The 57671-nt window shown below is 34.9% G+C and carries 48 protein-coding genes and 1 pseudogene (1 of these 49 running past the window's edge); 39 read left to right on the top strand and 10 right to left on the bottom strand.

Annotated elements, in window-relative coordinates:
- Positions 1–194: 194 nt before the first annotated feature.
- Positions 195–707, bottom strand: a complete 513-nt coding sequence (locus NCCP28_RS21010) for a MogA/MoaB family molybdenum cofactor biosynthesis protein (RefSeq protein WP_248563178.1) — start codon at positions 705–707, stop codon at positions 195–197.
- Between the two features lie 296 nt (positions 708–1003).
- On the opposite strand from NCCP28_RS21010, the gene NCCP28_RS21015 reads away from it, so the two are divergent.
- From NCCP28_RS21015 to NCCP28_RS21025, 3 genes are all read left to right on the top strand, one after another.
- A complete protein-coding gene (locus NCCP28_RS21015; RefSeq protein WP_248563179.1) occupies positions 1004–1510 on the top strand; it encodes a CBO0543 family protein in 507 nt (168 codons plus the stop codon).
- 69 nt (positions 1511–1579) lie between these two features.
- Complete coding sequence (locus NCCP28_RS21020; RefSeq protein WP_248563180.1) at positions 1580–2146, top strand: hypothetical protein; 567 nt, start codon at positions 1580–1582, stop codon at positions 2144–2146.
- Positions 2147–2266: 120 nt separating this feature from the next.
- Positions 2267–2839, top strand: coding sequence for a CBO0543 family protein (locus NCCP28_RS21025; protein WP_248563181.1), 573 nt, complete (start codon positions 2267–2269; stop codon positions 2837–2839).
- A gap of 91 nt (positions 2840–2930) precedes the next feature.
- Here the strand turns inward: NCCP28_RS21025 and NCCP28_RS21030 are convergent, their stop codons facing one another.
- Positions 2931–3983, bottom strand: coding sequence for a hypothetical protein (locus NCCP28_RS21030; RefSeq protein WP_248563182.1), 1053 nt, complete (start codon positions 3981–3983; stop codon positions 2931–2933).
- Positions 3984–4027: 44 nt separating this feature from the next.
- On the opposite strand from NCCP28_RS21030, the gene NCCP28_RS21035 reads away from it, so the two are divergent.
- From NCCP28_RS21035 to NCCP28_RS21100, 14 genes and pseudogenes are all read left to right on the top strand, one after another.
- Complete coding sequence (locus NCCP28_RS21035) at positions 4028–5224, top strand: aminotransferase-like domain-containing protein (protein WP_248563183.1); 1197 nt, start codon at positions 4028–4030, stop codon at positions 5222–5224.
- A 545-nt stretch (positions 5225–5769) separates the two neighbouring features.
- Positions 5770–6321, top strand: a complete 552-nt coding sequence (locus NCCP28_RS21040) for an NADPH-dependent FMN reductase (RefSeq protein WP_248563184.1) — start codon at positions 5770–5772, stop codon at positions 6319–6321.
- Positions 6322–6654: 333 nt separating this feature from the next.
- Positions 6655–6963, top strand: a complete 309-nt coding sequence (locus NCCP28_RS21045; protein ID WP_248563185.1) for a PTS sugar transporter subunit IIB — start codon at positions 6655–6657, stop codon at positions 6961–6963.
- A gap of 94 nt (positions 6964–7057) precedes the next feature.
- Entirely contained in the window at positions 7058–8395 is a 1338-nt protein-coding gene (gene celB / locus NCCP28_RS21050; protein WP_248563186.1) for a PTS cellobiose transporter subunit IIC, read from the top strand.
- Positions 8396–8532: 137 nt separating this feature from the next.
- Positions 8533–8859 (top strand): PTS lactose/cellobiose transporter subunit IIA, encoded by a 327-nt coding sequence (locus NCCP28_RS21055; protein WP_248563187.1) that lies wholly within the window; start codon positions 8533–8535, stop codon positions 8857–8859.
- Positions 8860–8911: 52 nt separating this feature from the next.
- Positions 8912–10306: a glycoside hydrolase family 1 protein gene (locus NCCP28_RS21060; RefSeq protein ID WP_248563188.1), complete on the top strand. Its 1395-nt coding sequence runs from the start codon at positions 8912–8914 to the stop codon at positions 10304–10306.
- 342 nt (positions 10307–10648) lie between these two features.
- On the top strand, positions 10649–12571 hold the full coding sequence (locus NCCP28_RS21065) for a BglG family transcription antiterminator (RefSeq protein WP_248563189.1): 1923 nt from the start codon (positions 10649–10651) through the stop codon (positions 12569–12571).
- Positions 12572–12795: 224 nt separating this feature from the next.
- Positions 12796–13113 carry a PTS sugar transporter subunit IIB gene (locus NCCP28_RS21070; RefSeq protein WP_248563190.1) on the top strand — a complete coding sequence of 106 codons (318 nt, stop codon included), beginning with the start codon at positions 12796–12798 and terminating at the stop codon, positions 13111–13113.
- Between the two features lie 31 nt (positions 13114–13144).
- Complete coding sequence (locus NCCP28_RS21075) at positions 13145–14137, top strand: zinc-dependent alcohol dehydrogenase family protein (RefSeq protein WP_248563191.1); 993 nt, start codon at positions 13145–13147, stop codon at positions 14135–14137.
- A gap of 132 nt (positions 14138–14269) precedes the next feature.
- Positions 14270–14476: pseudogene (locus NCCP28_RS21080) on the top strand (NADPH-dependent oxidoreductase); the annotation flags it as partial.
- 160 nt (positions 14477–14636) lie between these two features.
- On the top strand, positions 14637–15215 hold the full coding sequence (locus NCCP28_RS21085) for a CBO0543 family protein (protein WP_248563192.1): 579 nt from the start codon (positions 14637–14639) through the stop codon (positions 15213–15215).
- A 314-nt stretch (positions 15216–15529) separates the two neighbouring features.
- The gene (locus NCCP28_RS21090) at positions 15530–16321 is read left to right on the top strand and encodes a hypothetical protein (RefSeq protein WP_248563193.1); all 792 of its coding nucleotides are present in this window, start codon (positions 15530–15532) and stop codon (positions 16319–16321) included.
- Entirely contained in the window at positions 16322–16780 is a 459-nt protein-coding gene (locus NCCP28_RS21095) for a hypothetical protein (RefSeq protein WP_248563194.1), read from the top strand. It abuts the gene before it with no gap.
- A gap of 91 nt (positions 16781–16871) precedes the next feature.
- Positions 16872–17378, top strand: coding sequence for a CBO0543 family protein (locus NCCP28_RS21100; RefSeq protein ID WP_248563195.1), 507 nt, complete (start codon positions 16872–16874; stop codon positions 17376–17378).
- 165 nt (positions 17379–17543) lie between these two features.
- Here the strand turns inward: NCCP28_RS21100 and NCCP28_RS21105 are convergent, their stop codons facing one another.
- Together NCCP28_RS21105 and NCCP28_RS21110 are read right to left on the bottom strand one after the other, a co-directional pair.
- Positions 17544–18935, bottom strand: coding sequence for an L-cystine transporter (locus tag NCCP28_RS21105; RefSeq protein WP_248563196.1), 1392 nt, complete (start codon positions 18933–18935; stop codon positions 17544–17546).
- A 416-nt stretch (positions 18936–19351) separates the two neighbouring features.
- Complete coding sequence (locus tag NCCP28_RS21110) at positions 19352–21031, bottom strand: methyl-accepting chemotaxis protein (RefSeq protein ID WP_248563197.1); 1680 nt, start codon at positions 21029–21031, stop codon at positions 19352–19354.
- An 879-nt stretch (positions 21032–21910) separates the two neighbouring features.
- Here NCCP28_RS21110 and NCCP28_RS21115 point away from each other — a divergent pair.
- The 8 genes from NCCP28_RS21115 (at position 21911) to NCCP28_RS21150 (ending at position 31875) form a co-directional block, all read left to right on the top strand.
- Positions 21911–23845 carry a BglG family transcription antiterminator gene (locus tag NCCP28_RS21115; RefSeq protein ID WP_248563198.1) on the top strand — a complete coding sequence of 645 codons (1935 nt, stop codon included), beginning with the start codon at positions 21911–21913 and terminating at the stop codon, positions 23843–23845.
- Between the two features lie 216 nt (positions 23846–24061).
- Positions 24062–26005, top strand: a complete 1944-nt coding sequence (locus tag NCCP28_RS21120; protein WP_248563199.1) for a PTS fructose transporter subunit IIABC — start codon at positions 24062–24064, stop codon at positions 26003–26005.
- A gap of 305 nt (positions 26006–26310) precedes the next feature.
- Positions 26311–27270 carry a mannose-6-phosphate isomerase, class I gene (manA, locus tag NCCP28_RS21125; protein WP_248563200.1) on the top strand — a complete coding sequence of 320 codons (960 nt, stop codon included), beginning with the start codon at positions 26311–26313 and terminating at the stop codon, positions 27268–27270.
- Between the two features lie 258 nt (positions 27271–27528).
- Complete coding sequence (locus NCCP28_RS21130; protein ID WP_248563201.1) at positions 27529–27972, top strand: NUDIX hydrolase; 444 nt, start codon at positions 27529–27531, stop codon at positions 27970–27972.
- Between the two features lie 161 nt (positions 27973–28133).
- On the top strand, positions 28134–29543 hold the full coding sequence (locus NCCP28_RS21135) for a VWA domain-containing protein (RefSeq protein WP_248563202.1): 1410 nt from the start codon (positions 28134–28136) through the stop codon (positions 29541–29543).
- 24 nt (positions 29544–29567) lie between these two features.
- Positions 29568–30002, top strand: a complete 435-nt coding sequence (locus NCCP28_RS21140) for a VOC family protein (RefSeq protein WP_248563203.1) — start codon at positions 29568–29570, stop codon at positions 30000–30002.
- 73 nt (positions 30003–30075) lie between these two features.
- A complete protein-coding gene (locus tag NCCP28_RS21145; RefSeq protein ID WP_248563204.1) occupies positions 30076–30558 on the top strand; it encodes a hypothetical protein in 483 nt (160 codons plus the stop codon).
- Positions 30559–31107: 549 nt separating this feature from the next.
- Positions 31108–31875 (top strand): tyrosine-protein phosphatase, encoded by a 768-nt coding sequence (locus NCCP28_RS21150; protein ID WP_248563205.1) that lies wholly within the window; start codon positions 31108–31110, stop codon positions 31873–31875.
- A gap of 84 nt (positions 31876–31959) precedes the next feature.
- On the opposite strand, the gene NCCP28_RS21155 is transcribed toward NCCP28_RS21150, so the two are convergent.
- Entirely contained in the window at positions 31960–32643 is a 684-nt protein-coding gene (locus NCCP28_RS21155) for a DUF4956 domain-containing protein (protein WP_248563206.1), read from the bottom strand.
- A 29-nt stretch (positions 32644–32672) separates the two neighbouring features.
- A complete protein-coding gene (locus NCCP28_RS21160; protein WP_248563207.1) occupies positions 32673–33371 on the bottom strand; it encodes a polyphosphate polymerase domain-containing protein in 699 nt (232 codons plus the stop codon).
- Between the two features lie 504 nt (positions 33372–33875).
- Between NCCP28_RS21160 and NCCP28_RS21165 the strand changes: the two genes are divergently transcribed.
- Positions 33876–35813 (top strand): carbohydrate-binding domain-containing protein, encoded by a 1938-nt coding sequence (locus NCCP28_RS21165; RefSeq protein ID WP_248563208.1) that lies wholly within the window; start codon positions 33876–33878, stop codon positions 35811–35813.
- A 337-nt stretch (positions 35814–36150) separates the two neighbouring features.
- Here the strand turns inward: NCCP28_RS21165 and NCCP28_RS21170 are convergent, their stop codons facing one another.
- The 3 genes from NCCP28_RS21170 to NCCP28_RS21180 form a co-directional block, all read right to left on the bottom strand.
- A complete protein-coding gene (locus tag NCCP28_RS21170) occupies positions 36151–36909 on the bottom strand; it encodes a MurR/RpiR family transcriptional regulator (RefSeq protein ID WP_248563209.1) in 759 nt (252 codons plus the stop codon).
- Between the two features lie 369 nt (positions 36910–37278).
- On the bottom strand, positions 37279–38637 hold the full coding sequence (locus tag NCCP28_RS21175) for a 6-phospho-alpha-glucosidase (RefSeq protein ID WP_248563210.1): 1359 nt from the start codon (positions 38635–38637) through the stop codon (positions 37279–37281).
- Positions 38638–39082: 445 nt separating this feature from the next.
- Entirely contained in the window at positions 39083–40675 is a 1593-nt protein-coding gene (locus NCCP28_RS21180; RefSeq protein ID WP_248563211.1) for an alpha-glucoside-specific PTS transporter subunit IIBC, read from the bottom strand.
- Positions 40676–41033: 358 nt separating this feature from the next.
- Here NCCP28_RS21180 and galU point away from each other — a divergent pair, with 358 nt between their 5' ends.
- Positions 41034–41924, top strand: a complete 891-nt coding sequence (galU, locus tag NCCP28_RS21185; RefSeq protein ID WP_248563212.1) for a UTP--glucose-1-phosphate uridylyltransferase GalU — start codon at positions 41034–41036, stop codon at positions 41922–41924.
- A gap of 315 nt (positions 41925–42239) precedes the next feature.
- Here galU and NCCP28_RS21190 read toward each other — a convergent pair whose 3' ends face one another.
- Positions 42240–43007, bottom strand: a complete 768-nt coding sequence (locus NCCP28_RS21190; protein ID WP_248563213.1) for an SGNH/GDSL hydrolase family protein — start codon at positions 43005–43007, stop codon at positions 42240–42242.
- Between the two features lie 239 nt (positions 43008–43246).
- On the opposite strand from NCCP28_RS21190, the gene NCCP28_RS21195 reads away from it, so the two are divergent.
- The 12 genes from NCCP28_RS21195 to NCCP28_RS21250 all read left to right on the top strand — a co-directional run.
- Complete coding sequence (locus tag NCCP28_RS21195; RefSeq protein ID WP_248563214.1) at positions 43247–43987, top strand: YveK family protein; 741 nt, start codon at positions 43247–43249, stop codon at positions 43985–43987.
- Complete coding sequence (locus NCCP28_RS21200; protein ID WP_282579595.1) at positions 43974–44681, top strand: CpsD/CapB family tyrosine-protein kinase; 708 nt, start codon at positions 43974–43976, stop codon at positions 44679–44681. The genes NCCP28_RS21195 and NCCP28_RS21200 overlap by 14 nt, the downstream gene beginning before the upstream one ends.
- Before the next feature lie 341 nt (positions 44682–45022).
- Positions 45023–45694 carry a sugar transferase gene (locus tag NCCP28_RS21205; RefSeq protein ID WP_248563215.1) on the top strand — a complete coding sequence of 224 codons (672 nt, stop codon included), beginning with the start codon at positions 45023–45025 and terminating at the stop codon, positions 45692–45694.
- 124 nt (positions 45695–45818) lie between these two features.
- Entirely contained in the window at positions 45819–46910 is a 1092-nt protein-coding gene (locus NCCP28_RS21210) for a glycosyltransferase family 4 protein (protein ID WP_248563216.1), read from the top strand.
- A gap of 13 nt (positions 46911–46923) precedes the next feature.
- Positions 46924–48183 carry a glycosyltransferase gene (locus NCCP28_RS21215; protein WP_248563217.1) on the top strand — a complete coding sequence of 420 codons (1260 nt, stop codon included), beginning with the start codon at positions 46924–46926 and terminating at the stop codon, positions 48181–48183.
- A gap of 106 nt (positions 48184–48289) precedes the next feature.
- Entirely contained in the window at positions 48290–49666 is a 1377-nt protein-coding gene (locus tag NCCP28_RS21220) for a sugar phosphate nucleotidyltransferase (RefSeq protein ID WP_248563218.1), read from the top strand.
- A gap of 250 nt (positions 49667–49916) precedes the next feature.
- Positions 49917–51131 (top strand): glycosyltransferase family 4 protein, encoded by a 1215-nt coding sequence (locus NCCP28_RS21225; protein WP_248563219.1) that lies wholly within the window; start codon positions 49917–49919, stop codon positions 51129–51131.
- 176 nt (positions 51132–51307) lie between these two features.
- Positions 51308–52435 carry a glycosyltransferase gene (locus NCCP28_RS21230; RefSeq protein ID WP_248563220.1) on the top strand — a complete coding sequence of 376 codons (1128 nt, stop codon included), beginning with the start codon at positions 51308–51310 and terminating at the stop codon, positions 52433–52435.
- A gap of 20 nt (positions 52436–52455) precedes the next feature.
- The gene (locus tag NCCP28_RS21235) at positions 52456–53877 is read left to right on the top strand and encodes an oligosaccharide flippase family protein (protein WP_248563221.1); all 1422 of its coding nucleotides are present in this window, start codon (positions 52456–52458) and stop codon (positions 53875–53877) included.
- 32 nt (positions 53878–53909) lie between these two features.
- Positions 53910–55085 (top strand): glycosyltransferase family 4 protein, encoded by a 1176-nt coding sequence (locus NCCP28_RS21240; RefSeq protein WP_248563222.1) that lies wholly within the window; start codon positions 53910–53912, stop codon positions 55083–55085.
- 48 nt (positions 55086–55133) lie between these two features.
- The gene (locus NCCP28_RS21245; protein WP_248563223.1) at positions 55134–56471 is read left to right on the top strand and encodes a UDP-glucose dehydrogenase family protein; all 1338 of its coding nucleotides are present in this window, start codon (positions 55134–55136) and stop codon (positions 56469–56471) included.
- Between the two features lie 141 nt (positions 56472–56612).
- Positions 56613–57671, top strand: the 5' portion of a protein-coding gene (locus tag NCCP28_RS21250; RefSeq protein ID WP_248563224.1) for an O-antigen ligase family protein. Its footprint extends 354 nt past the window's final position; the window shows 1059 of its 1413 coding nt (coding positions 1–1059); it begins with the start codon at positions 56613–56615; its stop codon lies off the right edge, out of view.

Below are 57671 nucleotides of genomic sequence, written 5' to 3' on the forward strand. Positions count from 1 at the left end.
CCTAAACTAACTTCTTAAGAAGTCAGTTTAGGATTTTTTTGTAAGATAGATTGGCAGATTGCAGACTCCAGTTTGATAGAGGAGTAGAGTTTGCAGGTGATTAGACATTGTCCAATTATACAATGCTAATATAATGATTGAACCCCTAGCGAAAGGGAATAATTAAATGAAAAGCTTGCTGTTTAGGAAGTGCTTCACTTCTGACGATTTAATTCCCAAACGATATGGCGAAGTTCTGGCAAAATAAGTTTATTCATTGCCAAACGAACAGCGCCGCTTGAACCTGGCGTAGAAAATACAGCTTTATTATGAATAGTCCCAGCGATGGCTCTGCTCATCAGCGCGGCACTGCCAATGTCTTCTGTATAGCTAAGCATACGGAAAAGTTCGCCAAAGCCAACAATCTCCTTATGTATTAAAGCTTGCACTGCTTCAATGGTTACATCTCGTTTGGTAATGCCTGTGCCACCATTTAAAAGCACAACATCCACATCATCTTGCGCGCATCCATTGAGGATAGATTGCTGAATCAATGTTAGGTCATCTTTAACAATCTCATAACTGGCGATTTGCATATCATGCTGTTTGAGAAGTTCTGCCATCAATACCCCGCTTTTATCTGTTTCTTCTGTTCGTGTATCTGAAACCGTAATAATTTTGCAGCGAACAGATTGAGTTGCTTTTTGCTTATGCTCCTGTACACTCATTGTGTTCCCCTCCTTTATGCTATATCTGCAGGTTTATATTTAATTATATAAATAAAAAAGCGGATAAAAAAGTAGCTGAAAATGTTTTTAGTGAAATCGGACCGTGTATTTGCCTCAAACAGCGATTTTTCCAAAAAGATAATTGCAGCAAGCTATAGAAAAATGATCCCCCTCTAAAAACGATACAATGTTTTCGTAAAGTGGCAGTACTGTTTGCGAAAAGGGTATAGCTTTAGCTTTTTATAATTTTTTTGTTTTTGGGGATTATAGTAGTAAGCTTTTGGGAGGATAACAATATGTATATTCTGATGAATACACTCTATTTAATAGCAGGGATGATATGGGGAGATTGGCGAAATTGGAAAAAATACTATCCCACCATTCTGTTTTTGATTGTAGGAGATTTTTTATATAATTTTCTGCTTTATAAGAAACCAATGTGGCTATTTCATGATATCATTCTGCCTAATCATACAATGATTACCCTTTTATCGATGACCATTTCTTATGCAGCAACGGTATTAATCTACTTAGGCAGATTTCCCGATGGCTGGGGAAAACGCTTTTTATGGTTTTTATTATGGTCAGGCATATTTTTATCCTTTGAATATATAAACAGTAAATTTGGGTTTATTTCCTACTATAATGGCTGGAATATGTGGTGGTCTGCCTTATTTACCGGCATTATTTTTTTTATTTTGCCCATCCACTATAAAAACCCCCTGTTAGGCTGGCTATTCTCCATTATTATTGTCTTATCATTGCTGATTATCTTTAATGTTCGAATAAGTGATATGAAATAGAGAAAGCACATGGGCTTTTTTTGAATAATAGCTGTTTTTTAACAAACACTATTACAGTGAGGTGGAAAAATGACTTGGACTGAATTTTGGAATGAAATATATAAAAATAATGATCAACTAAATTCTTTATATTCTTCTTATTGGCATCAATATACCGGTATAGGAACATGGCAGTTCTGGGTAGTTTTGGTCTCCTTAGTTGTACCATTAGCAGCAGTATACTTTTTTGTGGACCGAAAAAGAATATTTGAGCTGTTTTTCTTTGGATATACGGTACATGTGCTTTGGAGTTATACGGATATCGCCCTTGGGAGAAGCGGGTATGTAACTCACAAGTATTTCCTGCTGCCGATCCTTCCAAATGCCATGAATATTACAGCCTCTGTACTGCCTGTTGGATTTTTGCTTTTATATCAATATTGTACGAATAAAGGTAAAAACTTTTATTTATATACAGCTTTGTTAAGTGCTTTATTTGCCTTTGTTTTTGCACAATTAGAAGAATATATAGGTCTCTTAACTCTACAAAAAGGGATGAATCATTTTTATCTATTTTTTATCGATATAGGAATTGCCTGTATGGCTTATTGGTTCACCAAACTGATCCTTAGATTAAAAGAAAAGGCAGCATCTTAAAGCGAGATTATACATGGTATAAAGGAGAAGCAGCAGCTTTATCATTTTTTCAGAATTCAGACATAAATCCTGTACTCTTGCAAAAAATAGAAGAAAAGCAAGATAAGGAGTGTTTATTTTTTGGATAATCAGCAGCAGGAATTACTGGATAAATTAGCCTCCCTCCAAGATAATATAACAAAAACAGGGATGCATTATTGGCAGCTATATTCACATATGGGTACGTGGCAATTCTGGGTGGTTCTTCTTATTTTAGTTGTTCCTCTTGTCCTTTTATACTTTGTTATTGATCGAAAGAATATATTGCTGATCGGCTTTTTTGGTTTTGCCAATAATCTTTTATCTTCGTATATCGACGTATTGGGAATTGACTATAGACTATGGAGCTATCCATACCAACTCCTTCCATTCCTTCCAAGCCTCTCTTTAGATGCATCGATTGTACCCATTTATATCATGTTGGTGTACCAATGGACAATCAAACATGATAAAAACTTTTATCTGACTTCTTTTGTCGCAGCAATTATTTTCGGTTATGGTTTTACCGCATTGACGGTATGGCTTGGATTATTTGAAATGCACCAATGGATGAACTATTTTTATATATTTTTGTCTTATTATATTCAGTACGTGTTAACCTATCTATTAGTTAAATTATTCCTTCATCTGAAAAATAATGAAAAGATGGCTTAAAACTTGTTTTCCAGCTGGGGCCCATTTTAGAGGGAGGTCACCAAGTAAATAAAAAGAGAAGGCAGCTCTGAAGTAGACGAGCTGCCTTCTTCTATAAAATGAACGCAAAAAGCTGAGAAGTCGATAAAAAGTTGGGAAGTTGATAAAAAAAGTTGGGAAGTCGATAAAAAGTTGGGAAGTCGATAAAAAAGCTGGGAAGTCGATAAAAAGTTGAGAAGTTGATAAAAAAGTTGGGAAGTCGATAAAAAGTTGGGAAGTCGATAAAAAAAGCTGAGAAGTCGATAAAAAGCTGGGAAGTTGATAAAAAAAGCTGAGAAGTTGATAAAAAAAGCTGAGAAGTCGATAAAAAGTTGGGAAGTCGATAAAAAAGTTGGGAAGTTGATAAAAAAAGCTGGGAAGTTGATAAAAAAAGCTGGGAAGTTGATAAAAAGTTGGGAAGTTGATAAAAAAAGTTGGAAAGTTGATAAAAAAAGCTGGGAAGTTGATAAAAAGCTGGGAAGTTGATAAAAAAGGTTGGGAATTCGATAAAAAAGTTGGGAAGTTGATAAAAAAGGTTGGGAAGTTGATAAAAAGCTGAGAAGTTGATAAAAAAGGTTGGGAAGTCGATAAAAAAGTTGGGAAGTTGATAAAAAAGGTTGGGAAGTTGATAAAAAGCTGAGAAGTTGATAAAAAAAGCTGGGAAGTCGATAAAAAAAGCTGGGAAGTCGATAAAAAGTTGGAAAGTTGATAAAAAAAGTTGGGAAGTTGATAAAAAGCTGGGAAGTCGATAAAAAGCTGGGAAGTCGATAAAAAGTTGGGAAGTCGATAAAAAAAGCTGGGAAGTCGATAAAAAAGGTTGGGAAGTTGATAAAAAAAGCTGGGAAGTTGATAAAAAAAGCTGAGAAGTCGATAAAAAAAGTTGGGAAGTCGATAAAAAAAGCTGAGAAGTCGATAAAAAAGTTGGGAAGTTGATAAAAAAAGCTGGGAAGTCGATAAAAAAAGCTGGGAAGTCGATAAAAAGTTGGGAAGTTGATAAAAAAGGTTGGGAAGTTGATAAAAAAGTTGGGAAGTTGATAAAAAAAGCTGGGAAGTTGATAAAAAAAGCTGGGAAGTCGATAAAAAAGCTGCAAAGTTGATAAAAAGCCGTATGAGTTTTTTTTACCATTATTTATAATGGAAATAAACAAGCAAGAAAGGAATAGAAACTCTATGAATTATTCATCGTTTTTTCCTGAAAATGTGAAAAAAGCTCTTCAGAATGATCCACCTGGGGCATGGATGTCTGTTCTGCCAAAAGGGTGCATCCGCTTAAACTCCGGGTACCCAGCGCCAAACCTTGTGCCTGCACAACAAATCAAGGCTGCAGTAGATGCTCTTATTAAAGAAGAGCAGGACCTTCCTTTTCATTATATTGGAAGTTCCCGTACGGCAAGTTTGCCACAACAAATCCAAAAAAGGTTGGCAACTCATGGTATAAGCGTTCGCCAAGAAGAACTGCTTGTTACATCAGGAGCATGCCAGGGCATTGATCTTATTGCGCGCTCCTTGCTGGATGAAGAGGCAGTTGTTGCAGTAGAGGCTCCTACCTATATGGAAGCACTGGAAATTTTCAAAAACTATACCAATCATATAATTGATATACCAGTCGATGAAGATGGCTTGAATACCGACCATTTAGAAGGAATGCTTGAGGAACGGAAACAGGCTGGTCTGCCGATGCCTCGTTTGCTTTATACCATTCCCACTTTCCATAATCCTACAGGAACTACTATGCCATTAAAACGGCGGAAACATATGCTGAAGCTTGCCGCAGCGTATGACTTTCTGATTCTAGAAGATGCTGCATATGGAGAACTGTCTTTTTGCGAGGGTGTAACTCCATGCAAAGCAATTGATGAAGAAGGAAGGGTCATATATGTTGGCTCTTTATCGAAAGTGATTGCGCCAGGAATGAGAGTTGGCTGGATTGCAGGAGCTCAAGAACTTATCGCTGTGTTCGACTGGTTTAAAAAAGACTTAGGCCACCCATTTTCCCATGCAACTATGACTTCCTATTTAGAAGGAAATGCATTGGAAGACAGACTTCATTTATTAAGAGAAGTTTATCAAGCTAGATGCCAAACAATGTTAAAGGCACTGGGGGAATATCTGCCTGCACCCATCACCTGGCATATTCCAAAAGGAGGATACTTTATCTGGGTGAAAACCCCCGGCATTGATACCCAACAACTGCTGGAACAAGCACTTGCGATAGGTGTTGCCTATGTACCGGGAAAATACTTTTTCTTGCATCAACAAGAAGGAACGGAATATCTGCGGCTTTCCTTCAGTTATGCTGAGGAACAGGATATGGTGAAAGGCATTCGGAAGCTAGGGGAGCTGTTTGCGTCTTATTATAAAAAATAGCAGCAGCTCTTGTCGAAAAATAGCTATTTTAACAAAAATGAAACAAAGCACTGAAAAAATGGAGCAAAGTATCGGAAAATAAAAGCAATCATCATAAAAATGGAGCAATGGGGGCAGATCCGCGGTTTCCATATCCTCAATCGTTGCATTGCCTAATATCTTTTCCAAAACCAATTGGGCAGTGGACAGAATATTTCTGCCTTTTGATTTTCGTGAACATTACTCTCCTTATAAAGCCCAGGGGTTATTAAAATCAGGAATCGGAGGAAGTGCCATAAACAGCAGTACTCAAAGTCTCTAACCTAGAATGTGTATACTCTAAATTTCGCATAGGTACGAGTTTTTAAACATATCTTTTTTATAGCTGATAAGAAGGATGTGGTTAGTCTATTTCAACCTCAGAGATGTATTATTTACTCATCTCTAGATGATAAGGGAAGAGCCTGATTTTTAATGCGCCTATATGTAGCTAAGACGTTTAAAGAATGGGCTGTATGGCCATTATTAAAATGATTAATCTTATTGGAGTGTTTAGGAGGAGACAAATGACGAAAGAAAATGTAAATATCGGAATTATTTTAGGAAGCACACGACCAGGAAGAGTGAGCCCGCAAGTGGGGAATTGGGTAAAGGAAATTGCTGAAAAACGTGGGGATGCCAATTATGAACTAGTAGACATTGCAGAATTTAAACTGCCTTTTTTAGGTGATCCATCAGGGGAAGAACAAGTGAAGGCCTGGTCCTCTAAGCTAAAAAGTTTAGATGGATTTGTATTTATTGTGGCAGAATATAATCACAGTATTACAGGAGCCTTAAAAAATGCCCTCGATTTGGCAAGAGACGAGTGGAACAATAAAGCTGCTGGAATTGTCAGCTATGGTTCAACAGGAGGAGCAAGGGCTGCTGAACATTTGCGAGGAATATTGGGCGAACTGCAAATTGCCGATGTTCGAACACATCCAACATTATCTTTATTCACTGATTTTGAAAATTACAGCACTTTCAAACCAGCTGACTTGCATCTGAATAATGTCAATCTTATGCTCGATCAAGTGATTGCTTGGAGCAAAGCATTAAAGCCGCTTCACAATGCTTAGATTAAATAGGATAGATCTGAAAGCCAACCATGTGTTGGCTTTTTCTTATGCTGCAATCAAAGGACAGTAAGAACAAAACCAAAAATTATGAGAGGGGAGGAATTTATAATTTTTGCATCTAGCAGAGAAAAAAAGCACTTCTTTTAAAAAAGGTGCTAATGATTTCCGTTGTACAACGGAAATACTAAACATCCAAATGAAAGCGTTTTTAAAATAAAATAAAAGCATCAAGAGAAAGTGCTGATAATACAAGGTTTGATAGAATAGCACAAAAATATTTTTCGGAAATCTTGATGCTAAAGAATATAGATATACTCCAAGGAGGATTATAAAATGAATATTTTATTATGCTGTGCTGCTGGAATGTCCACAAGTCTTTTAGTTACAAAGATGGAGCAAGCTGCAAAAGAACAAGGATTGGATTATAAAATTTGGGCAGAAGGTGCAGATGCTGTAAAAAACCATATTGATGCAGCCGATGTTTTGCTGCTGGGGCCTCAAGTCCGCTATATGTTGCCGCAAATGAAAAAACTTGCGGAAGAAAAGAATATTCCTGTAGATTCTATTAACCCGATGCATTACGGAATGTGCAACGGTGCCGAAGTATTAAAAACAGCAATTAATCTTGTAAATGGAAAATAGAAGATAAATGAAATAAGTTCTTTGTTTTTCATTCACTATCAAAAATGTTTCTGCTTCTTGTACCTTTATCCATAATATTTTAGGAGGAACAATTATGAATGGAATTACAAAATTCCTTGATGAGAAATTTATGCCGACTATGGCTAAAGTAGGTGAACAGCGGCATCTTCAATCTGTAAGAGATGGAATTGTTTTGACAACGCCGCTTGTTATCATCGGTTCACTTTTCTTAATTCTTGCATTTTTGCCGATACCTGGTTATGAATCGTTTATGAGTAGTATTTTTGGCGGAAATTGGCAAAGTAATCTGCTTTATCCAGTTGGAGTTACATTTGATCTTCTCGCTATTTTTGTCGCTATTGGAGTTTCCTATAGGCTAGCTGAGCGGTATAAAATGGACCCTCTATCTGTTGCAGCTGTTTCTTTTGCAAGTTTTATGCTGGTAACACCTTATAAAATTTCGTTTCAACCTGAAGGAATAGATAAAACCTTTGATGTAGCAGGTATCCCACTTGCGCTTACAGGCAGCAAAGGAATGTTCGTAGCAATTATTGTCGCTCTTATATCTACTGAAATTTATCGATTTATTGTGAAGAAGAATATTGTTATTAAAATGCCAGATGGTGTTCCGCCAGCTGTAGCAAAATCATTTGCATCCTTAGCGCCAGGTTTTGCATCTTTATTAGCTATGTGGCTTATTCGCTTAATTCTTCAAGTAACACCGTTTGAGAATATCCATAACATTGTTGGGGAATTGCTTGGCAAACCGCTTTCGCTTCTTGGCGGATCTTTAGCTGGTGCAATTTGCGCTGTCCTTATTGCTCAGTTGCTATGGGTTACCGGAATTCATGGACAAGGTCTTGTTTGGGGAATCATGTCACCTGTTTGGCTATCGCTTGTAGATCAAAACAGAGTAGCCTATACAGCAGGCCAAGAAATCCCTAATATCGTAAATATACAGTTTATGGACATTTTTTATTCTATCGGCGGCTCAGGAACAACACTCGGTTTAGCATTATTGCTGTTCTTTAGATCAAAAAGCAAACAGAATAAACAGTTAGGAAGACTAACCCTGGCACCTGGAATCTTTAATATTAATGAACCAATCATTTTTGGTTTGCCGATGATAATGAATCCAATTATGATGATTCCATTTATATTTATTCCAGTCATCATTGTTACGGTATCCTACCTTGCAATGGATTTTGGCCTAGTGGCAAAAACAGCCGGAATTATGGTTCCATGGACAACCCCAGCTCCTATTGGCGGTTTCCTGGCAACAGGAGGGAAAATTTCTGGTGCTGCTCTTCAGCTATTCAACGTTCTTTTAGCTTCTGCTCTCTATTATCCTTTCTTTAGAATATGGGATAAGCAAAAACTTAAAGAGGAAAATGAATTTTCTAAAACAGAAAATGTTAATAAAATAGGATAGGCTGTAAAAAGGGCTGCAGCTAAAAATTACAGCAGCCCCTTTTTCTTTTAGAAGTCTTTTAAAGAGTTAAGAAAGCAGATGAAACTTGAATACAAACTCTGTGTTGTAACTATAAAAATGATTATGGAGGGGAACAAATGAATTCTGAACAACAAATTTTTACATTAATTCTTCATAGCGGAAATGGAAGAAGCTTTGCGATGGAGGCTCTTGCTTTTGCGAGAAAAAATGATTTTGAGAGTGCACAAGATAGTATTCAAAAGGCGAAAGATGAATTAGTTCTTGCACATCATATTCAGACAGAGTTAATCCAAGGGGAAATACGAGGAGAAAAAGCTGATATTTCTCTTTTAATGGTTCATGCTCAAGACCATTTGATGAATGCTATAACGGTAAAAGATTTAGCAGAAGAGTTTGTAAGCATGTATGAGAGGTTCGAAACGATCAGGAACGTGAATAGTTGAATACAAATATTTCCAATAATCAAAAAACTATAATTCGATAAGGAGAAATAATATGACTATTAAGAGTAATAATATTATTCCTAAAGATTTTTTCTGGGGAGGAGCAGTAACTTCCTTTCAAACAGAAGGAGCTTGGAATGAAGGGGGAAAAGGCCCTTCAATCATTGATGCAAAGCCGATTCCAGAAGGCTTTTCGGATTGGAAAGTAGCAGTTGATTTCTACCATCGCTTTAAAGAAGACATCGCTTTGTTTAAAGAACTTGGATTCAGTGCGTACCGTACGAGCATTTCATGGGCAAGAATTTTTCCTGATGGTGAAGGGGAACCGAATGAAGAGGGGCTGCAATTTTACGATAACTTATTCGATGAGTTATTGGCTAATGGCATTCAGCCTGTCATTACTTTATACCATTTTGATATTCCATTAGCATTGGCACAGAAGTATAATGGTTTTGCTTCCAGAAGAGTGGTTGATTTATTTGATAAATATGTAAGAACCGTATTTGAAAGGTATCGGGATAAAGTGAAGTATTGGCTGACCTTTAATGAACAAAATTTGTTCTTGACCCAGCCGAATCTATTAGGGGTAGATACATCAAATGAAAACCATGAGGCCATTAGCTATCAAGCAGTCCATAACTCTTTTATTGCTCATGCAAAAGCAGTTAAAGCGCTTCATGAAATTGTTCCAGATGGAAAAATGGCTGGCATGATTACTTATATGACTACTTATCCTATTTCATGCAAACCAGACGATGTAATAGCAAATGTAAAGGCAAAAGAGCTTTTGATTGATTTTTACTGTGATGTTTTCGCTAATGGAGAGTATCCGACTTATGTAACAAGCCAGCTTAAAAGAAAAGGAATTATGCCCATTTTTGAAGATGGAGATGCAGAGCTGCTAAAAGAAAATACAGTGGATTATCTAAGTATTAGCTATTACCAAAGCCAAACTGTCAAGGCTGATGCAGAAGATAAAAATGAGATAATAGCAGGTGTAACATCTAATCCGCATTTAGAGGCAAATGAATGGGGATGGTCCATTGATCCAATTGGTCTTAGAGTGGCATTAAAAGATCTTTATGCACGCTATCGTTTGCCAATCTTCATTACAGAAAATGGAATTGGCGTGCGTGAAGAATTAGATGAAAATATGACGGTAGAAGATGATTATCGAATTGACTATCTGAGAGAGCATATTGAACAAATGAAAATCGCCATGGAAGAAGGCGTAGAAGTTTTTGGTTATTTGACATGGGGTTCCACAGATCTTCTTAGCTCACAAGGCGAGATGAAAAAACGCTATGGTTTCATTTTTGTAAATCGTGAAGAACAAGATTTAAGAGATTTAAAAAGGTATAAAAAGAAAAGCTTTGATTGGTTCAAAAAGGTGATTACTTCTAATGGGGCAGAATTAGAGGACGTCTCTAAGCCTGTTCGCCAATAGTCATATTGCATTCTTGCATTTTAAAAAAAGCAATGTGAGTTTTTTAAACTCCATTGCTTTTTTAGTATAGAATATTCCCTTTTAAACGGCAGCAAATATAGTTTGATTTTTATATTTACTGGTAGATCAATAACTTATTATAATGGAGATTATGCTACTATCTATTCCTATTTTATCGAGCAGTCCAATACCTTTCCTATTTTATACCAATATTTTGATATGGGAGAAAACAGTGTATCCCTTTCTTGCTTGTTCTTGCTTTCATAAGTGAATAATAAAAAGGGCAGAATTTTAAAAGTATAAACATAAAAGGATGAGGGGAGCAGGAAATGAGGAGTGTTAATGTTATCAAAACGCCAAATAGAAATTCTTTCATTTTTAAGGGAAACAAATGAACCAGTAACAGCTGAATGGATTGCCAAGGAATTAAATGTAAGTGACCGTACAATTCGCAATGATATAAAAGCCATGCAGCCAGAGTGTCTCCAGTTAGGATTCTCAATTGATTCCTTTCGCGGAAGAGGCTACCAAATACAAGTTTTTGATCAGGCATTATTTTTAAAGCAATTCAGCCAGTTGAAAAGTGAAAAAAATGATGAAAAGGCAGCAGACTTCTCCGAACAAAATGATAGAGTAGTTTTTTTATTAAAGAGGCTATTATTAGAAAAGAGATCCATAAAACTAGAAGGTTTTGAGGATGAAATGTTTGTATCAAAATCCACGATGCAAAATGATTTAAGGATTGTCCGGAAAATCTTATTAAAATACAATCTAAGGCTAGTGAACCGTCCTCATTATGGAACACAAGTTGAAGGCGATGAATATATGAAAAGATTATGTTTGTCCAATTATATTTTTAACCGCCAGGATGTACTTGTCGATTATGAGGCTTTCCCATTATTAGATCAAGAATTATATAAAAAAGTAAAAGAAACGATCATTAAAAAGGTCAATATATATAAAATTGAGATCTCAGATATTGCTCTTGAAAATTTAGCTATTCATATTGTAATCGCATGTAAGAGGATTGAAGAAGGTTTTATAATTGAACATTTAAACGAAAATTTAATGGATGATCATCCCTTTGAAAAAATTGTAGCGTTAGAGATTGTCAAAGAAATAGAAATGTATACGGAGCTCATTTTTCAAGAACCGGAAATTGATTATATTATCGTCCATCTGTTAGGCACAAAGCTGATGCATAAAGAGAAGTTAACAGAATTTAGCGAGTTTGATGAGGTAGGGCATATTGTCCAATGTATGTTAAAAAGGTTGCAGAATGAATGGAATTGGAATTTTGAAGATGATATTGAATTTATTCAAGCTTTAACCTTACACATCCGCCCCGCCATGAACCGGTTAAGATATAAGATGAATATCAGGAATCCGCTTTTAAATGAAATAAAATTGAAGTATCCTAGTGCCTTTGAAGGGGCAGTAGCTGCCTGCAAATGTATAGAAGAATATTTATCTATAGAGCCTGGGGAAGATGAAATAGCCTATATAGCATTACACATCGGCGTTGCACTGGAACGTATGAAAAGCAAGTTGAAAAAAGTAAAAAGGGTGATCGTTGTATGCGCTTCAGGAGTTGGAACTGCCAAACTGCTCTATTACCGTTTGCAACATCTGTTCCCCAAAGATCTAGAGATTGTCGCTTCGATAAATTACTATAAGCTTTCCGAATATAAACTGTCTTCCATTGATTTTATTATTAGCACTATCCCGATTAAGGAAGATTTAGGCATCCCGGTACAAGTGGTAAATACTTTTTTGGAAGATAAAGATATCAAGCAAATTAAGAATTATATATATCCGATAAATAAAAATGGATGCTCCTTGTATTTAGATGAGAAAAGAATATTCATTCAGCAAGACATGAAAGACAAACAAAGCGCTATTAGCTTCCTATGCAATGAGCTATATAAACAAGGATGTGTGCCAAAAGAGTATGAAAAGCTTGTATTGGAAAGAGAGTCATTGTCACCCACAAGTTTTGGAAATTTAGTTGCTGTTCCTCACCCTATAACGCCAGTGACGGAAAAAACATTCTGGACAGTTTGTACACTTAAGCATCCAATTTCATGGAACGATAATCAGATGGTGCAATTTATTTGTCTATTAAATATTGAAGCCACTCCAAAAGGAGATCTCGAAAGCATGTATGAAAAACTAATTGGATTAATCGAAAATAAAACCATCGTTCAAAAAATCATTAAGGGTCAATCAGTTAATGAAGTGATGAAGATATTGCAAGAAAATTAAGATCGAAGTAATTAGCTTAAAATCAAAAAGCTGTTTTTTGCAGGAATTTATTGGATCTTCTTAAATAAACAGCCCTTCTTTCTATAAACAATAGTCAAAATCATAGAAAATATTGTAAACGTTTCCGTTGTCTAGCGGAAAATTATTGGATTAAAAATAAAGTATGAACATTTTATAATATGTTCAAATGGTTTCCAATGTAACGGAATCAGTCAGGAGGAAATATGAAAACAATTGTGTTAGTGTGTGCGGCAGGAATGAGCACAAGTTTGTTGGTAACAAAAATGAAAAGAGCAGCAAAAATTAAAAGCATAGAAGTTAATATATTTGCTGTATCTGTTCCAGAAGTTGATCTTACTGTAAAAAATAAAAATATTGATGTGCTGCTGCTGGCTCCACAAGTGAAATATAAAAAAAAATTCCTTGAAGAATTAGTAGCAGACAAAAATATTCCAATGGAGGATATTAATGTTCAATATTACGGAAAGATGGATGGAGAACAAGTTTTAGAACAAGCACTAACACTAATTGACAGCAACTGATTCAAAAAATAGACATTTAGGAGGTTTTATAATGAAAGCAGCAGTATTGCAAGGAACAAAACAAATCGAAGTAGTAGAGTTAAACGTGGACTCTCTATCTCCAAATGAGGTGCTTGTAAAGGTAAAAAGCTGTGGGATTTGTGGAACAGATCAGCATATATACCATGGGCATCCCGGTTCAGCAGCGGTTCATCCTCCCATTGTCCTTGGACACGAATTGGCAGGAGAAGTAGAAGAAGTGGGTTCTGAAGTGTCAACCTTAAAAAAGGGGGATCGCGTTTCAATCGATCCCAATATATATTGCGGAACATGTAAGTATTGCCGAAGAAATCAAGCTCACTTATGCAACAATCTCCAAGCGGTAGGAGTGACAAGAAATGGAGGCATGGGTGAATATTGTACGGTGCCTGAAGGTAACTGTTATCAGATTTCAGATGAAATGACATTTGAAGAAGCGGCACTTGTGGAGCCATTAGGCTGTGTTTTGCATGGATTTAAGAAAATTCAATTTTCCCCTTTAAATAAGGTGCTGATTATTGGCGGGGGCTTTATCGGTCAATTGTTTTTACAATTGGTGAAAAGCCAGCAAGTAGATGCTATTATTGTCAGTGAACCAGCTGAAAACAAACGGGAGATGCTTTACCAGCTTGGTGCGGATAGAGTTGTTCATCCAATGGATGCTTCTGGAATTGAAGCAGACGTGGTGATTGAATGTGTGGGCAGACAAGATACGATGGAATTAGCCGTTCAAGCTGCTAACAAAGGCGGCCAGGTACTGCTATTTGGAGTTTCTGCACCAGATACAAATATATCCGTTGCACCTTTTGATATATTTACAAAGGAGCTCGTTATTAAAGGTTCATTTATCAATCCATTTACACATGAAGAAGCGATCAAACTAATTGAGAAAAAAGTGGTAGATGTTCAATCACTTATTTCCCATCGATTTACAAAGGAAGAACTGCCAGTTGCAATGGAAAACTTTCAGAGTCTTAATATCGTTAAAGCTATTGTTAAACACTAGCAAAAGTGGTTTGTTTTTGCTGAACTTTTATTGTATTTAGTAAAAATCCACTCTCAGCAGCACCAAGTGAATACTGCTCATCATTGGAGTTTCTTCAGATAATCCCAAATCCCGTTTTTCTTAGAAAGAATTGGAGCAAGGGCTGCTGAACATTTGCGAGGAATATTGGGAGAACTGCAAATTATTGATGTTCGAACATATGCAACATTATCTTTATTTACTGGTTTTAAAGATTACAGCACTTTCAAACCAACTGACTTGCACCTGAATAATGTCAATCGTATGCTCGATCAAGTGATTATTTGGAACAAAGTGCTGAAACCGCTTCATAATGCTTAAATAAGATAGAAGTCAACCATGTGTTGGCTTTTTTTGTGTCTCCAAATTCATTAAAAGTTCTTATTATATACAGTGCGGCATATTGGCTATAAGCGAAAGTGAGTAATAAATATTCTTTTCTTGCAGATACTAGGGAAAAGTAAATGTAAGGAGCGTTTCCATGAATTCCAATCAGCAGGAGTTTTTCGAATCATTGGTTTCCCTTCAGAAAAAACTGTCAAGAGAAGGAATAGAGTACTGGCATCTATATTCAGATTTCGGAACATGGCAATTCTGGGCAGTTCTTCTTATGCTTATTTGTCCGGTCATTGTCTTATATTTTGTTATTGACCGCAAAAAAGTTTTTATAATTGGCTTCTTTGGATTTGCGGTCCATATATTATTTGCCTACACGGATGCATGCGGCATTCGCTTGGGATTATGGGGGTATCCGTATCAATTAATCCCATTTATTCCGAGTCTGTCTTTAGATGCAGCCATTATCCCAATTGCTATTATGATTGTATTTCAATGGACATTAAATCATCATAAAAACTTTTATTTATACTCCTTTTTAACAGCCCTTCTTTTTGGGTTTGGCTTTAAACCATTATTAGTCAGTATTGGTTTATTCGAAAAGTATCAATGGGTCAACTATTTTTATATCTTTTTAATTTACCTTGTACTGTATTGGCTAGGGCATTTGCTGACAACAATATTTTTCCGATTGCAGGATAGTCAGAAAGAAAAAGAAGTGTAGTTGAAATAAGCAAGAGGAAGGTTCAGAGAACCTTCCTCTTGCTTATGCTATAACTCAAATCGTTCTAATTTTCTTTGGAGATGTTTGATAATTGGTCAAAAGATGGGCGGATTTCCGTATATCTTCATATAATGCTGCTCCTTCTTGTATTTGGGCAGATATGGTTTGAAGAGCCTGTGTAAGGTTCTTAAAGGCTAGTCCCCCATTATTTGGTTAATACGTAATGTGATTTTTTTGAAAACAATCACATTATTTTTCTTGTATTGGCAAATAATAACAAGATTAAGAGTGCCAGACATTCAAAGGAGGAAGCCATGAGAAATTATTATCCAACCAATCAAGAAAGACGGTTTAAAGCATATGTTAGCTCGATGGGAACGACACAGCTTCATTTGCGTAATCCATATATCATTGCTTGGTGGTCGGCGGCATTTCCTGGTTTTGGTCATCTCCTTTTGTCTAAATATCTTAGAGGCTATGCATTATTCTTATGGGAAATTCTCGTTAATAATATGTCTCACTTAAATCATGCAATGGTTTACTCGTTTGTGGGAAATATCAAAATGGCGAAGGAAGTGATTGAACCTAGATGGCTGCTTATGTATATTCCAGTTTATATTTTTGCAATTTGGGACAGTTATCGAACATCTGTTGATATGAACAAAGTATTCCTATTGGCTGAAAGAGAAAATGCTGAGTTTAGTTCGTATAGTATTGGTGCTTTTGAAATTAATTACTTAGATAAAAGAAGACCTCTTATGGCCATAGTATGGTCACTTTTTACTCCAGGATTGGGGCAATTATATATTCATCGGGTGTTAACGGCCATTTTTACGATGGTTTTTATGATTGCTTTTGTTTACTTTTCTAAAGTCCTTATTGCCGTTCACTACCTTTTTTTGGGAGAAGTAGAACAAGCAACCCAAGTGATTGAACCCCAATGGTTTTTATTTATGCCTTCCCATTTTGGATTTGCTATATATGATTCGTACGTTAATACCGTTGAAAATAATAAATTATTTGAGAGTGAACAAAAAAAGTTTCTCCAACAAAAGTATCAACAATATCGAGTGAACTTTCAAATATCTGAGAAAGAGGTGGAATAAATGCAAATATTCTCCACATTTGAGCACTCGTCGTATCTTGAACTAGCCATCACAAGTTTAGAAAAAGCAGGTGTAAAAAAACAGGAAATTCTTGCTGTTCCCCTCATGAATCGGACAGAGGAAAGAAGATTGTTTGATACACTTCATCGAGCGGATGGCATTAGTCTATTTGATAAAGGAGCAGCGATTGGAACAGCATTTTCTGTTATTGGAGCAGGTGTCGGATTCACTTTGAAGTGGGGTCCTATTTATTGGGGATTAATTGGTGCGGCAGTTGGATTTATGGTGGGATTTATGATCGACTACTTTATATATAAAGTTGTTTATAAAAGAAAAAGGGTTCTAAAAGGAAAAAAATCAGAAGTGGTTTTAGTTGTTGAATGTCCTAAAGAGTTAGTGGAGAGAGTAGAAGAGCTGCTTTGGGACCATCTTGCCTTAGGGGTAGCTAAAGTTGAATAATAATGTATACCGCTTATTTAACCAGCAGCATAAATGAAAAGGAATGTACTTCATTAGACATATATTAAGCTAAAAAAGAGGTGTGTTTTCAATGAAAAGGAAAAATTTTGATGAAAAATTTTTATGGTGGAGCCTCATTATAAACTTAATTGTAGTATTTACAATTATATGTAGAAAACCGCCAATAAAAGATTGGCTGTTAGTATATTTATTTAATGCTTTAACCAACGGCATTATCGATAGTTTTCTTTCAGCTTACAAAATTGTTAAATATCCAGTTCGTTTTTTTCCAAAAGTATTTAAAACACATATTTTATTTGATTTTTTAATATATCCCACTTTTACCATTTTATATAATCAAATGACAAAAAATGATAAGTTATTTACCATTTTTTATAAATTGTTTTATTTTACGATTCCAATGTTTCTAGTAGAATTCTGGGCAGTAAAAAGAACAGGTCTAATTAAATGGAATAAAGGATGGAAATGGTATCATACATTGATGGGTGTTACCCTTAAATCTTTCAGTACAAGATTATTTATCGGGGGAGTAAGAAAAATAGAAAAAAAGCAGGAAATGAGGATGTTTAGGGATTAATAAAGGTAAAATGGAACTTCCCCTAAGGATATGTAAGTTCTACTATTTATAATGTAAGGAAATATAGAGAAATGGAATGCTCCCCGATTTGTTTAGGATTGCAGCAATCGGAGAGCATTTCATCATTTAGAGCGATTGAGAATAAATTATTTATCTGTAAAAGATTTAAGCATCCACTGTATCGGCAGCAGCAGGGGCATTATATACTTTTGTATCCAAGTCTTTTGTCAGTTTACTAGTGACTACCCCAGCGGTCATGCTGCCGCTAACATTTAATGCAGTGCGTCCCATATCAATTAATGGTTCTACAGAAATAAGCAAACCTGCTAAAGCGACAGGTAGATTTAAAGAAGATAAGACTAGGATTGCCGCAAATGTCGCACCGCCGCCGACTCCTGCAACGCCAAAGGAACTGATGACAACAATGGCAATCAACGTAAAGATAAAGGAAGGCGTTAATGGATCAATGCCCACTGTTGGCGCAATCATAACGGCAAGCATAGCAGGATAAATGCCTGCACAGCCATTTTGGCCAATGGTCAGGCCGAATGAGCCAGCGAAGTTCGCAATGCTTTCTGGCACACCTAATTGTTTTGTCTGTGTGTTAATATTTAATGGCAGCGCACCAGCACTTGTGCGAGAAGTAAAGGCAAACGCCAATACTGGAAAAGCTTTTTTTACATAGGTAATTGGATTGACACCCATTATAAATAATAGAAGCAAATGAACAAGAAACATTGCGATTAAAGCAACATAAGAAGCGACTACAAACTTCCCTAATTTGACGATTGCATCCATATCGCTTGTTGCGACTGTTTTCGTCATAATCGCTAGAATGCCATATGGAGTTAAGCGCAGGATTAATGTCACAATACGCATTACAATGGCATAAATCGTATCAATGATTTTTGTGAAAAATGCAGCTTCTTCTGGTCTTTTGCGTTTGATGCCTAAATAAGCAATCCCAACAAATGCAGCGAAAATAACAACGCCAATGGTAGAAGTAGAACGAGCTCCAGTTAAATCAAGAAATGGATTTGCTGGAAATAATGCCACGATTTGCTGTGGAATCGTTTTTGCCTCTAAATTAGTTAAGTTATCTTCTAGATATGCTCCTCGCTGTGCTTCCGCATCTCCTTGATTGATTTGCACAGATTCCAAATTAAAGCCAGTTGTCGTAACAATCGCAATTCCTGCCGCAACCGCTGTTGTTGCAAGCAAGATGCCAATTGTTAATATACTGATCTTTCCAATGTTTTTCGTTAGTTTCAATCGTGTAAAGGACGCAACAATTGAAATAAAGACAAGAGGCATAACAATCATTTGCAGAAATTTCACATAACCGCTGCCGACAATGCTAAACCAATCGGATGTATTTAAAGTAACTTCATTGGTTGGCCCATAAATGAATTGAAGCCCAAAACCAAAGATAATTCCTAATCCTAATGCAGTAAATACCCGTTTGGAAAAGGATATATGTTTGCGTTGCATGATATATAATCCTGCAATAAATGCAGCTAAGATGATAATATTAATAAGTACCAAAAAATGATGCATAAGTATTTCCCCCTGTTATGTATTTATAAGTATGTATCAGTTATAAAATAACTATTCCGATAAGTCAACAAGGAATTTTTAAAAACAAAAGTAATTTGAATCTACTAGACTCTTTTTTTTCTTAGAAAAACCCTTTAAAAATGCAGGATTTAGCCGTTTATTCCTAATTATATAGAAAAAATAAAATTATACTTGCATAAAAAAAGGAAGATCCTCCTAGAAATCTTCCTTACAGAGTGTAGACAAAGTCAAAAATACAAATTTTCAGGCTGATTGAAAACGTCTGCCTTTTGAGGAGCGGAATTACCAAGGTAGGTAATGAGCATCCGAACAAGGCGAGCAACAAAAAAAGCGGGCGTTTGTCAACAGCCGCAAAGGAAGATCCTCCTAGGAATCTTCCTTATCCAACCCACTGCCTATACCTCAAACTTCTCCACAACACCTTTTAGTTCACGTGCCATTTTATTTAATTCCTCAATGGAAATGCCGACTTGATGCATGGACTCCATCTGGCTTTCAGTAGAAGAAGCTACATTCTGGACGTATTCTACATTTTCTTTGGCAATGCCGGATAACTGCTCAACCGATGCAGTGATTTCCTCCACACTTGCAGAAACCTCTTCAGATGATGCTGATACTTCTTGAATTTGAGCAGATATAGATTGGACAGCTTTGGCAATGTTTTTAAAAGCCAGTCCCCCATTATTCGCGGCATGAAGACTTGCTTCCATTTCTTCCTGGGATTTTAATGTAGAAGAAAGAGCTCCATCTGTATCCTTTTTTATGGTTGTGATTAAAGCAACAATTTCCCCAGATGACTCTTTTGTGCGCTCCGCAAGCTTCCTTACTTCATTGGCAACAACTTCAAATCCTCTTCCATGTTCCCCCGCTCGAGCTGCTTCAATCGCTGCATTTAAGGAAAGCAAGTTTGTCTGTTCAGAAATATCATGAATAAGTGCCGAGATTTCACCGATGCGGTCTGTCTTATCATGAAGACTGGTGATTGAATCAGATGTTTCCTTAACGGATATATCCAGTTCTGTTAACTCCTTAATGACTCCCTGTACAATCCTATTTCCTTCTGACGCATACTGATTCACGCGAACAGAATAATCAGAGGCTTGAGAAGAAGCGTTAGCAATATGCTCCATGCTTATAGAGACAGCATCCATGGCACGAGCTGTTTCCACTGCACTTTCCATTTGCATCGCAGAGCCAGATTCTACTGCATCAATGGCATTTTTCACAGCCGTCGCTTTGTCCTTTAAATCTTCTCGATTGCTAAGCAAACCGTTAGAAGTAGTATACAAATTACTTTCAATTGTGGTGATGCGGGAAAACATATCCTTTAAGTTTTTCACCATATCATTTAATGTAGATGCAAGCGTTTGGAACTCATCTTTGCGCTTAAAGCTTAGGGGAACAACAGATAAATCCCCTTTCCCAATCAAAGTCAGTTGTTTTGCCACAGCAAGTATAGGAGTTACAATCGAACGAGACATCCAGAATGCTACCGCAATGGCAACAATTGCAGTCAAAACCGCTAAAACTATAAAAAGCTGCTGTTGCAAGGCGTTTTCTTCCTGAATGGTATTATTGGTATGTATCATATTTGCATCCGCTGTTTCCTGAATGCTGATCCAAGCATTCATCGCATCTTCCGACCATGTTTGGCAATACTGCCTCATTAACGGAATGGCCCCATCAAAACCCTCTTTTTCATATGCAGGGATGACTTGGTCGATTATTAAGTTTTCCCATTTGCTGCTTTTGGCGACAGCATCTTGATAGCTTGAAGAATTCCCCATCAACTGCTTAATCTGTTCTTTTAAAGCAGCGGCCTTTTCTGTTTCTTCCAGAAAACGCTCCTTATATGTCTCATCCCCATATAATACATAACCCCGAGCCAACATCACCCGATTTGATACATTCAGCTCCATTTTTGTTGAAAGAGACACAAGAGCATAATCCTCCTCCATCATCCCATCAAGCTTGTAATCAGCATGCTTATTGCCATAAAACCCAAGTGAAGCAATGGCTGCAATAAATAGAAGAATCACACCAAAACCAGCAAGAAATTTCTGTCTAATACTCATACTTTTTTCCCCCTTGGAAAATGTAAAAAAATAGATGTAATTAAAAATATTTGAATTTGAAATATATAGTTAAAACTCCTCAACCAAAGACTAAGTACCCATTATTTTAATGAAGCAAACATATTAGTGTGTAAAAAGACCTACTTCTATTATGAACATATTGAATAAAAAGTCATCTTATTTGCTTTGGTTTCTATGAATTTTCTATTTTCAGCTGCTAGCTTCTAATAAAATAGAAAATATAACTCTATCCTTCTTATATTCTTGAAAGGCAATGATTCTGCCTCTTAATAGAGATATATACAAGCATTTGTAAAATAAAGATAAACTAAAAGGCTCTTTTCTGAAAGATTGTTGTTTTTAAATAGGTGTTGTAAACAAAAATAGTTAGGTAGATTGGAGCGAAAGGTGCGAGACTTCTGTGGGATCACCCGCCCGCCCCACGGAAATTTGCCTTCTTCGATACTTAGTGAATAGCAATAAAGTTTACGAAAACATCCAACTAAAAAAGGTGTTTTGACTTCCAAACAGTTAATTATCATAAAAAGTTTTTTTGTTTGGCAATAATTGATAAAATAATAAAGATATACATTTTAAGCATGAAAGATTTACTGGTAATAGTCATCGGGAATCCTGAAAGAACTAAAGTTTTTAAGGGAAAATGCAAAAAAATAATGGACTGCCGTATTGCTAAGGGAAGCTTGGATATACGTTTACATTTAATTTTCAGCAGAAGAATGAGGTTTATCACGCCATAACGGGCAGTAAAACCCCCGCTGATTGAAGTTTCACTTTATGTCTTGTTTTTGCAAGTTAAGCGCGTGATCATCTAAATCTGGGAAAATTCCCATTTTACAAGTTATAAAAGCAGGTGTAAGAATGAATAATAGACAAAAAGATTTGTTGAGAATACTGCTTCTCCATAAGGAAGGAGCACTGCAGATTAAGGATTTGGCGGAGGAGCTTGAGTGTGCAGAGAAGACGGTTCGCAATGATCTAGACCGGCTGGAAGAATTTTTGCAAGATTATCCTAATGTGAAATTGAGCCGCCGGCCTGGATTTGGAATATTGGCAGAGATCTCTGAGGAAGATCGGGCAAATATTTTTCAGAACTTGTTTTCGAATGAACCAAAAAAAGGGAAGGAACGGCTATTTGAAATTGCCTATGAGCTATTGACGAGCCAAAAGGCCATTACGCTGCAGTCTTTAGCCGAGCATTATTATTTGCCCAAGGCTGCCATAAAAAAAGATTTGGAAGCGATTACTATCTGGCTGCAGCGATTTGATCTTGAACTTGTTTCCAAACAGAGATTAGGCCATGCTATTCAAGGTTCTGAGCTGCAAAAGCGCAATGCATTGGCGCGTTTGTCAGAATTTACTCCATCGAATCCAGTGGAAAAGAATGATGTGCTCAATCTATTTTTGCCTTATGAAATCAGCATGATAAAAAAAGCTCTAATAGATATGCGAAATAAATTCTCCATTCCTTTCACAGAGGAGGCTCTAGAAGGTCTTCAGGTTCATGCGTTGATTATGCTCAAGCGAACTCGGCAGCGTTCTCCGGTTTTTATACAAGAAGCTGAAAAGGAAAGAATTTATGAACGAAAGGAATATCAATATGCCAAGTGGTTCTTTGAACAGCTCGAGCCCGTCTTTCGGGTTGCCTTTTCAGAGGAGGAGCAGATTTATTTTACCTGGCACTTAATCAGCAGCAAAAGAATAGGAGAGGAAGCGGGCCAGGTCACCCAGCATGATGAGGAAACAGTACAAGTGGTGCTGACATTTATGGATAAAATGAGCAAACTGACATTGGTTGATTTTATGAATGATTCCACGTTGACTAGTGGTCTTTTTGTACATATGCATTCTGTCATCAATCGAATAAGGTATGGATTTCCAATTATTAACCCGCTGCTGTACCATATTAAAAAGATGTATCCGTATATGTTCAATATGGTGATTTTAACCCTTGAGGAGATTAAGCAAAGTTATCATTTAGACATTCCAGAGGATGAAGCCGCTTACCTTACTCTTCATTTTCAGGCTTCGATTGAACGGATGGAAAGCAAAAAGGATATCAGGAAGAAGGCGCTAATTGTTTGCCATTTGGGAATGGGCATGTCCTATTTATTGGAGGCGAAAATTGAACAGCAGTATCAGGGGATTGAGATTGTGGCCTGCATTGGAAAGGCGGAGGTTTTAGCTTATATACAACGTTCTCCAGTTGATTTTATTATTTCAACTATGCCTCTTGAAAAAAGCGCTGTCGAGCATCTTGTGATCTCCCCGCTTTTTGGGCAAGAAGATCAGAAGCAGTTAAATCAGTTTGTCGATAAGCTGAAACGAAAAGGAACTCATGATAGACAATCAGCGGGCATTACCTCCATTTTATCCGAGGAGCTTCTATTTATGGACGTGGATTATGAACATCGTTATGAAGTGGTGGAAATGCTTGCTGATTCTCTATTTAAAAGAGGGTATGCAGAAAAAGAGTTTATCCATAGTGCAGTGAGCCGGGAGAGGATGTCTGCGACTGCAATCGGCGGGGCAATCGCCATCCCTCATGGCAATCCTTCCTTAATTAAACGATCTGCCATTGCAGCGGCAATCTTAAGAAAACCCCTTGATTGGGGAAATGAACAAGTTTCAGTAGTCTTTTTGCTTGCTATTTCCAAGGAAGACCATAAAGAGATTCGAGGAATTATTGGGAAGATTGCTTCACTAAGCGAGTCGCCGGCAATCGTGCATAAGTTGGTTCAAGCTCGAGATCAAAAGGAGTTTCTGCAATTGCTGGAAGAAAAAGAATCAGAATGAAAAAAAGGGTGGGCAGTTTTCCACCCTTTTTAGTTTTATCCGGCAATAACGGGCTTTTGACCCCCACTGAATTGAAGTTTTACTTTATAGAGAGGGAATTTTCGTTATTAAATTATTTTTACCGCAGCTTACGGTAAAAATAAAAAAAATTAACAGAAAGGACAGGAGGTATTATATAGGTAAGCGGTTACTTAATAGCTTTAAGGAGGAAAAACAATGAAAATACTAGCTGTTACAGCTTGTCCTGTCGGCATTGCCCATACGTATATGGCAGCTGAAAATCTGCAAAAAGCAGGAAAGGCGCTAGGTGTTGATATAAAGGTAGAAACACAAGGTTCTATTGGGGTAGAAAATGAGTTGACGGATCAAGAAATTGCAGAAGCAGATGGCATTATTATTGCTGCAGATAAAGAAGTTTCAAAGGATCGTTTCGCTGGCAAACGATTAATTGTAACCGGTGTACAAGATGGAATCAGAAAACCAGAAGAATTAATTAAGCGAATTCAAAATGGCGACGCTCCGATCTATAAATCAGAGGCAGCTTTAGATGCTGGAACCAAACAAAAAAAGTCTAAAGAAAATCCAATCTATAAACATTTAATGAACGGTGTATCTTATATGGTTCCTTTCATTGTAGTAGGAGGATTATTAATTGCGATTGCATTAACATTAGGCGGTGTGCAGACTCCTGGGGGAATAAAGATTCCAGACGGCTCCATTTGGAAACAGATTGAAAGCCTTGGCGCTGCTTCCTTTATGTTTATGGTGCCAATATTGGCAGGGTTTATTGCAGTAAGCATTGCGGACCGGCCAGGACTGGTTCCAGGGATGATCGGCGGTTATATTGCAGCCAACGGCAGTTTTTATGGAAGTGAAGCCGGTGCTGGATTTATCGGCGGGATTATTGCAGGATTTCTGGCAGGTTATGTAGCACTTGGCATTAAGAAAATTAAAGTTCCAAAAGCTGTTCTTCCTGTTATGCCGATTATTTTTATTCCAATCTTATCAAGTGTAATTGTTGGACTATTATTTATTTATGTTATTGGAAATCCAGTTGCAAGTGTGTTTGAAGCTTTAACAACATGGCTTGCTGGCATGCAGGGGGGAAGTTCCATTGTTTTGGCAATCATTCTTGGCGCAATGATTGCAGTTGATATGGGTGGACCATTCAATAAAGTTGCATTCTTATTTGGTTCTGCGATGATTGGCGAAGGAAACTATGAAATTATGGGACCAATTGCAGTTGCAATCTGCATTCCGCCAATCGGACTTGGACTTGCTACTTTTATCAATAAACGCAAATTTACACAAATGGAAAGAGATGCAGGAAAAGCTTCTTTCACCATGGGGTTATTCGGCATTACAGAAGGGGCCATTCCATTCGCAGCTCAAGATCCCCTTCGTGTTATTCCAAGCATTGTCGTAGGTTCAGTAGTAGGTTCTGTTATTGCGATGATTACCAGCGTAGGCAACAGAGTGGCCCATGGCGGTCCAATTGTAGCTGTATTAGGTGCCGTTGATCATGTTATAATGTTTTTTGTAGCTGTTATTGTTGGTGTCATTGTGACTGCTGTTATGGTAACAGCATTAAAGAGAAATGTGCAGGGAACTCAAAGTATGGATGCAGCGACTGTTGGAGCTGGAACGGCTGCTAGTATACTTGAAAGTGAAGAAAAGACAGCAATTGCTGACAATGCTGAAATTAAAAAATTAACAGATATTACGAATATTGAATTGATTAACACAGATTTAACGGGAAATACTCGAGATGATGTAATGGATGAATTGATTGCCAAGCTGGATAGAGAAGGCATTTTAAACTCCAAAAAGGATTACAAGCAAGCCCTATTAAACCGAGAAGGGGAAAGTTCTACTGGACTGGGGATGAATATTGCCATTCCTCATGGAAAATCAAGTGCAGTGAAACGGCCAGCTGTAGCTTTTGGCATTAAACGAAGCGGCGTAGATTGGAACAGCCTGGATGGTTCTGATGCGAAATTAATCTTTATGATCGCTGTACCTGAAAAAGCCGCTGGCGATGCTCATCTAAAGATTCTGCAAATGCTGTCGCGAAAACTAATGGACGACAGCTTTAGAGAAAAGCTATTGCAAGTTCAGACGAAAGAAGAAGCATTTAAGCTGCTTGATACTATTCAGTGATAGAGGAGAAGGGATGGTTCTTTTGTTTTAAAAGGAAACGAGAGCACCATTTCTATTCTATAAAATAATTTTAGAAAGAAAGCAAAAACTTGCTTTCTTCAGAGTGTAGATAAAGTCAAAAACGTACACTTTCAGGCTGATTGAAAACGTCTGTCTTTTGAGGCGTGAAGCCTAGAGAGGAGCGGAGTTACCAAAGCAGGTAATGAGCATCCGAACAAGGCGAGCAACAAAAAAAGCGGGCGTTTGTCAACAGCTTGAAGAAAGCAGGAACTTGCTTTCTTTTCTATCATATATAGGAGGCTATTATGTATAAAAACGAACCGATCTTTTTGCAGCCTGTCTTTCAAGAAAGAATATGGGGCGGGAAAAAACTAAAAACAGAATTTAGCTATAATATTCCAAGTGAAGAAACAGGAGAAGCATGGGTGATTTCTGCTCATCCTCATGGTCCAAGCATCATAGCCAATGGACCACTTGCAGGAAAATCGTTAGCTGATGTTTGGAATGAACATGGAGAACTTTTCAATAAGCTTCCTGACAATCAAGAAGAATATCCATTGCTTGTGAAAATCCTTGATGCCGCTGATAATCTTTCTGTTCAAGTGCATCCAAATGATCAATTTGCTCGTGAAGTGGAAAAAGTCCCTTATGGGAAAACAGAATGCTGGTATGTGCTGAGCGCAGAAGAGGACGCAGAACTTGTGCTTGGCCACCATGCTTTATCACAAGAAGAATTAGCGCAAATGATGGACGAGGGACAATGGGATCAGCTGCTTAAACATGTAAAAGTGAAGGCAGGAGATTTCGTTTATGTGCCAAGCGGAACCATTCATGCGATTGGCAAAGGAATCATGATTTTGGAAACCCAGCAAAGTTCTGATATTACCTATCGTGTTTATGATTATGACCGGACAGATGGAGCTGGAAATAAGCGCGAATTGCATTTGGAACGTGCCAAACAAGTCACAACTGTTCCCCATCAGGATGCTAAAACAGAATCGAAAGAAACGACAATTGGAGATTTAGCGGAAAAGAAACTGGTCGAGGAGCAGTATTTCACTGTTTATCATTGGCAGTTGAATGGAAAAGCATCTCTTAAATTGACACAAGACTTTTTGCAAGTAAGTGTGATTCAAGGAAAAGCAGCGATTACAATCGAAGGCAATTCATTTTCATTGGAGAAGGGCAGCCATTTTCTATTGCCTTCTGGAGTACAGGAATATGTGCTAGAAGGACAAGCTGAATTTATTGTTTCCCATGCGTAATTGGAAAGGACAGCTCTTATGTATGCTTTAAAGGCATAAGAGCTGTCCTTTTTTTATCCGGCATTAATGGGCAGTAAAACCCCCACTGATTGAAGTTTCGTTTTATGCTTAAGAGAAACAAGGCAGAGTAGAAAAATAACAGGGGAACTAAATGGCGCAATATTAAGCAAGCGGCTGATTTAGAAGATAAGGATACGAGCAAGCAGCAGAGGAAATGATAAGTGTATATATAAATAACGGATAAAAGAGGGGTAGACAATGGGCTATATTGAAGAAATAAGAGGCCTTACTGGAAGCAGGCCGCTAATCTTAAATTCAGCTGCAGCAATCATAAAAAATAAAAAAGACGAGCTATTATTCGTTTTTCGCAAGGATACAAACAATTGGGGACTATGCGGCGGATATATGGAATTAGGAGAAACCTTTGAAGAAACGATACTGAGAGAAATAAGAGAAGAACTTCATGTGGCTGATTCTTCGTTAAAGTTGTATGGCATTTTCTCAGGAAAAGAGTTTTACCACAAATATCCGAATGGAGATCAAGTATACAGCATTATTGCTTTATTTGAAGTGAGAATAGTAGGAGAAGCTATCAAAGTGGATCATAAAGAAATCAGCACGTTTCAGTATTTTCCTCAAAATAATCTTCCAGATAATATAACGAAGACAACAAAGATGCTTTTGAAGAGGTATTATCAATGAAATGCTCCTTACATAAACTAATAAAATTTGAGTTTTTTTCCTAAAATAGATTTCCTATCTAAAAAATGGGTAATGAATCCTATATTTTACATATGCATTTACTGGACATGCTGATTGCCCTTAAAATAAAAAGAATGGATCTATTATTTAGGAGGCTAACTATGAAGATAATTGCAGCAAAGTGGCTATGCTTTGCAGCTGCAGCCATTGTTTTAGCGAGCTGCAGTTCCCAGGAGCCAAGTACAGCGAATACAGATGAAAAGAGCACATCAGAAGCAGCAGAGCAAGAAGAGACAGCAGCAGAAGAAAAACAGATAGAATCGACCACCGAACCAAACCAACAACCTCAAATACCATTCAGCAGCAATAAGCAAGCACTTCCGCAAACATTGGAGGAAATGGTTCATTATCCTGTTGGAGCATTGGCAGGAGAAGAAACATCTTTCGCCGATGAGGCCGTTCAAAATACGTTAAGAGCTATTCCTGTTTATTCAGAGAATGCAAGCGAAGACGAACTAAATGAACTGCTTTATTTTGTCTATTCCTTATACAAAAAAGAGTATGAAGATCCTAAAGTAATAATTGATTTCTTATCGATTGCCAGTTCCCCAGATTCTGATGCTTTGCCAAAAGAACAGAAAACGGATACATTTAATGTGGAAATCATTCTTGACTCAAGTGGAAGCATGGCAAATACAATCGGTTCTAAAACAAGAATGGAGCTGGCAAAAGAGGCGATTAAGGAGTTTGCTTCCTCTTTGCCAAAGGAGTCGAATATCGCACTAAGAGTATATGGACATAAAGGAACAGGGTCTGATGCAGATAAAAAAATGTCCTGTCAAGCAAATGAGCTAGTATATGATATCCAGTCTTATGATGAAGGAAAGCTCAATGCTTCTCTCAATAAGTTTCAGCCGGCAGGATGGACGCCGGTAGCGGATTCCTTATTGGAAGCAAAAAAGGACTTAAGCAAATATGCAGGAGACGATAATCAAAATATTATTTACCTTGTCAGTGATGGCATAGAAACATGCGGGAAAGATCCGGTTGCCGCTGCAAAGGAAATAAAAACGTCCGAACTTTCTCCAATTGTGAATATTATTGGCTTTGATGTGGACAATGAAGGGCAGGCCCAGCTCCAGGCAGTGGCCGAAGCTGCCGGGGGCACATATGCCAATGTCCAAAATCAAGAGCAGTTAAAAGGAGAATTCAACAAAACGGTCGGCAGCTCCTTAAAGTGGCTTGCATGGAAAAACTCGCAACATTTGGATGCATTGTCCCAAAATTACAGCCAGCTTATCGATATTTACCAATTCAGCAACAGATGGACAAGACAAAGCCGCCAAGAACAGCTGATTATACAAAAATCGCTGCAGTCATTAACCAATAAAAAGCAAATAACGTATGAGCAATATAAAGTGCTAGTGAAAAAAATAGACGCATTTTATACCAATCAAATCAAACAAATCACCGCATTGCAAAAAGAATTATTAAATCAAAGAGAGGATAATTTAAAGGAGCATTTGGAAGAAGTAGAGAAGATATATGATGCGAATGTAAATGAAAGCTAAAAAGAAAAGTAGGTTAAATAAAACATGAAACGAATTTTACCCCATATTTACCTGGAAAATTGTAAGGAAGCAATAGAATATTATCAGCAAACTTTTGGTGGAGAAATTAAAAATGCTCAGCTTGCGGATGGAATGGAAATGTTCAAAGGGCATGAGGGCAAATATATTCATGCTGAGCTTCATATAAACGAAGCATGCATTCTTTATTTTGCCGATGTATTTGGAGAAACCAAAAAGGGCGATAATATATGGCTGATGATGGATGCTGAAACAGACGAAGAACTAAATAGCTTGTATCAAAAGCTGGCAGAAGATGGCCATATCAAAATGAAGCTGCAGGATACCTTTTGGAATTCCCGATATGCAGTGGTAGTCGATAAATATGGAGTGACTTGGGAGCTTAATTGCAGCAAGCAAAGAGAAGAAGCTTCTCTAAATTCAAGGGAATCTATCGAATAAAGAAAGCCATTAAGCACACAATAATTATAGTTATTTGAAACAATATATCATAATTATTGGAGGCTTTTGTTTTATGGCACAGCAAAATCAACCGTCGCAATTACCGCAAGCTACTCAATCTGTACAGCAAGTCCAACAAGCGGTCCAGCAGGCATTAAGCCAGCAGCAAGGACAACAGGCAACAGGGCAAGCAGCATCAAACCAGCAGCAAATGCAGCAAGCAAACCAAGCAATGCAGCAGGCACAGCAAGCGGTCCAACAAGCACAGCAGCAGCTGCAAAGCATTCAAACTTCCGATCTTCAAGAATTACAGCAATTGCAAAAGCTGCAGCAAGATGTGCAAAGGGCATATGACCAGCTGCAGCTAGAAAACCAACAACTCCTGCAAGCTCAGCAGCTTGTGCAGACAGAAAATCAGCATTTATACCAAGCCCAGCAGCAAGTGAAACAAGCACAGCAAAAACTAAAGCAAGAACAGCAAGATGTTCAAACAGCACAACAAGAATATCACCAAGCCCAATCCATTGTTTCGGCATATCAGAATAATCATTTATAGTAAAAAAGTGTTTAAAAGAGGCTGATGCATTACAGCCTCTTTTGCTTTATCCGGCATTAACGGGCAGTAAAACCCCCACTGATTGAAGTTTCACTTTATGTAAGGGCTACTTTCTAAAAGATTATTTTCTTTTGAATAATTTCCATGAGTAAATCCATGGTTAAAACAGGTTGATTGGAGTGGAAGGTGCGAGACTCCTGTGGGATTAGCGGGACAGGTGAGACCCCACAGTCGCTGTGCGACGAGGAGGCTCACCGACCGCCCCACGGAAAGCGAGCATCCTGAAACGGAAACCAACCTACTCCTTTAAAAGCAACGAAGTTTACGCAAATAGCCTATACAAAAACTCCCTCTCCCAAAGCCGCTCTTAAGGAATTTCTTCCATCCATTAGAAACCACTTTAAATAAATAAAAAAAATTGATACAGTAGTGATGCAGCAAAAAAATCCCAAACTCATACAAAATCAAACTTCTAAAAATAAACAGCAATTTTTTTTCTTAAGATAGATAGTATAATAGACTAATAAATAAAAAGGGGGAGATGAGCCGATGATAGATATTCATTGTCATATATTGCCCGGTATTGATGACGGAGCAAAAACCATAGAGGATAGCTTAGAGATGGCGAAAGTTGCAGCCGAAGAAGGCATTAAAACAATTATCGCGACACCCCATCACAGAAACAATCAATTCATCAACAAAAAAGAAGAGATTCTGCAATATGTGGAAGATTTAAATAAAATGCTTGTCCAACAAAACATGCCGATTAATATCCTGCCAGGACAAGAAGTGCGCATTTTTGGAGAAGTGCTGGAGGACTATGAAAAAGGGGAAATACTGACACTAAACCATACGAAATACTTGTTTATTGAATTCCCATCCTCTTCTGTGCCAAGATATGCAGAAAGATTATTATACGATATCCAAACACAGGGCATTATCCCAATTATCGTTCATCCAGAACGAAATAAAGAACTGCAAGAGAAACCGGAATTAATGTACAAGCTAGTCCAAAACGGAGCACTGACACAAGTGACAGGAGCAAGCGTCTCTGGCTATTTTGGCAAAAAGGTAAAACAATTTTCCGAACAGCTGATCGAAGCAAACCTGACTCATTTCATCGCATCAGATGCCCATAACACTTCAACCCGCACGTTTAAAATGAACCAGGCATTTGATGAAATCGAAGCGAAGTTTGGTTCCGATTATGTCTACTTATTTACAGAAAACGCCGAGCTGCTTATAGAAGATAAAAATATTTATAAAGAAATGCCGCAGCCGATTAGAAAGAAAAAGAAGTTTCTAGGGATATTTTAATGATATTCCTGGAGGCTTTTTTTTCTTAAAAGGCAGTAAAAAGGCGATCTTAGAAGATTTTGTGCTCCTAAGATCGCCTTAATATTAGGCAGTAAAATTACCGTCATAGCTTAACATAATGGCAGATTGTACACCATTTAATTTGGAAATGGTATTGATAAAGCTAGAATCATTATCCTTTACTCGAATTTCATATGTTACTTCATAATCATTGCCAGGCATAATGGATTTTGACTTAACAGAGAATTTCTTCGTCGATTCTGAGATAGTCTTTGCTAGTGCATCTTCCAATTCTTCACTGGAGTATTTAACCACTAATAAATATGGGTTTTCCACTTTAATTCTATTTGTAAATAGAATAAGTACTAATCCAATGAGAATAGCTCCTAAAATAACAAGGATAATGAAGCCTGCTCCACAAAGAATACCTGATACAATTGCCCAGAAAAGATAAACTAAATCCATTGGATCCTTAATTGGCGTTCTAAAACGGACAATCGATAATGCCCCTACCATCCCTAGTGACAATAAGACATTGGAAGATATTCCAATGATAATTAATGCAGTTGCCATAGAAATAATAATCAGGGAGATATTAAATGTATTAGAATAAATAACTCCTGAAAAAGTTTTTTTGTATACATAGTAAATAAACAATCCAACCCCAAAGGCTACTAGTAATCCTATTAGTGAATCCACGATGGAAAAACTGCTGGTCTTTTCTAAAATGCTTGATTTAAATATATCTTCAAAGCTAATATTACTCATATTATGTTCCTCCTACTATTTGTCCTAACTTATCCGTACATTCTGCTGATTTGATATTTCGAGTACGTTCCTTTTCTTCTGTCGCTGATTTGCAGCAGATTTCTGATCACTTCTGGCAGATATTCATCATATTTTACCTCCAGAACCGTGATAGCTGGATTTGTTTCTACCATTGGCAAATCTTTGTTTAATACATCATTATTGCGAAAGCTTGTTTTAATCGAGCTGTCAAATGTGACTCTGACATTTCCAGGCCGGTAGATAAAAACCTCTCGTTCATAATCAACTACTGTTAGAGGTTTTAACTGATATAAATTCATGTGGATATATAATTCTTTTATTAGTTCTCTAGAATCATCTTTCATCCAGTCGATATCGCCAAAACGAATTTTTTCATATTCTTCTGAAGTGATCCTGCATTTATCTTTGTATGTGAGATTATTCCGTTTGCTCTTTTTCTCTAGATTAAGCAGATTCGTATTATAGTCGTATAATCGCACACGAAACTTATCCCTGCTAAGCAAGCCTTCCTTTTTTTGGGTGAGGGCTTTGTTATCAAAATTATCAAAGTAAACACTTCTGATCAGATATTTGCCATCTTTAGAAGCATGGGGATCAATTTCCATTACATGCTTTAATTTATTTCGCAATAGATAACAATCTATTCTATTTAATTCATGCTTTAGCTCTGTCCGTCCTTTTAAGCCATTTAGCGTTTTTGCTTCCATTTGCAGTACTCCTTTCCCTTCACTTGCTAAACACATTATTCTTTACAAACCTTAATCTATCCTTAAGATTTTTAAGAAAATATTAATTTTGCGTAAATGGATGATTTACAATCAGCTTGCTAATCTCTAAAGAAAAGATAACTAGATGGTTGCATAAGCTAAGGGAAGATAGATGAAAGAAAAAGGCTGTTTTCGTAAAGTTTGTTGCTTTTTGATAGGAAACGAAGCTTAACACCCTGAGTTGATTGGAGCGGAGGAAACTTGACTCCTGCGGGAAGTGAGGGAAGTGGGAGACCCCACAGGCGAAGCCGAGGAGCTCTTTCCCTCCCCGCGGAAAGCAAGTGTCTGTAGCGGAAATCAACGGGCTTCATCCGTAAGTAAAACAACAATCTTTGAGAAAAGAACCAAGAAAAAAATGGATTTCAGAGCTTCTTTCATTTTTAAAGGATTTGTTAAGGTTTATCTTCCATAATGATGGTAAGAAGCAAAAAAGGAGAGAAAAAAATGGGGTTTTTTAATTATAAAAAAATCGCTCTGCCTATCTGTTGTGCCTTGTTCCTATTGGGCTGCAGCAAAGATAGTGAAAGCAAATCAGAGACTAGCAATGCTAATTCCGACATAGATGTGAGTGCATATATTAAAGAAAATATTAGTTATGATGAGGAGGATTATGCAACAGATTGGAAAAAGGAGGATCCTATCTACATTACATTAGATGGCGACAAAATTACCTATGATGAGTCTGCTTCTATTATGACATCAGGCTCCACTGTGACGATACGATCTGGTGGTGTCTATGTACTTAGCGGAGACTTGGATGATGGACAGATTGTGATAGATGCCCCAGATACAGGGACGGTTAAGTTAGTATTAAATGGAGCAGCTATAACAAATAGCGAGTCTTCCGCGATCTTTATTAAAGAAGCCGAAGATACCATTATTACCATTGCAGATGGAACGGAAAATGCTGTTTCCGATGGGAAATCATATACAGAGGATGATGGATCTGGCGAGCCGAATGCTCCTATCTTCAGTAAAGATGACCTTACAATAAACGGAACAGGGACATTAGAAGTAACCGGCAACTATGATAATGGGATTGTCAGCAAAGATGATCTGCGGATTATGGATGGGAATTTTATCATAAAAGCAGTGGATGATGCGATTGTAGGGAGAGATTTAGTTGCCATTAAAAATGGATCTTTCAAAATAAACGCAGGCGGAGATGGAATTAAATCGACAAATACAAATGAAGAGAAAGGAATCGTAGCGATAGAAGCAGGCAGCTTTGACATCACTTCTGGCACGGATGGCATCCAAGCAGAATCATCTCTTTATATTGCAGATGGCGAATTTAATTTAAAAGCTGGCGGCGGAAGCCCGGAAACAGTTCAGGTTCAAGAAGAAATGATGGGCAGACAGTCTTTCGAGAATAGTGAGACAGAAGAAACAGAAGAGGAGGATACTCCAAGTACGAGAGGCTTAAAGGCCAATGTGGATATTGCCATTGGTGGAGGCACATTTGATATTGATGCCCTAGGAGATGCTCTTCACGGCGACAGCAATGTTACGGTTATGGATGGAGACTTTAAGATTGCTACAGGCGATGATGGCATAGATGCGGGAAAAGCTATCTATATCGCAGGCGGGAAAGTAAATGTAACAAAAAGCTATGAAGGATTAGAAGCTGCAGCCATCACCATTAACGATGGAAATATTGCGGTAGTCACAGCAGATGACGGCATTAATGCAAGCGAAGGAACAAGCAGCAGCGAACAGCCAGGCGGCATGGGAATGGAATCAGCAGGAAATGCATTGCTTACAATCAATGGTGGTACTATCACTGTAAATGCAGGGGGAGATGGTTTAGATGCAAATGGCTCGATTGAAGTAACAGGCGGCACTACTATCGTTAATGGACCTGAAGGGAATGGAAATGGCCCTCTAGATTATGATGGTACATTAACTATCAGCGGAGGCACATTGATTGCAGTAGGAAGCTCCGGCATGGCACAAGGAGCATCTGATACATCGAAACAATCATCCATTTTAATGACATACCCTGAGGTGCAAAGCGCCGGAACGATTATTCATTTAGAAGATAGGGAAGGAAATACTATTGCAACTTTGACACCAGAGAAAGATTATCAATCCCTATTTATCAGCACACCAGATATAAACAAGGATACTATCTATTCTTTATACTCTGGCGGAAACACAACAGAAGTGAAAAGCAATGGTTTATCTGCTGGAACTTACGAAAAAGGAACCAAGGTTGTAGAATTTACTGTTTCTGATACGATCACATACCTAGATGAATCAGGCATTACAGAAGCTCCGACTAATCAAATGGGAGGTCCTGGTGGCGGAGGAACTCCGCCTAGTGGCAATGAAGGGCAAAACAGAAATTCTTCTAATAGTGATGACGAATCAAATAATTAGCTGTAAATAGGGAGGGCTATCCAAGGGGAGTAAGTTCCTGAGGGATAGTCCTTTTTAAAAGATAAGAGGGAATATAATCGTTCAAGTTTTTACATGTCTGGCATCAGTGTGGATCTCTTATCAAGCCTTAGCCCCCTTTTTGCAGAAAATGCAGAAAGGCTTATAGAAGATAAAAATATTTATCCGGCATTAACGGGCGTAAAACCCCAAAATTGAAGGTTCATTTTATAAAGAAATGCTATGCCGGTAGAATGGAAGAGAAAGTTTCTGGAGATATTCTGATCTATTACTAGAAGCTTCTTTTATCCATTCCATTTGTTAACATAGCAGCACCTCGCTATTCCTTTCTTTTGCGCTCCTTATATTCTAAATACTGACTGGCCAATACTTCTCCTACAATAAAAAAAGAAGCCAAGGAAGTATAATCTATTCCGCTGCTTGTAGGTACGGAAGTAGTAGTGGCATATAAATTATATGGAGTCATTCGTGCTAATGTATTATTTTTCATATTGGTAATCGAGATAAAAGGAACTCCCTTTGCCACAAGCTTTTGCGTTTTTGGCACTAGTGTAGGAGTATCTCCAGATAAAGAAATGATAATCAGCAAATCATTTGGTTTCAGATCAGGAAGAATGACTTCAAATTTTGTTTCATCATGAATAATCGTTAAATAGCGATGCTGCACAATAAAGGCTCTTTGCAGTTCATGGGCCGCATTTAATTGAGCAGAACCAGTGCCGTAGACGAATATTCTTTCTGATCGATCAATCAACTCGCACATTTCATCAAACTTTTTATCCTGCAAATGTTTTAAAGTGGCTTCTAAATCATTGGACAGTGTGCCTATATAGCTTTGAGTCACTTCTTCCTCTTCATCCTCCCACTTTAGGAAAACACGGAACTCGCTGTAGCCGCTGAAATTTAGCTTTTGCGCCAAACGCAGAACAGAGGAGCGGGAAACATTACATTTTTTTGCCAGTTCATTTATATTGAGTTTATAGCAGGTACTGCGGTTATTTAAGATATATTTTAAAATATGAAAGTCATTTTCATGAAATTGATTATAGTTTTTATTAATTAACTCTTCTAACTTCACATCTTTTTCCTCCCCAATGTCTATTCCTTTATTTTAATATAAAAATGGAAGGAGGAAAAAGGAGAAAGAGAAAATATACGCCTATCTACAGATGAAAGGTTAGCCTTCGCTGTATATATTGGTCCAGAAGTCCTTTCATTTAGGCTGTTTTCGTAACCTTTGCTGCTTTTAAAGGAGTAGGTTGATTTCCTTTAGGATGCTCGCTTTCCGTGGGGCGGGCGATGAGCCTCCTAAAGGAAGAGGCCTTTTAGGGGGCTCATCTGTCCCGCTAATCCCACAGGAGTCTCGCACCTTACACTACAACCAACCCGTTTCAAACATGTTATTATTCTTATCATTTAAAAGCAACAATCTTTTAGAAAAGAGCCTTTAGTTTAAAACTTGTTCTAATTCTTGTTGTTCTTTTTTTAGTGTTGGCCAGAAGTTTTTATTTGCTTCGATTAAATCGTCTAATATGGATTTAGCTACTGAAGCGCTTGGAACGGTTTTAGAAAGGGTCATCGCTTGCCATAATTTTTGGTAAGATCCTTCTTCCCAAGCTTCTACAACCAGTTTTTCAACAGATACTTGCTGTTCCATCAATCCTTTTTGGAATTGAGGGATTTTGCCTATGGATAAAGGTTCAGGTCCATTTGATCCTACAATACAAGGAATTTCAACCATTCCTGTTGGATCAAAATTCTCAATGGCCCCATTATTTTCTACGATTAACAGCATTCGTTCATGCGTGTTATATGCAATAGCTCTTGCAAGGTCGACTATATAGGATGCATGCATATCTACATGAAGTGCGCTGCCTTTTGTTGATTGGTTCGCAACAATCTTTTCGCATTCTCCAAAAACAAACTTTTCTCTTCCATCCATTACTTCATTTGCGCGAGTATATTCTTTGTTGGAGTGCCCTACGATATAATCTGGGAACAGATAATATTGCAAATAGGTGTTTGGCAGAGTATTAGGATCTAGGGCAAATACATCTCTAGCTTTTGTAAAAGTATCATTCCAAGTTGCTTCTGTATGCTGCCTGTCTCCGCTTGTCACCACATATCCGTTTTTGACTACATGTTCTTTAATTTTTGGCATAAGGTCATTTCCTTCTTTATCCCGAATATCTGTCCACCAGCCAAAATGATTTAAACCGTAATAGCGAACTACTAATTCTTTGCGAGAGGCTAATCCAAGTGTTTCTGCCATTCTTCTTTCAATGCTGACAGGCATATCACAAATATTCAGCACTTTTGCGTTAGGGCGCAGTTTCCTGCATGCTTCTGCCACAATGGCAGCCGGATTGGAATAATTTAGCATCCATGCATCTGGAGAATATTTTTCCATGTAGTCTATAATCTCAAAGACACCCCCGATAGAACGCATTCCATATGCCATGCCCCCTGGTCCGCACGTTTCTTGGCCAACCACTCCATATTTCAATGGAATCTTTTCATCCAGCGCACGCATGGCATATTTTCCAACCCGAATGTGAGCCATAACAAAGTCCACATCTGTAAATGCTTCTTCAGGGTCCACTGTTGCCACAAATTCAATTTCCGGTGCTCTTTCCTTTACGATAATTTCACATGCGCCCGCAATCTTTTCCTGTCTATCTTTATCATTGTCATAGAATTTTAATGTTCGAAGGGGAAATTTATCTAGATTATCCAGCAGCATTAATACAATCCCTGGTGTAAATGTACTGCCTCCACCTGCAATAACAACAGAAAACTTTTTCATTATTTTTTCCTCCCTATTATGTGATACCTCATTTATAACATAGCAACTATACCTCCTCAATGAGTTTGGAAGCGTTTGCCCTTAATCGCATTTTTTGTTCTTTTTCACATAGCATAAGATTTTTCCCAGGCAGCATTTTCTTTCGATTCTTAAAGAAATCTATAGGCAAGGCTCTTTTCTCAAAGATTGTTGTTTTTGCTTATGAATGAAGCCCGTTGATTTCCGCTACAGACACTTGCTTTCCGCGGGGAGGAATGGGAGCCTCCTCGGCTTTGCCTGTGGGGTCTCCCACTTCCCTCATTTCCCGCAGGAGTCAAGTGTCCTCCGCTCCAATCAACTCAGGATGTTAAACTTCGTTTCATGTCAAAAAGCAATAAACCTTACGAAAACAGCCATATGCAAAAAGGCGGAAAGCAATTGCTCTCCACCTCTTTGTTATATACGATTAATTAGCTTGTTTAAGCAATATTTCAAACTGTTCTTTTACTTGAGGAACAGATAAACCAACAATAATCTGCACCGCTTTTCCATTGCGGACTACCCCGTGTGCACCAGCCAACTGAAACGCGCTATCAGGCTGCAGTTTGCTTTCATCCTTTACGCTGACTCTTAATCTTGTTGCACAGTTCATAACATCCTCAATATTTTCCGATCCGCCCAAAGCCTCTAAAAAGCTCATTGCCTTATCAGAAAAAGCGGAGTCTTTGCTGGAAGAAACCTTTTTCTCTCCTTTTTTCTCTTTAAAGTCCTTTTTCGTATATAATTTTGTTTCCGATCCGCTTTCCAGCTCCCGGCCAGGAGTGCCGATGTTTAACTTTAGAATCATTGTTCGGAAAACAATAAAATAGATAAACGTAAAGGCTAAACCAATTCCCCATTGAATGAGATAAGTAGATCCATGTGAGGAGAATAAAGGTATCCAGTTATTGCTTGCCATTTCAATGAACCCGCCTGTCATTAATCCAGTAACGCCAGCTGCATACATCGTAGCCGACATCGTAGCAGCAAGCAAAGCATGCACCCCAAATAATAATGGAGAAATAAACAAGAATGTAAATTCAAGAGGCTCTGTAATGCCTGCGACAACAGCTGTTAACGTTGCCGGTATTAATAGAGAAGCCACCAATTTCTTCTTTTCCGGTCTTGCTGTTGCATAAAGAGCCCATGCAATACCCGGCATAGCAAATATTTTGGCATTTCCATACATGGCAAAGCCGCCTTCAGGGAACAACGCCTTTAAGGATTGAGTCGAAGCTGCGAATTGTGTCAAATGCTCAATCCAGTAAATTTTAATGCCCCCTTCAATAATGGCAGGACCATAAAGGAAAGGAGTCCAGATAAAATGATGCAAGCCAGTCGGCAATAAAATGCGCTCCAAGAATGTATACAGCCAAACCCCTACAACACCTGCGCCCCCTAAAAACGCCTGCAAAGAAGAGATGCCATTTTGGACCATTGGCCAAAAATAAGCAGTGGCGATAGCTAAAGGAATCATCAGAACAAAGCTGATAATAACAACATAAGAGGTACCTTGGAAAATGCCCAGCCATTCTGGCAGTTTTTTATCAAAATAGCGATTGTGAATAAATACAACAATAGAAGAAATAACAATGGCACCGATAATATTCGTATCAAGTGTCTTAATCCCAGCTATCATAGTCAAACCTGTACCAGATCCAACCTCTGCAGAGAAGTCTACCCCAAATGGCCCTCCCCATACAGTTAAAATAGCATTAATAAAATAATTAAACGTTAAATACGTTATCAATGCTTCCATACAAGCTCGCGCATGGGCCTTTTTTGCCAATGCAATCGGTATGCCAATCGCAAACAGCAATGGCATTTGCCTTAAGACCGCCCACGCACCTTCACCAATAATAAACCAGCATTGATACCACAGACTTTCTGGATCTGCCAGCGAACCCATAATCAATGGATTTTTAAAAAGAATAGTTAACCCAATAACCACCCCAGCAAAAGGAAAAAGTAATACAGGCACATATAAGGCCCCGCCAAAACGTTGGACTTTTTGCATCATCGCTAAAAAACCTCCTCATTATTCTACTGAAAATAATATACTTATTAATTGCTAACGCTTTCATGTTCTAATAGTAGCCTATTCTTTTCCCCTTGAATATACGAAACCCGCAAAATGCACGTAATCACTGCTTTTGTGTTTTTTCACATGGGGTAAGAATTTTCTCAGGGGAAGATAATAGAAGAAATATGTTTGGAAATTAAAATAAGAATGACATTTGCATGATGAAACAAGAAAAAAATGGATGAGGAAAATTATTTTCAAACATAAGGGGAAATGATAAAATGGTTTTGTCTTTTAAAAAAATTTACACTTATTTGAAAAAATAGCAGAAGATATACAAAGGGGAAATGAAACATTGAAAAAAGTAAAAAAAGCGATTATACCAGCGGCTGGTCTTGGAACAAGATTTTTGCCGGCAACAAAAGCGATGCCGAAAGAAATGCTGCCAATTGTAGACAAACCGACTATTCAATATATTGTCGAAGAAGCAATTGCATCAGGAATTGAAGATATTATTATCGTAACAGGAAAAGGAAAAAGAGCAATTGAAGATCACTTCGATTATGCCCACGAATTAGAAAGCAACTTATTGGAAAAAGGAAAAATGGACCTTCTTGAGAAAGTTCAATATTCTTCTAACCTAGCAGATATCCATTATATTCGCCAAAAGGAACCAAAAGGATTAGGACATGCGGTATGGTGTGCAAAAAGCTTTATTGGTGATGAGCCATTTGCTGTTCTTTTGGGAGATGATATTGTCCAAGGCGATACTCCGTGCTTAAAACAATTAATTGATCAATATGAAGAAACACATGCATCTGTAATTGGTGTGCAGACAGTAGCGGATAATGAAACAGACCGCTATGGAATTGTAGATCCAGGAGAGGCAGAAGGAAGACGCTATCAAGTAAATAATTTTGTCGAAAAGCCAAAATTAGGTACAGCTCCATCTAACTTAGCGATCATGGGCCGTTATGTATTTACACCAGAAATCTTCAAGTTTCTAGAAACGCAGCAAGTAGGGGCTGGCGGAGAAATTCAATTAACAGATGCGATCCAGCAATTAAATGAAATCCAGCGCGTATTTGCTTATGATTTTGAAGGCAAACGTTATGATGTTGGGGAAAAACTAGGTTTTGTTAAAACAACGGTAGAATTTGCGTTGCAAAATGAGGAAATCAGAGAAGAAATGCTTCGTTATATTAATGAGCTTGCTGAATTGAATAATGCTGCTTTGAAACTTTGAATGCTTCAGATAGCATATAGGTGAGTAACAAACTATATTATCTAAAAAAGTCTAATTAATCCTATTAATTAGGCTTTTTTGTATGTGTAATTAGAGGGGGATATATTTGATATTCTAAACTCTAAAGATATCTGTCCATACACTAAAAAGACTAAAGGTAAAAAAACTATATATAATAGAAGAAACTGGTATCGCTTACAATCGGAAAACGACAAAAAAATCCAAATTCCCCTATTTACGCAAATAAAGGACGATGCTATGATAAGTGTACTTTATAAAGAACCAATGAAAAAAATACGAGCAAATTTGCTCGTATTATTTCTTTACTAAGAAATCGGTTATATAATTGCTCCAGACTTCATATCCTTTTTCATTAGGAGTACCATCTGAATTGATATAATCCAATACTTCTATGCTATCGCCTTCTGGCCAATTCTCCCAATGATTTAAATATGTAATATTTTCTGACTCTGCATATTCCTTTAGTGCAGCTACTTGCGTTGGATAAAGACTAGCATTATATATTTGATTTGCTGGCTGTAAGACAAATGTTGCGTTAGGCAGCTTTTCTTTTGTGTCTTTTATAATAGTAGAGATATTTTTAATAGTAGTATTAATATTTACAAGATTATTATCTGCAAGAAGAAATGGTTCGAAAATAATCATATCTGGTTTTTGACTAATTAATTTTTGGGTTTCATCATTTAATACATAATTGCTTGAAGTTTCTTCATATACCATGTTTTCTATTGATACATATTTATCGTAAGTAGTAGTTAATGATTCTGTTAAGTTAGGCAATAAACCAATTTTTGAGTCACCAATTGATTGGGACCCTAATAATACAATATGATAAGTTTCGTTATTGTTTAATGTCATTTCCAATTGTTTTTGTGCATCTTCTGGCCAGTTTTCAGCAAAACTTAAATAGTAATCTAAATCAATATTTATTTCTGAATTAGAAGAAGATGAATTTTTTTGATTACTAGAGGAACTAGCTTGACTCTTTCCCCAATGAATATTTCCAACTACTAAAACAGCAGCCAGCAAAATCGTTAAAAAAGCAATAATAGTGGTTTTCATTATACCCTCCATAAACAATATTATTGAAAATTAAGACTTAATAATTATAAAAATCAAATAGACTGTTAGGGAATTATTCCCTAAAATAAAAAAAGACTATTAAAAATGTAAAATACTTGGTAAAGTAGATTTCGGAGATACAAAAGTACATGAATAGTAAAAGTATTACAAGAAAAGACAATTTTTGCAATGGTATATGATATAATTATCATGTTTTTATTTTTTTCTAGGAGGAAATCATGGAAGAAACAATCAGCTTAAAAGAACTATTTCAAACATTAAAGAAAAGAATTGCATTAATTCTCTCCATTACATTAATCGCCATGATCATAAGTGGAGTAGTAAGTTATTTTGTAATTACACCAGAATACAAATCTTCTACACAAATTCTTGTTAACCAAGCTAAGGAAGATGATTCTATTTATAATTATAATGAAGTTCAAACTAATATCCAATTAATAAACACATACAGTGTAATTATTAAAAGTGCAGCTATTCTAAATGAAGTTAAAAGTGGCTTGAGCTTGGATATGAGTGTATCAGAACTGAATAAAAAAATTACAGTAGAAAGTGCCCAAAACTCGCAAATAATGACTATTTCAGTTACTGATCCAGATTCAATGATGGCATTAGAAATTGCAAATAAGACAGCAGAAGTTTTTGAAAAAGAAATTAAAAAATTAATGAAGGTTGATAATGTAAGTATTCTTCCACTTGCGGATGATCAAGAAAATCAATCACCGATTAGTCCAAATCCACCGTTAAATATTGCAATTGCTGTAGTTGTAGGATTAATGATTGGCGTAGGTCTTGCCTTTTTATTAGAATACTTAGATAACACTGTGAAAACAGAACAAGATATTGAAAAGTTATTGGAATTACCGGTTTTAGGTGCCATTACAACAATAGATGAAAATAAAGATGCTAAATTAAGAGGTAATCAAGGAACAAGTAGAGGTGATTTAGTTGGCAGCAAGTAATAAGATCAGCAAAAAAACATTGTTAGATAGTAAAAGAAAGCTCATAACAAAATATGATCCAAAATCGCCAATTTCTGAGCAATATCGAACTATTCGTACAAATATTTTATTCTCTAGTGTTGATGAAGAAATACGAACTTTAATGGTAACATCCTCAGGGCCAGGTGAAGGGAAATCTACAACAGCAGCAAATTTGGCAGTAGTATTTGCGCAACAAGGAAAAACGGTTTTATTAGTTGATGCGGATTTAAGAAAACCTACTGTACATTATACATTTAATACTCTTAATACATCAGGTTTAACATCCGTGTTAACTAATCAAATGCCATTGATGGAAGCAGTCCTAACAAATGATGAAAAGAATTTATTTATACTTCCAAGTGGACCCATTCCTCCTAATCCGTCTGAACTATTAAGTTCAAGGGCGATGCAGCACTTTATGGAAAAAGGACTTGAAGAGTTTGATATAATTCTTTTTGATACTCCACCGGTACTTGCGGTAACAGATGCACAAATTTTGGCAAACATCTGCCAAGGTAGTGTATTAGTTGTAAGTAGTGGAACTACAGAAAAGGATTCTTTAGTAAAAACAAAAGAACTTTTATCTGCATCTAATGGAAAGATTTTAGGGGTCGTTTTAAATAATAAAAAGCAGGACAAAAATAGTAGCTATTATTATTATGGAACAAAGTAATAAATTCTTAATAAAATTATTTATCAGTAGTTCTATCCATTTTTTATAAAAATTAGAATGGTTAAAAGATACGTATAAATGGTACGTATTACTTATTCATATTTACTTTTGAATACTGTCTGTTAATGTAACACCTTAAAGAATACTTCATTAATGAAGAAGGCTGATGATTCAAAAAAAGTAAATAATATATTAAATAAAATAATATGTGTTCAATTAAATCAATTTTTAGTTTTCCTTAAAGCATAATAGAATAAATAATAGTAGTTAGAATAGGAAGTCCGTTTCTATAGATTGAATAAGGAAGGAAAAGTAAAATATTATTTTATGAGGTGGTTTAGTTGACTAATGGAAGTAAAGATGAACTCCTATCTTTTTATCAAAATAGTGGTGAAGTAAAAAATAAAAAAATATATTTATTTTTGAAAAGATCAATAGATATCATAGGCTCAGCTATAGGGCTTATTGTCTTAGGTTTTCTATTTTTAATAGTGTCAATTTTAATAAAAATTGAAGATCCAAAAGGGGAAATATTTTTTAAACAAGTAAGGGTAGGAAAAAACGGGAAAGAGTTTTATATATATAAATTTCGTTCTATGATAACTAATGCAGAAAAAGAATTGAATAAATTATTGCAATATAATGAAGTTGATGGTGCAATGTTTAAAATGAAAGAAGATCCCCGTGTTACTAAAATCGGTAAATTTATCCGAAAAACAAGTATTGATGAACTTCCTCAATTATTTAATGTTCTTAAGGGGGAAATGAGTTTGGTAGGACCTAGACCTCCTCTACCGAGAGAGGTTGAAGAATATACGCCATATGATAAGCAACGTTTACTAGTAACTCCAGGGTGTACAGGATTATGGCAAGTGAGTGGAAGAAGTAACGTTAGTTTTAATGAGATGGTGGAATTAGATCTGAAATATATTAGAGATAGATCATTTTTTTATGATTTAAAGATTATTATAAAAACAATAAGAGTAATGTTATATTCAAAAGATGCGTATTAACAAGATTACAAGACAGTAAATAATTAAGTATATAAATCCGTAAAACTGATTGAACTTATTCTAAAACTTTATATTTATTAACTTTTAGTAATAAGTAAGTTAGGAAGGGTGTTTGAAATAATAGATGAAAAAAAATATATTAATAGATGGATATTACTTAACTAAACCAAGAGGAATGGGAAGATATATTAAGGAATTAATATATTCCTTATCTTATACTAAAGCAGCAGAGGATTTTAATATTTATGTCTCAATAACGGATGAAGAATTTCATGATGATATACTAAAAGTTATGGAAAAATTCAATGTAATAAAAAGAAAACAGTTGCCTTTCCCAATTTGGGAACAAGCTTATATACCTTATTTAGTAAAGCAATTAAAGGTTGATGTTTTATTATCTCCCTATAATACCTATCCTATTCTTACGAAAATTATGAATGTCAAAAATGTTATCACGATTCATGACCTTATGTTTCTTGATGGTAAAGGCATAGGAGGAAACGTATATCAAAAAATGGGCAATGTTTACAGGAAAAGTATTGTGAAATCCATTACTAATAGAACTAGTATAATAAGCGTTAGTAAAAATACATCTGATGAACTGTATAATAAATTAAATCTACATAGTAAAGTGATATATACAGCAATTGACTACTTTTTTGAACAAAACAAATGTGTAGACAGTAAAAAAAGTTTAGATGATGAATACTATTATCATGTAGGTGGAGTGAGCCCTCATAAAAATACTGAGAGAGTTATACAGGCATTTTGTAAATTAAAATCAAGTAATACAAAACTTGTTATATCTGGATTACCGGTTAATAATAAATTAAAAGAGAAGTATAAACATAACGACAAAATAATTTTTACAGGTTGGCTTGAAGATATCGAGGTGGCAAATCTATATAAGTTTGCAAAGGGAGTAATATTTCCTAGTTTAGTAGAGGGGTATGGATTACCTATAATAGAAGCTTTTAAATATAGAACGCCAGTTGTTACTTCTAATTTTGCTCCAATGAGTGAGATAGCACATTCAGCTGCAGTATTAGTAGATCCTTATTCTATAACTGCAATACAACAAGGCATGGAGAAATTGGATAGTAAAAATTTAAGTGAGGAATTGGTTAATAAGATGGATATAGCTCTGAAAGAAATCAATTCTAGAGTTATGGGAGAAGAGATGAAAAAAGTAATTAAAGCATGTATAACTACGTAAAGGTGATTTAAAGGTGAAAACACTAATAATAAGCTCAATGTATCCATATCCTAAAGATAATGGGAAAAGTATAATTATTTCAAGTATTTTAGAATATTTAATCTCCCAAAATGGAAAAGAAAAAGTTAACTATGTCTTTATTAATAAGGACACAGATTTAAATAAATTAGAAAATACTAATGGAATGAAAATATTCGCATTTCAAAATCCGAAATTAATGATTCAATTAATAAATCTTATTAAATATACAGTTATTAAAAGAACTAAAAGCATACAGGAATCTGTTCTTTATTCTGTTGATTTGAAAAGAAAAATTAGTCAGATAATAAATGATGGTAAATATGACTTAATTATTTATGACACAATTAGAATGGCGCAATACTTTGAAAATGATAACAATTTAACTTCTAAAGAAATTGTTTATATGGATGATTTATTTTCTGAACGTTATTCAAAAATGCTTGAGGTCATGAAAAATAACAAGAATATTGAATTAAATCCTTTGGGAAACTTCTCTAAATTTTTACCTAAATTTTCACAATCCATAATAAGTTTTAAGTTTATTAATTACCTTCTATTATCATATGAAAAAAAACTCATAAAAAAAAGAGAAAATGAGATTGTGAACAAATTTGATTTAAATCTATTAATTAGTAAAAAAGAAGTTAATATTCTAACGAAGAGAACGAATTCTAAAAATATTAAATCGATTAATCCTGTCTTAAAAGACCAATGTACTTACTCTAGAAACTCTTTTGATAATAAAAGATTTTTATTTCTAGGTTCTTTAAATATACCTCATAATGAAAGTTCAATAATAAATTTTATTGAAATTAATAGAAATTTTCTAGAGAATCATAAAGATATCCATATAGATATAGTCGGGAGAAATGCAAGTGAGAAATTAGAAGAAATAGTAAAAAAATTTTCTAATATCACAATTCATGGATATGTTGAAGACTTAAATTATATGATGGAAACATCTACAGCTATGATAGTACCGCTAATTTTTGGTAGTGGTGTTAAATTGAAAACATTGGAGGCTTTTTCCAAGGGACTGCCAGTGATATCAACAGACTTTGGTATAGAAGGAATCAATGTTAAACATAATAATGAATGTATAGTAGAAAATGATATTAAAAATTTCCCACTCCGTATGATGGAAATTTCAGAAAAAAATACTAATCAAAGAATATCAAAGAGATGTTATGATTTTTTTGTGGAAAATTATTCAAAGGAAAGTGTTTATAATCAATATAAAAATTTATTTTAATCAGTTAAAATAAATTTTTATTTCCAGTAGATAATTTATTATATATTGTGATCTCTTGTTTAAGTGCTTTTTAATTAAAAAATTAGTTTAGAAAGGTGGTAAATAAATGAAATTAGTTTTATTATCAGGTGGATCGGGAAAGCGTTTATGGCCACTATCAAATGATGCTCGTTCAAAACAATTTTTAAAAGTTCTGGAGGATGAAAATCAGAATCTTTGTTCTATGATCCAACGTGTATATGGACAATTAAAAAAAGTAAACTTAGATCAGTCAACGGTTATAGCAACAAGTAAAAGTCAAGTTGAAATTTTGCACAACCAACTGGATACAGAAGTTCCTATCATTGTAGAACCTTCAAGAAGAGATACGTTTCCTGCGATTGCTCTTGCAGCTGTCTATCTTTATTCTGAACAAAAAACAGATTTAGATGAAGTAGTTGGGGTATTACCTGTTGATCCCTTTGTAGAAGATAAATTTTTTAAAGAAATTAATGCTTTAGAAGAAATATTAAGAGAAACAAATGCTGACCTTGCTTTAATGGGAGTTAAACCTACGTATCCTTCTTCTAAATATGGTTATATTGTTCCGAAAGAAAAACAAAATTCAACTAATTATATAAGAGTAGGCAACTTCACAGAAAAACCAACTGAAAAAGAAGCTGAATTCCTTATAGAACAATCAGCACTTTGGAATTGTGGTGTATTTGCCTTTAGATTAGGATTTGTTATTTCAAAATTAAAAGAATTAGGATTTTCTATTGACTATAAAACTTTAAAGAATCAATTTGAAGAACTTCCAAAAATTAGCTTTGATTATGAGGTAGTTGAAAAAGCAGAGCATATTGTAGCATTACCATATGAGGGATATTGGAAAGATTTGGGGACTTGGAATACGCTTACAGAAGAAATGGGAACTAAACAAATTGGCAAGGGTATTGTGAGTCGGGATAGTGAAAATGTTCACATGATTAATGAACTTGATATTCCTATTACAGTTCTTGGTGCTTCTAATCTTGTGGTTGTAGCAAGTCCTGATGGCATATTGGTAACAGATAAAGATGCAAGCCCAAGAATTAAAGATTTAGTAGGAGATATTAATAATAGACCAATGTATGAAGAACGTCTTTGGGGATCGTATAAAGTAATAGATTATACAAAATTTGAGGAAGGAATAGAGATACTTACAAAAAGAATATGTATTCAGAAAGGAAAAAATTTAAGTTATCAGCAACATTACCAGCGCAGTGAAGTTTGGACTATTATTAAAGGCTCTGGGGAGTTTGTATTAAATGATCAACTCTACCAAGTAAATGTAGGTGATGTTTTACAGGTCCCAATTGCTGCAAAACACGCAATACGGGCTATAACTGATCTCGAAATTATTGAGATACAAAGGGGATCTCAATTAATTGAAGAGGACATTATAAGGTTAGAAACAGAATGGGAAAAAATTATAGACTTTTGTAAGGTATCTGAAATCTAAGCTTTTTATGGATAATATAAAAGTTTTTTAAAAAATTATCTATAATGTTAAGTTTTATATTAACTTTATCTGATTTTTGATATGTATTACTTATTTTACTTTTAGTTAAGAGAAGGGAGCATCCTCGATATATCGATTTATATCAAAGGAATGCTCCTTTTCACTTAGTAGTATGTAATTAAACTAGTGAAGAATTAAAATAAGTATTGACTATTTAAATTCTATTATTATAGTTTCGAAGGGATTGTTTATGAATATTTTATTGATAAATACATTTTACTATCCAACTATTATTGGTGGGGCAGAAATAAGTGTCCAAAAATTAGCTGAAGGATTAGTAAAAAATGGACATAATGTAAGTGTGGTTTGTACCGATAAGGAAGATAAGTATGAAATACTAAATGGGGTACAAGTTTTTCGAATAAAAATAAAAAATATGTACGATCCAATCGAGTCGCAAAAGCAAGGTATTATAAGAAAAAGTATTTATAGAATTATTGATTTATATAATATATTTAATTATAAAAGATTGAGGGAGATTTTTATTAAAGTTAAGCCGGATGTAGTACATACTAATAATACTTATGGAATTAGTCCTGTAATATGGTCTGTTTCAAAAAAGTTAAATGTACCTATCGTTCATACTTTAAGAGACTACTATTTAATGTATCCTTATGGTAATCTAACTAATTCCGAATCAGGCAAATCATTGTTAAATATCTATGAAAAGCTTCATAAAAGTTTTCATAGATTTATTTCTAGTAAAGTTAACTATGTTACTGCTCCTTCAAAATTTACCTTGGATAAGTTTATAGAAAAAGATTTTTTTTATAAATCTCAAAAAAAAGTAATATTTAATGCTATTGATTTCAATAAAAATACCATTGATCAATGGTATGCAAATAAAATATCTAAAACTAATAATAAAGTAACTAAATTTGTTTATTTAGGTACATTGGGAGAACATAAGGGCGTCCATATACTGCTAAATGCGTTTCATGAGATTGAAGATAATCATATTGAATTGCATATAGCTGGAAAAGGGACCTTGCAAAATATGGTCGAAGAATTCGAACAAAAAGATTCTAGGATAAAATACCATGGTTTTCTGCAAGGGGAAAACTTGGAAAAATTATTATTGCAATGTGATGTTCTATTAGCTCCTTCTGTTTGGTATGAACCATTTGGTAGGGTAGTAATTGATGGTTATAAACATGCTCTTATGGTAATAGGAAGTTCTTCTGGAGGATTAGCAGAAATTATAAAGGATGGAAAGACGGGATTGTTAATAGAACCTAATAGTTCTGAGAGCTTAAAATTAGGCATTAATAAGTTGAAAAAGAGTGAAAATAAGGAACAGTTATTGATAAATTGCAGGGAAGAGCTTAATACTTTTAGTATTGAAAAACAAATTAAAGATTTTGAAACTATTTATTATAGTTTAATTAGTAAGTATAAATTATAAAGTTTTTATATTCATATTCAACAAAAAGATAAAATTATTAAATATTCTTGGTAGTTTCAAAATTTTAATTTACGATAAAGAGATATTAAAGTCTAGTAAATTGGATTCTTTGTAAACATAAAAAATTTCCGCATGACTTTATTAATTAGATACTATGGTAAAGGGAAGAAAATAAAATGGATATATGTATAGTTAACCCTGGTTTTAATTTAGGTGGAGTTGAAAGAGTAGCAATTGAATTAGCTAATTCATTAAAAAAAGATAATAATAAAGTAACATTGATTGACTTCTTTGGAGAAAATTATTTTTACTATGATATAGAACCTGAAATTAATACGCCTAAAATAATAAGACGAAGAAATATTCTACGCAAAATAGTAAAAAAATCACTTTATTTTAAATATAAGTTTGATAATAAATCATTAAATACAAAAAGGTTATATAAGGAACAGATAGAAGATCTAATTCAATATTTAAAAAAAAATCAACATGACGTTCTTATTTTATGTCAAGGAATGTTAACAGCATTAATCCCAGTAATAAAAGAAGAGTTGCCTAATATAAAAATCGTTGCTTGGCAACATAATGACTTTGATGTTTATACAAAACAGTATTTTAAAGAAATATTAAATGATTATGTAAATGGACTTAAATTAGCAGATTTAGTTGTCTGTTTAACAGCTGCTGATATAGATAAATTTAAGCAATTAAATTCTAATACTTGTAATATATACAATCCACTAACTATTTCAGATACTAAAGTGAGTAAATTAGAAAATAAAAATATAGTTTTTGTAGGAAGATTAAGAATTAAACAAAAGGGTTTGGACTATCTAATTGAAATTGCAAAAAAATTAGAAGATGATTGGGTAATAACCGTAGCTGGAGATGGGGAAGACAGAAAACAATTTCTTAATAAGATTCGAACAAATAACTTACAGGATAAAATAAAATTAAAAGGCCCATTAAAAAGTAAGGAATTATTAGAATTATATTACTCAGGCTCTATCTTTATTTCTACATCAAGATGGGAAGGGTTTGGACTTGTGATAACTGAAGCTATGGCCTGTGGATTGCCAATAATAAGTTTTAATAATCTAGGACCAAATGAGATATTAAAGAATGGAGAATATGGGATTCTTATCGATAATTATAACATTGATATCTTTATTTCTAACCTGAAAGAATTAATAAAAAATAAAAGTGAAAGGGAACTTTTGCAAAAAAAGAGTTTAGAAAGAGCAGAGGCTTTTAATATAAAGGTCATTTTAGAAGAATGGAATTCTAAACTTAAAGCACTCTAGTTTTAGAGGAGAGTAAAAATATGAGTTTATTTATAAAAAAGTTAATAGGTTTTTCTGTTGGTCCTGTCACAGGTGCTTTTATAGCATTTATTACCATTCCATTAACTACTTATTTTATAGATCCTAGTGAGTATGGTAAAGCTAGTATGTTTGCATTATTTCAAATGATTTTTGGGACATTTTTATATTTAGGTATTGACCAATCCTATACGAGAGAATATCATTCGGAACAAAATAAATTAAATTTATTGCAGAATGCGATGTTAATACCATTATCTTTATCTGTTATGTTATTTTTATTAATTCTAATCATACCAGAAAAAGTATCAGTTATTCTCTTTGAGAGTCCTAGCTACGTTGTTCCTTCTATTTTATTTGGAGTAATGATAGTTGCTATGGTAATAGAAAGATTTATATTATTATCTATCAGAATGGAAGAAAAAGCTTTAGAGTATTCTATAATTAATATTTTTGTTAAATTATCAATATTAATTTTCACTCTACTTTTTGTATTGTTTATCCGAAGAGATTTTTTAGCTGTAGTTTATGCTACTGTACTGGGACAAATTATTGGAGATTTATACCTAATCTTTAGATACAAAAAGCTCTTTGCAATAAACAAATTCTCATTAGATACACAACTTTTAAAAAAAATGATATTTTTTGGTTTTCCTATAGTAATTGCTACATCTTTATCTAGTATTTTAAATTCTTTTGATAGAATATCATTGAGAACATGGAGTACTTTTTATGAGATAGGAATATTTGCCGCTACTTTAAAAATTGCTGCAACTTTTAATATTGTTCAAACAAGTTTTACAAGTTTTTGGGTACCTACTGCCTATCGATGGTATGAAGAAAAAAAGGAAATAAGGTATTTTAAGATAGTGAGTGATTCAATTTTATTATTAATGTCAATTTTATTTTTTGGAATATTATTTTTCAAATCCATAATAATTAATATATTATCACCCGATTACGGAGACGCTAAATATATTTTAGCATTTTTATGTTTACAACCTATAATTTATACTGTTAGTGAAACAACGTGTTTAGGAATTACCTTTTCGAGAAAGAGTTATTTAAGTATTTGGGTAGGAATTGTTGCAATCATACCTAATGTTATTATTAATATCCTGTTAGTGTCTAAATTCGGAGCATTAGGAGCAGGTATAGCTACATCTGTATCGTATGTTTTCTTTTTTATTACTCGAACATATTTTTCGAATAAAAACGGAATGAAATTTCCTGTCATTAAGCATTATGCTGTAATTTTATTATTAGTAACAGGTGCATTTCTAAATATACTAAATACTGATAAAATAATAGCCTTAAATATTATACTACTTATATTAACTTTAGGAGTACAGTTTTCTACAATTAGGCAGATAGTGTATTTACTTAATAAAAACAATAAAAAATTTATTCTTAACTTGAAATAAAAGTGAACTATAAAAGTACAGGGGGAGAACTATTGAAAATAGCTTTTGTATGTAATGAAGTCAAACCAGTACCTTCGGTTGAAGGAGGGGCTGTGGAAACGTTAGTAGATTTATTAATTGCTAATAATGAAAAGGATAAAAAAGTTCACATAGATGTTTACTCAAAATATAATGAAAAAGCAAAGCTTAAAAGTAAGAGTATAAGTAATACTAATTTTTATTTTGTAAAAAGTAATTCTAAGGTTGATAAAATTTATAATATTTTTAATATGTTTTTTAGAAAATTAAAAATAAAAAAATACTTTAGTTCTTACTTGTTTAATTTAGTTGGAATTTTAAGCAAAAATGAATATGATTGGATAATTGTTGAAAATAGACCACTATATATTAAGGAGATAGTAAAAAATAGTAAACGAGCAAAGATTGCCCTTCATCTACATAACGATACAGTTAGTAGAGAAAACTATTATTCTAAATATGTAATTCAAAAATATGATAAAATTTTATGTGTGAGTAACTATATTTACAATAGGGTCGTAGAAGTTAATGAAAAAAATAAAGATAAGGCAGTTGTACTGGAAAATCGGATAGATGTAAATCAATTTCAAAAAAACGAAGATAATATATATTATTTGAGAAAAAAATATAATATTTCTTCAAATGAAACTATACTGCTTTATCACGGAAGAGTTATTGAGGAAAAAGGAGTTTTGGAGTTAGTTGCAGCTTTTAACAAGGCACTTACTGAGAATTCATTGTTACGTTTATGCATCTTAGGAAATGTAACACAGGATTCATATGGAGAAAAAATCAATAATATTATTCAGCAATTACCAGTTGATAAAGTTATTATGATGGGATATGTTGAATATGAAGAGTTGCCTAAATATCTTCAAGGAGCAGATATTATTGTTCTTCCATCTTTATGGCATGAACCATTTGGTCTAACAATTGTTGAATCAATGGCAATGAGTAAGCCAGTAATTTCAACAGCAGTTGGGGCAATTCCTGAGATACTTTCAAATAATTGTGGGATTTTAATAAAGAAAAATAATGAAATTATTGATAATCTTGCTTTAGAAATATTGGCGTTAGTAAAAAGTAGAGAAAAACAACAATTATTATCTGAAAATGCTAGAAGAAAAGTTGTAGATTTATATAATGCTGAAAAGTATTTAGAGGATTTAATAAATAAATTGGATAAATAAAATACCCTAAAAATAAGGAAACCTAAAATTTCTAAGGAGTTGAATATTTTGCTAAATATTACAGTAGCAGGTACCGGCTATGTCGGTTTAGTGACAGGAGTTTGTCTAGCCGAAGTAGGTCATAAAGTTACCTGTGTTGATAATGTACAGGAAAAAATTGATCTTTTAAATAAGGGGATTTCTCCTATTTATGAACCGCAGTTAGATGAATTAATAGTAAAAAATAAAAAAGAACATAAATTGTCTTTTACTACAGACTATGAAAGTGCATATGCTAATTCTGATGTCATATTTATTGGTGTTGGTACTCCAGAAAACGAAGACGGTTCGGCTAATTTGAATTTTGTTTATACAGTTGCACAGCAAATTGCGGGAAATATCAAACGTGATTGTTTGGTAGTAATTAAATCAACGGTTCCAATTGGTACAAATGATAAAGTAGAAGTGTTTATTAAAAATCATTTGAAACATAGTGTTAATGTTGAAGTAGCATCTAACCCAGAATTCCTTGCACAAGGAACGGCAGTTAGAGATACTCTAAATGCTTCTCGTATCGTTATTGGGGTTGAAAGTGAAAATGCTAAACAAGTGTTAACAGACATATATACTCCTTTTAGTCAGCCTATTCTTACGATGAATCGCCGCAGTGCGGAAATGGTGAAGTATGCTTCAAATGACTTTTTAGCATTGAAAATTTCTTTTGTAAACGATATTGCAAATCTTTGTGAAGCAGTTGGAGCGAATATAGAAGATGTAACCAATGGAATGAGCTATGATGCTCGTATAGGGAATAAGTTCTTAAACCCTGGAATTGGATATGGTGGATCTTGTTTTCCTAAAGATACAAAAGCATTGCATTGGCTATCAGAAGAAGAGGGCTATGTCTTGCGTACAGTAAAAGCTGCTATTGAAGTAAATGAAAAACAAAAATTTAAGTTAATCAAAAAAGCAAGAAAAGACTTTAGTTCTTTCCAAGGTCTAAAAATAGCAGTGTTAGGTTTAACTTTTAAACCAGGAACTGATGATTTAAGAGAAGCACCATCTATTCCCAATGTTCGCTTATTGCTAAACCAAGGAGCTAAAGTTCATGCATATGATCCTGTAGGTGTAGAAAACTTTAAAAAGATTTATCCAACTCAAGTGGTATATGAAAAAACGCCAGATAAAGCATTAGAAAATGCTGATTTATGTTTTATCTTTACCGAGTGGGAAGAAATTAAAACAATAGATTTAAATATATTCAAAGATAAGATGAAAACCCCTTTTGTTTATGATGGACGCAACTGTTTTGCTTTAACAGAAGTAAAAGAGATAGGAATTAACTATCAATCGATTGGAAGACCAGAAATTAAACAAATAAAAAAAGATAAAATAAATATTAATTAAAATATATTTAATCCAGAAGAGAAGGGGTTAAAGTTCTTTCTCTTCTTTCAATTTTTTAGTATGAATTAGAGTGGAATGTTGAAGTAATTAAATATAATGTATTTATTAATTTGAATACAAAAAAAATTTAGAGGTATTGTTATGTCTTCTTTTTTATTACCTATTTCTTTATTAATAAAATTAATTTTTACTCTAGAAAGTACATCTTTCTTAAGATATTTGGGTAGTAATTATTATTTTAGTAAAATACCAATATATATTTATATAATTTTTGTTATAGTATCAATTTTTTTTGGTGGATATATTAAATTAAAAGGTTTACTTAGCAAAAAAGTTATATTCTTTACAATTTTTATACTATGTTTACAATATATTGCCATGTCATTAAGCTATTTAAGAATTGGTGAGAGTATATTAAATCTCAACCTAACTAAGAACTATTTTAATTTAATTATTTTAACGTTGGTGATTTTTGGACATTATTTAGTTGTTAGAATGACTATTAAAAACAAAAGCGATATAAACAAATTTTTGAGCGGATATGTTATCACTTTATTTCTTTTATTAATGGTTTCCTATATTCAACTACTATATCTATTTTTTCCTAATGTGTTTTCTAATGCAGTTAATTTTATGGGTATTTACCTTGAAGAAAAGAATTTTGGAAATATAGAGTATTATGCTCTAGGTAGTTATGTGCAAACTTTAAAAAGACTCAATGGGTTTAATAGTGAGGCTGGTTATTTAGCAAGTCAACTTTTAATAATATTTGTACCCTTTTTATTGTCTTCAATTAAAAATAAAAATAATATCTTCTTACCCAAAATAAAATATAGTTATTTGTTTCTTTATATAATTTTACTGTTAATAATAATTATTCTATTTTTCGCCAAAACTACTACTGGGATACTTGCAATTGGAATAATTATAATATCTCTTTGGTTGATTTTACCACTTAAGAGGAAATTAATAATATTTTATGTGTTATTAATTTTTGGCGCATTTAGTTATTTTATGTATATGACTAATAGCTATGTTTATGAAATTCTTAATTCTTTTTTATTTAATAAAGCAGGTGATTCTTCTGCTAACAGAGCAGGAGGGACATTGGCTTTAATCAAAACATATTTCCAAAATATTGTTTTAGGAACAGGTTGGAATTTTCATAGCTACTATTTATTTAAAAATGTTCCTTACTGG

The sequence above is a fragment of the Niallia sp. NCCP-28 genome (assembly GCF_023168165.1).
Lineage (GTDB): Bacteria > Bacillota > Bacilli > Bacillales > Cytobacillaceae > Niallia.

Excerpts from the sequence above, each read along its gene's own strand:
- NCCP28_RS21010 (WP_248563178.1), bottom strand. The coding sequence starts at position 707 with ATGAGTGTACAGGAGCATAAGCAAAAAGCAACTCAATCTGTTCGCTGC.
- NCCP28_RS21015 (WP_248563179.1), top strand. The coding sequence starts at position 1,004 with ATGTATATTCTGATGAATACACTCTATTTAATAGCAGGGATGATATGG.
- NCCP28_RS21020 (WP_248563180.1), top strand. The coding sequence starts at position 1,580 with ATGACTTGGACTGAATTTTGGAATGAAATATATAAAAATAATGATCAA.
- NCCP28_RS21030 (WP_248563182.1), bottom strand. The coding sequence starts at position 3,983 with ATGGTAAAAAAAACTCATACGGCTTTTTATCAACTTTGCAGCTTTTTT.
- NCCP28_RS21035 (WP_248563183.1), top strand. The coding sequence starts at position 4,028 with ATGAATTATTCATCGTTTTTTCCTGAAAATGTGAAAAAAGCTCTTCAG.
- NCCP28_RS21040 (WP_248563184.1), top strand. The coding sequence starts at position 5,770 with ATGACGAAAGAAAATGTAAATATCGGAATTATTTTAGGAAGCACACGA.
- NCCP28_RS21045 (WP_248563185.1), top strand. The coding sequence starts at position 6,655 with ATGAATATTTTATTATGCTGTGCTGCTGGAATGTCCACAAGTCTTTTA.
- celB (WP_248563186.1), top strand. The coding sequence starts at position 7,058 with ATGAATGGAATTACAAAATTCCTTGATGAGAAATTTATGCCGACTATG.
- NCCP28_RS21055 (WP_248563187.1), top strand. The coding sequence starts at position 8,533 with ATGAATTCTGAACAACAAATTTTTACATTAATTCTTCATAGCGGAAAT.
- NCCP28_RS21060 (WP_248563188.1), top strand. The coding sequence starts at position 8,912 with ATGACTATTAAGAGTAATAATATTATTCCTAAAGATTTTTTCTGGGGA.
- NCCP28_RS21065 (WP_248563189.1), top strand. The coding sequence starts at position 10,649 with ATGTTATCAAAACGCCAAATAGAAATTCTTTCATTTTTAAGGGAAACA.
- NCCP28_RS21070 (WP_248563190.1), top strand. The coding sequence starts at position 12,796 with ATGAAAACAATTGTGTTAGTGTGTGCGGCAGGAATGAGCACAAGTTTG.
- NCCP28_RS21075 (WP_248563191.1), top strand. The coding sequence starts at position 13,145 with ATGAAAGCAGCAGTATTGCAAGGAACAAAACAAATCGAAGTAGTAGAG.
- NCCP28_RS21085 (WP_248563192.1), top strand. The coding sequence starts at position 14,637 with ATGAATTCCAATCAGCAGGAGTTTTTCGAATCATTGGTTTCCCTTCAG.
- NCCP28_RS21090 (WP_248563193.1), top strand. The coding sequence starts at position 15,530 with ATGAGAAATTATTATCCAACCAATCAAGAAAGACGGTTTAAAGCATAT.
- NCCP28_RS21095 (WP_248563194.1), top strand. The coding sequence starts at position 16,322 with ATGCAAATATTCTCCACATTTGAGCACTCGTCGTATCTTGAACTAGCC.
- NCCP28_RS21100 (WP_248563195.1), top strand. The coding sequence starts at position 16,872 with ATGAAAAGGAAAAATTTTGATGAAAAATTTTTATGGTGGAGCCTCATT.
- NCCP28_RS21105 (WP_248563196.1), bottom strand. The coding sequence starts at position 18,935 with ATGCATCATTTTTTGGTACTTATTAATATTATCATCTTAGCTGCATTT.
- NCCP28_RS21110 (WP_248563197.1), bottom strand. The coding sequence starts at position 21,031 with ATGAGTATTAGACAGAAATTTCTTGCTGGTTTTGGTGTGATTCTTCTA.
- NCCP28_RS21115 (WP_248563198.1), top strand. The coding sequence starts at position 21,911 with ATGAATAATAGACAAAAAGATTTGTTGAGAATACTGCTTCTCCATAAG.
- NCCP28_RS21120 (WP_248563199.1), top strand. The coding sequence starts at position 24,062 with ATGAAAATACTAGCTGTTACAGCTTGTCCTGTCGGCATTGCCCATACG.
- manA (WP_248563200.1), top strand. The coding sequence starts at position 26,311 with ATGTATAAAAACGAACCGATCTTTTTGCAGCCTGTCTTTCAAGAAAGA.
- NCCP28_RS21130 (WP_248563201.1), top strand. The coding sequence starts at position 27,529 with ATGGGCTATATTGAAGAAATAAGAGGCCTTACTGGAAGCAGGCCGCTA.
- NCCP28_RS21135 (WP_248563202.1), top strand. The coding sequence starts at position 28,134 with ATGAAGATAATTGCAGCAAAGTGGCTATGCTTTGCAGCTGCAGCCATT.
- NCCP28_RS21140 (WP_248563203.1), top strand. The coding sequence starts at position 29,568 with ATGAAACGAATTTTACCCCATATTTACCTGGAAAATTGTAAGGAAGCA.
- NCCP28_RS21145 (WP_248563204.1), top strand. The coding sequence starts at position 30,076 with ATGGCACAGCAAAATCAACCGTCGCAATTACCGCAAGCTACTCAATCT.
- NCCP28_RS21150 (WP_248563205.1), top strand. The coding sequence starts at position 31,108 with ATGATAGATATTCATTGTCATATATTGCCCGGTATTGATGACGGAGCA.
- NCCP28_RS21155 (WP_248563206.1), bottom strand. The coding sequence starts at position 32,643 with ATGAGTAATATTAGCTTTGAAGATATATTTAAATCAAGCATTTTAGAA.
- NCCP28_RS21160 (WP_248563207.1), bottom strand. The coding sequence starts at position 33,371 with ATGGAAGCAAAAACGCTAAATGGCTTAAAAGGACGGACAGAGCTAAAG.
- NCCP28_RS21165 (WP_248563208.1), top strand. The coding sequence starts at position 33,876 with ATGGGGTTTTTTAATTATAAAAAAATCGCTCTGCCTATCTGTTGTGCC.
- NCCP28_RS21175 (WP_248563210.1), bottom strand. The coding sequence starts at position 38,637 with ATGAAAAAGTTTTCTGTTGTTATTGCAGGTGGAGGCAGTACATTTACA.
- NCCP28_RS21180 (WP_248563211.1), bottom strand. The coding sequence starts at position 40,675 with ATGATGCAAAAAGTCCAACGTTTTGGCGGGGCCTTATATGTGCCTGTA.
- NCCP28_RS21190 (WP_248563213.1), bottom strand. The coding sequence starts at position 43,007 with ATGAAAACCACTATTATTGCTTTTTTAACGATTTTGCTGGCTGCTGTT.
- NCCP28_RS21195 (WP_248563214.1), top strand. The coding sequence starts at position 43,247 with ATGGAAGAAACAATCAGCTTAAAAGAACTATTTCAAACATTAAAGAAA.
- NCCP28_RS21210 (WP_248563216.1), top strand. The coding sequence starts at position 45,819 with ATGAAAAAAAATATATTAATAGATGGATATTACTTAACTAAACCAAGA.
- NCCP28_RS21220 (WP_248563218.1), top strand. The coding sequence starts at position 48,290 with ATGAAATTAGTTTTATTATCAGGTGGATCGGGAAAGCGTTTATGGCCA.
- NCCP28_RS21225 (WP_248563219.1), top strand. The coding sequence starts at position 49,917 with ATGAATATTTTATTGATAAATACATTTTACTATCCAACTATTATTGGT.
- NCCP28_RS21230 (WP_248563220.1), top strand. The coding sequence starts at position 51,308 with ATGGATATATGTATAGTTAACCCTGGTTTTAATTTAGGTGGAGTTGAA.
- NCCP28_RS21235 (WP_248563221.1), top strand. The coding sequence starts at position 52,456 with ATGAGTTTATTTATAAAAAAGTTAATAGGTTTTTCTGTTGGTCCTGTC.